Origin of the sequence: Aeromonas salmonicida subsp. salmonicida (assembly GCF_001643305.1) — a bacterium.
GTDB lineage: Bacteria > Pseudomonadota > Gammaproteobacteria > Enterobacterales > Aeromonadaceae > Aeromonas > Aeromonas salmonicida.
Window position 1 is genome coordinate 1 of the sequence record NZ_LSGW01000012.1, and the last position, 56,474, is coordinate 56,474.

The window sequence follows — 56,474 nt, forward strand, 5'->3', positions numbered from 1 at the left end:
GTGACCTTACGTCCTTCATGTAACAGCAAGATGGCCATCAAGCGACGAGCATGTCCTTTATCACGGGTGGCATGGATGATTTTGTGAATGCGGCGCAGTTGTGGTCGTGGCAGGGGTGGTAGGATAGGCATCAACTCAGTCCTTTGGGTGTGGCTTGTTTTGTTTGGCGACTAATGAGATCGCACAAACTGGACTGATTGACCAACCGCGCATTCATCTCGGCTGGGATCTGGTCCCCCTGCCCTACATTGGATTGAAGATAAAAGATTACGATGATTTTTTGACATTGATCACACCCAGATTGGCCGTTCGCCTGCTGACCGAGCAAAGATCCGTGCTGTTGCAGGCCCTGCGCAATGAACAACAGGATTGTCCGAGCGGTACCTGTGGTGGTGCACTGCAGGGGGAAGGCTTGCTGGAGGAGAGCCGTTTTCGCTCTTCGTCCGGCCAGCGTTATGAGGGGGTTATCGCCATGCTGGCCAATCGCATGACCCGGCTGCGTGAGCTGCTTGGTTACGATCTGCTGGTGCCGGACAATAGCCTGGACCGGGATCCAGCCGAATTTATCCGCCTTTTGCACCAATACCAGCGGGAGTCGAATCTAATCCAGATCAATTAAACGCCGGATTGAGCTTGCCAAGGCGGGCGGCTCTTTTTAAGGTCTCCCCCCTGTTACACCCAGAACACCGCTTATGAAGTACATCGAAGAGTTCTATCTGTTCGTCAAGGTGGTGCAAGAGGGAGGCTTCTCCCACGCAGCTGCCGCACTGGGCATGCCGACCGGCACCATCAGCCGACGTATTTCTCAGCTCGAAGAGCAACTCGGCTGCTCTTTGCTGCACAGATCCACCCGCAAGCTCCGCCTCACCGATGAAGGGCTCAGATATTACGAGCGCCTGTGCACCCCGCTGGCCGAGATTGAACAGGCCACGGGGGAGATCCAGGGGCGGGAAGCCGATATCAATGGCGTGATCCGTCTCGCGGCGCCGATCGCCCTCTCCAATACCCTCCTGGTCGACATGCTGGCAGATTTCGGTCTGCACTATCCTGAAGTACAGTTCGACATCACCCAGACCAATGATCATCATCACCTGTTTGATAACGATAGGGATCTGGTGTTTTTCAACGGTGAGCTGCCGCAATCCATGACCAATGCCCTCTGCCTTGGTCACATCGAATATGGCCTGTTCGCCTCCAGGCTGTATCTGGAGAAAATGGGCACGCCAGCCCACCCAGCCCAGCTGGAAGAGCATGCGCTGATCTACTGCTGGCCCCACCAGCACTGGCAATTGATCGGCCAGGATGACCAGACAATACAGATAAAGCGCGCCGCCAAGCTGACCGTCAACCAGACACAGGCGGCCGTCAGGGCAGCCAGACGGCATCTGGGTATCGTCAATGCCCCGCTCCATTATGTGCATCCATTCTTGCAAGATGAGCAGCTGGTGGCCGTGCTGCCGGACTGGAAAACCGGCCATCGCCCCTTCTACATGGTGCGCTGCCAGCCTCAGTTTGCCCCGCTGCGTGTTAAGATGTTCGCTGAATTCGTTGAAAAATACTCGGCGCACTACCGGAACCGCCAATGGGACAACCAATTTTCACCGGCAACCAGTCTGTCCCATTGCATCTGACCGTGAGCGGGCCACACTTATAGCAATACTCGTTGACCAGGCCAGCCTAACACTATGAATGTATTGATATGTGATGACTCAGGATTCGCTCGTAAACAGCTGGCCCGTGCCCTTCCCGCTGACTGGGATGTGACGCTGCATTACGCCGCAAACGGACTCGAAGGGATAGAGCAGGTGCTGATGGGGCATGGCGACCTGATCTTTCTGGATCTGACCATGCCAGAAATGGACGGCTACGGTGTGCTGGAGACCCTGCAACAGGAGGGACTGCGCAACAAGGTTTTCGTCGTCTCTGGCGACATCCAGCCTGAAGCGCATCAAAGGGTCATGAGCCTCGGTGCGCTCGACTTCATCAAGAAACCCGCCGCCCCCGAAACCCTGACCGCCCTGCTCAGGCAACACGGCTTGTGGCAGCCAAACGGCGTGGCCTCGACCCCCGCCCCCCTCCTCACCGGTATAGCAACAGCTGAGCCCGATGCCGACGTTGGCATCAAGATCAGCCCCGAGATCCGCGACGTGTATCAGGAGCTCGCCAACGTCTCCATGGGCCAGGCCGCCGATTTGCTGGCCCGCCTGCTCAATGCCTTCGTGGTACTGCCCATACCCAACGTCAACGTGCTGGAGGTCTCCGAGCTGCACATGGCCCTCTCGGCCGCTGCCGATTCGGATACCCTTTCCGCCGTCTGCCAGGGCTTCATCGGTGCCGGTATCGCCGGCGAAGCGCTGATCCTGTTCCACGACTCCAGCTTCAACGACCTTGCCCGACTGATGAAGCATCAGGGAGCACTGGATCGCAATGCCGAGCTGGAGCTCTTGATGGACACCGCCAACGTGCTGATCGGTGCCTTCCTGCGCGGTTATGCCAGCCAGCTCGACACTCCCTTCAGCCAGGGCCACCCTGTGGTGCTCGGTCAGCACAGACCCATCAAGGATCTCATCAACACCAACAAGAGTCTCTGGCGTCGTACCCTGGCCATCGAGATCAACTACCGGGTCCAGGATTACGCAGTGCAGTGTGACCTGTTACTACTGTTTACCGAAGATTCCATCGCCACCATGAACAACAAAATCATGCACATGCTCTAGGGAGTGACCATGGATATTCGTGAATTTCATTGGCTGATGAACATAGTCCAGAACTTGGACGTAGGGCTGGTGGTACTCGACAAGGAGTACAAGGTGCAGGTGTGGAATGGCTTTATGGAGAGCCACAGCGGCCGGATGGCGGGCGAGGTGCGCGATGGTGTCCTGTTCGAGCTTTTCCCCGACGTTGACAGGGCCTGGTTCGAGCGCAAGGCCAACATGGTGTTCCAGCTCAACAACCGCGCCTTCAGCACCTGGGAACAGAGACCCTACCTGCTGCGTTTCTCCAACTATCGCCCCATCACAGGCTCGGCTCCCCATATGTTCCAGAACCTGACCCTGGTGCCGCTGGCCGATTTTGGCGGCCAGGTGACCCACATCGCCGTGATGATCTACGATGCCACCGACGAAGCCATGCTGATGACTGGGCAACGGCAGATATGATGAACAAGGCCATGCAGTAACAAAACAGGGCGCCGAAGCGCCCTGTTTCATTTCATGGCATTGTCACGTGCCGAGATACTCGGTAAAGGCGTCGATCACCTCTTCGATGTCGTCGTCATTGATCTGCAGATGGGTCACCAGCCGCAGCTCGCCATAACCGGAGAAGAGGATCCCCCGCTCCTTCATGAAGGCCAGCAAAGGTGCACTCTCGCCACTCGTCAGTTGCAAGAACACCATGTTGGTCTGCACCTGACCCAGATCCAGCCTGACGCCCGGCAGTGCCGCCAGCCCTTCGGCCAGCCGTCTGGCGCGGCGGTGATCGTCACCAAGGCGCACCACATGCTGCTGCAGGGCAAACAGACCAGCCTGGGCCAGGATCCCCGCCTGACGCATGCCGCCACCCACCAGCAGCGATCCCACCGGCGCTCCCAGCCCTTTGGAAAGACAGATGGAAATACTGTCAAACGGCGCGGCCAGCTCACGCACCGAGTGGCCACTCGCCACGACTGCGTTGAACAGGCGAGCGCCGTCCAGATGCAGCAGCAAGCCGTGCTCGTCGACAAACTCGCGCATCTCGTGCAAATAGCTTAACGGCAACACCTTGCCGTTATGGGTGTTTTCGAGGCAAACGGGGCGAGTCTGGGCAAAATGGGCATCGTCAGGGGCAATGGCTGCACGCACGTCGGCCAGCGCCAGTGAGCCATCGGCCTGCATGGGCACGGGTTGCAGGGCCACAGACCCCAGCACGGCAGAACCCTGTGCCTCGTAGCGATAGATGTGGGCTGCCGAGCCCAGCACGGCACCTTCCCCACGCTGGCAATGGCTCATCACCGCCAGCAAGTTGGACATGGTGCCTGATGGCACGAACAGCGCGGCTTCTTTGCCAAGCAGGTCGGCGCCATAGGCTTCCAGCCCATTGACGCCCGGATCCTCCCCATAGACATCGTCCCCAACCTCGGCATGAAGCATGCTCTGACGCATGGCATCCGTGGGTTGGGTGACAGTATCACTTCGTAAATCGATATAGCGCATGACATCCCTCCTGGTGCAGGAGGATGACGTTAGCCAGCGCAGGCTGGCTTGGCAAGCAGGGAGTTTCTGGAATGTGAGCCCGGTGACCGCCTACCAGGGCAGCGGCTGCCCCTGCAGATCAACAAAAGCGCCAGATTGAGTCAGGGACAAGCGTGCAATTAAAGTCAGCAAAGAGGGGGCAACCTGGGCGGGGTCCTGCAACGGAGCAGATGCCAGTGCATGAAGAAAAGGCTGGTTCATGGGGGTTGCCATGAGGCCAGGGTGTATCGTGATCACGCCGGACTTGGGAAAGCGCTCGGCCCACTCATGGGCAAGGGTCCTGACCCCCATGTTGAGGGCCGCCTTGCTCATGCGGTAGCTGTAACGTTCCCCTTGTTCATTTGCGCCTATGGCTCCCGCCAGATCAGAAATGGCACAGAGCCAGACTCGGCTATCCTCCGCCATCAGGCGGCCAAGCCGGGCAGCCACGGCCAGGGTGGGCCAGGCATTGGCCAGCAGGCTGTCACACAGCCACTTGGGATTGACCTCCTCTACCCGCTTCTCCGGCATGAAGTTGATATCGTGCAACAGGCCTATGGTGTTGATCACCACGCTCGGCAGGGCGACTGTGTCATAGAGGGTAAACAGCGCATCGAAAGAGAGCGGATCCACCTCCTGCAACGGAAAGTAGCAGGCCGGATCCAGCCCTTTTGGCAGTTGCCTGCCCGCCAGTACCAGCTCCTCGCCACGGGCTGACAGCGCCCTGGCCAGCGCCGTGCCCAATCCACCACTGCCCAAGATCAGATAGCCCATCACCCTCTCCCTGGATTGACTGCCTGTTTAGAGGTTATCAGAATAATGACCGCTTGCCGCCAAGGGGGGCGGCAACCCCCATACGGCTTTATGCCTCACCCAGATGTTTGCCAAATTCCCGTGCCAGCGCCAGATCCAGAAAACCATCTGCCTTCTTGTGGCTGCGCAAGAACTGGTAATACGCGAGCAGGGTGACCAGCTGTTTTTCATCAGGCAGGGATTGCTCGGGAACCAGCTCCTGCAGCAGGGTGCCGGCGGCGGCCAACGCCTCCCGATCCACCACTTCCGCCTGTCGATAGAGGTAGCCGCAGCCGGTGGCGAGCCACTCCAGCGAACAGTTGGCCCCCATGGCAATCTGGTTTGCCTTGCCAAGGCCGGGCTCGGCTCCCTTCAGGTACTTGCGGATCAGGGCTTCACTCAAACCCACCTTGCGGGCGAAGGCGCTGACACTGCCCTCCCCGATCAGACTCTGCAACCGCGCGGCAAATCCGTCCATCATGAATCCCGTCAGAACTAAAGTTCGAATGAACAAAAACCACATTATTGCCTTGCCTGGCAGAAGAGACCAAGATGCTGGCAGCATTTATTCCCCAAGGAGTCACCCATGTCTGTATCTCGCCTCGCCCTGCACGCCCAGGGCCCGACCTTCTCTCGCCTTATCATGGGCTACTGGCGTCTGATGGAGTGGCAGCTCTCCCCGGCCGCCCTGCTCGATCTGATGAAGTACCACCTGGACCTGGGGGTGACCACCATAGATCACGCCGATATCTATGGTGGCTACCAGTGCGAAGAGGCATTTGGCAATGCCCTGCGCCTGGAACCCTCCTTGCGTGACCGGATGGAAATCGTCAGCAAGTGTGGCATCGCCCTCACCGCCAAGCCTGAGCATGCCCTCAACCACTACAACACCGGCAAGGCACACATCATCGCCAGTGCCGAGGACTCCCTGCGCAAACTCGCGACCGATCACCTGGATTTGTTGCTGATCCACCGTCCGGATCCCCTGATGGATGCCGATGAGGTGGCCGATGCTTTTATCAGCCTCAAGCAGGCGGGCAAGGTGAAACATCTGGGGGTGTCCAACTTCAGTGCCCGCCAGTTCGAGCTGCTGCAGTCCCGCCTGCCCTTTCCGCTGGTCACCAATCAGCTGGAGATATCGCCCCTGAATCAGAGCACGACGCTGGATGGTACCCTGGATCTCTGTCAGCAACTGCGCATCAAGCCCATGGCCTGGTCCTGCCTGGGTGGCGGACGCCTGTTCGATGGCCAGGTGTATGCTCCGCTGCGCGCCGAGCTCGAGCAGATCCGTCATGAAGTGGGAGCCCAGAACATAGAGCAACTGGTGTACGCCTGGGTAATGATGCTGCCGAGCCAGCCGCTACCGCTGATTGGCTCAGGCAAGCGGGAGCGGATTGCCGCTGCCGTGGCAGCCGAGTCCATAGCGCTCACTCGCCAGCAGTGGTTCCGCATTCGCAAGGCGGCGCTTGGTTACGACGTACCCTGACCCCTGCTTGATGGCCCAATCGCGCGCAAACAAAAACGGCATGGGAAAACCCATGCCGTTTTGCATTAACGAGGCAACTCAACGATGACGCTGGGGGCGACCACGCGGTGCATCTGTCTTCGGTTTGGCTTGGTTGACTGTGATGGTACGGCCACCGATCTCGGTGCCATGCAAACCGGCGATGGCCTTTTCGGCATCGCCATTAACAGGCATTTCAATAAAGCCAAACCCCTTGGACTGACCGGTATCCCGGTCGATGATGATATCGACCTTGTCTACCTGTCCAAATTGGCTGAACACGGTTGTCAGTTCGTCGGCCGTCATCCGGTACGACAGATTACCTACGTAAATCTTCATGCCATCCACTCTCGATTCAAGGTACCTTCTCTATCCCATCACCAACACAAAGGTAAGGGCACAACCCCCATGCCGGACCTGCCAAGGCGTCATGCCTTGGCACTCCCCGTTCAGCTCACTCAAGTCATTGATCTCTTGGGTGAACAGAACAGGCAAGATCAATTCGAGTCACTGGCAGTATCTGAGCTTTGAGATGGATTGTCGAGAAAATAGTCAGCTCAAACCGGCAGCAGCTCGTTCAGCACCCCCTTGATCGCCCTGCGGCTATGCCAGGCTCGTTTAAAGCCAAAGCGGTAGATGCCAGGGGCTACCTCATGGGTCCCTTCACGGCCCAGCCCCATCAGTGCGGTCGCCGCAGCAAGCTGCGCACCATCGAGCCTAAGGTCCAGACTGAACGCCAGCCACTGGCCGTCATGACCTACCTTGTATTCCCGCTCTATGGCCACCAGCGCCGTTTTAGGCAAGGTCAGGGCCTGATCATCGCTGCCGTTGAGCAGATAGAGGTGCTCGTCATCCCAACCCAGTTCGGCCAGCCGCCAGCGTTGCCAACTGCGTGGCAGAGAGACCAGGATCCCTGTGATGCCCCCGAAGATCACCCCAACCCAGTGGAGCAACCCCATGGCACCCCGTCCATACCACAAGGAGGCAGCCACCACGCCCCAACTCGTCAGCAACAACAGAAAAATGACGCAGCGATAGGGCATTGCCGGCGGCATCAGCAAGCGAACCCCGGGGGTTGCCAGCAAGGATGTAATTCGCATGAAAGGTTCCTGTGACCGTGAAATGGCGCCATTGTGAATAGACCTCACGGGGCTGACAAGGGGGTTTTCTTTGTCATCCCCCTATAAAATCAATACCATGGCATCAATGATACTCAATGGAACTTGTTTCTTGACCAGCTCGCAGCCCTGTGTGCGCTTTTGTGGCGTCAACAAATTCTACGGTGATTTCCAGGCCCTGCATCAGATTGACCTCACCATAGCGCGAGGGGAGAAGTGGGTTATCTGCGGCCCGTCAGGCTCTGGAAAATCCACGCTGATCCGCACCATCAATGGCCTGGAGGGAATAGACAGTGGCCAGCTGTTCCTGTTTGGCGAGCCCGTTACCCCCGCCTACCTTCGTCGCCTGCAAGGGCGAGTCGGCATGGTGTTTCAGCAGTTCAACCTGTTCCCCCATATGACGGTGCTGGAAAACCTGATGGTGGCCCCTGTACATACGCTGGGACTGAGCACGCAAGCGGCCAAAACCCGTGCCCTCGGCCTGCTGGAACGCGTACGCATTCAGGCCCAGGCCGACAAGTACCCCCACCAGCTCTCAGGCGGCCAGCAGCAGCGCGTGGCCATCGCCCGCTCCCTCTGCATGCAACCGGAACTGATGCTGTTTGATGAGCCTACCTCGGCCCTCGACCCCGAGATGATCCGCGAGGTACTGGATGTGATCCGCGAGCTGGCTGACGAGGGAATGACGCTTATCTGCGTCACCCACGAGATGGGTTTTGCCCGCCAGGTGGCGGATCGGGTGCTCTTCATGGATGAGGGCAAGATCATCGAATCCGCCCCGCCGGCCCAGCTGTTCAGCAAGCCTGCCCACCCGAGAACCCGTGCCTTTCTCGAGCAGGTGCTCAGCTACCATGGCTGATACCCGACCCACCCGCCTCGCCAGCTGGTTGCTGGCAATCCTGTTGCTGATCCTGCTGCTGGGCTGGGTGCTCTACAGTGGCGCCCATCAGATGGGTTATGAGTGGCAGTGGCAGCGGGTCGGTCCCTTTCTCGGGGAGTGGGAAGATGGCGACTTCTACCCTGGCCCACTGCTCAGCGGCTTTCTGGTCACCCTGCAAGTCGCCTTGCTCAGTCTGGCAGGCACCCTGGTCGTCGGGTGTTCCGTCGTCAGCCTGCGTCTGCTTCCCTCTCGCCTGGGCCCCTGGCTTGCCGTCACCTATCTGGCGCTGGTGCGCACCACGCCCCAGCTGGTGCAACTCTATATCCTCTATTTTCTGCTGGGCCCCATGTTGGGACTGGCCCCGCTCGCCTGCGCCGTGCTGAGTCTCTCTCTCTATCAGGGGGCCTTCACCGCCGAAGTATTGCGAGCAGGAATACAGGCCATCCCCAGCGGACAGTGGGAGGCAGCGCGCTCTCTTGGTTTGTCACGGGCCATCACACTGCGCAAAGTGATACTGCCGCAACTGGTTCGTATCGTGCTGCCTCCACTCACCAACGAGCTGGTGTCACTCATCAAGCACTCGGCGCTGGTGAGTGTCATCGCCATCTTCGATCTCACCAACGAAGGGCGTACTCTGGTGGCCGATACCTTCCTCACCTTTGAGGTGTGGTTCACCGTGGCCGCCCTCTATTTGCTGTTGACGCTGACACTGTCAGCCTGTTCGCGGGCGCTCGCCCGTCATCTGGATCCGGAACAACAAGGACGCTAACCATGTCACTCTCGTTCAAAACCGCCCTGTCGGGCGCAGCCCTGCTGTTTACCGCTCTCTTTACCCCTGCCCAGGCAGAAGGCGAGGCATCTGCCACCCTGGCGCAGATAGAACAAAGCGGCACCCTGCGGGTTGGCATGTCCACCTTCGCCCCCTGGGCGATGCGCGACAAACAAGGCGCCCTCATCGGCTTCGAAATCGATGTTGCCCGCCGCCTGGCCACCGACAACGGCTGGCAGGTCGAATTCGTCCCCACCGCCTGGGATGGCATCATTCCTTCCCTGCTGGCAAAAAAATATGACGTCATCATAGGTGGCCTCACCATCACACCCGAACGGGAGAAGAGCGTGCGCTTCACCCAGGCCTACTCCCACTCAGGCATCCAGCTGGCCGCCTCAAAGGCGCAAGCCCAGGACAAAAAGACGCTGTCCGACTTCAACCAGCGCGGCGTGATCCTGGCGGTGCGCCGTGGCGCCTCACCGGTGCAGGTCGCCAAGGAGAACTTCCCCAAGGCGACCCTTCGCCAGTTCGATGATGAATCTCAAGTGTTTCAGGAAGTACTGAACGGCCGCGCCCACGGCGCCCTCTCCTCTTCCCCGAAACCGGAACAAGAGACACTGCGCCACCCCGAAGCTCTTTTTATGCCATTTGCCGAACCGCTGTCGCAAGGCAGCGAAGGCTTTGCCCTGCGCAAAGGGGATGACGCCCTGGCCGAGCAGTTCAACGAGTGGATCGCCGCCCGTCAGGCCGACGGCTGGCTCAAGGCCCATCATGACTACTAGTTCAAGTCGCTGGCATGGGAAGCCCAGGTCGCCAATCCCTGATGCTGATTGCCATCAAACGCGCAACCCGAGCCGTCGGCTGGCTCGATGGGATACTCATGCTGATACTGCTGCTGGCAGGCATGTGGCTTGCCAGCAGATTGCACCTTGGCGTGGCCTACCAATGGCACTGGCAGGCCGCCTTCGAGTTGCTGTTCACGCGCGGCCCCCAGGGTGAGCTGCCCTATTTTTTCAGCGGCTTGCTCACCACCTTGCGCATCGCCCTGCTCGGCATGGCGCTGGCGCTGCTGCTGGGCACTGCGCTGGGTCTGGCGGCATTCAGCCGCCATCCCTGGCTGGTGTTGCCGGCGACCCTGTTCATCCAGTTGATCCGCAATCTGCCGCCGCTGGTGTTTATCTTCATTTTCTACTTCTTTATCGCCAATCAATTACTGCCGGCGAGCGGCCTCTCCCGCTGGCTCGGCACTCTGTCACTCTCCCCCTGGCAAGAGGCGCTGCTGGGCCCGCCCGCCAGATGGGAGAACCTCATCTCTGGCACCCTCTGTGTCGGCATGATCAGCGCCGCCTTCGTCGCCGAGATAGTCCGTGCCGGTCTCGCGGCCGTGCCCAAGGGGCAGTGGGAAGCGGCGCAGAGTCTGGGGCTCTCGCCCCGGGTGCGGCTGCGCCGGGTGATCCTGCCCCAGGCCATGTTGCTGATGCTGCCTCCCCTCACCGGCCAGCTCATCGCACTGGTGAAAGATACCGCCATCGTTTCCCTCATTTCGGTGCAAGAGCTCACCTTCGTCGGCACCGAGATGGCCAACTCCAGCGGGCTGGTTTATGAAATCTGGCTGCTGGTGGCTGCCGCCTATTTATTGATATGTTTGAGTCTGTTTGTGCTGCTCAGCCGACTCGAAGCAAAACAAGGAGCCCATTGATGCTGACGTCCCTGTTACTGGCCTCTGTACTGCAGGCCGAGGCGATCGGCGGTTATGCCGCCGGTTGCCTAAAAAACGGCATGGCCCTGCCACTGGAGGGACCCGGGTATCAGGTGATCCGCACCAAGCGGCTGCGTTACTACGGTCATCCCGACCTCATCCACTATCTGCAGGGGCTGGCCAACCAGACCCGCATGGCTGGCATGCCGGATCTCTATATCGCCGATCTGGCGATGGCCCGCGGTGGCCCCTTTACCTCGGGCCATCGCAGTCACCAGACGGGCCTGGATGCCGACATCTGGTTTCGCATGGCCAACCGTCCCATCAGCAAGTGGGAGCAGGATGCCCCCAGGGAGTGGGCGCTGATCGACGAGCCCAGCTATCGGGTATTGCCGGGTCGCTTCGGCCCGGAGCAACTGAACCTGTTGCGACTGGCTGCCAGCAAGCCCGAGGTGGCGCGCATCTTTATCAACCCCGTCATCAAGGGAGAAGTGTGCAAACGGGCAGCCGATGAGCCCTGGGTTGCCAAACTGCGCCCCTGGGTCGGCCACTTCAGCCACTTTCATGTGCGGCTGCGCTGCCCCGTCGGCAGCCCGGATTGCGAGCCACAAGCTCCCATTCCCCGCGGCAATGGCTGCGGCGCCGAGCTGGCCTCCTGGCTCAAGGACAAGCCACAGCTACCCAAGGTCTCCGGTATCAACAAGATGCCCATCCTGCCCGCCCGTTGTGGCAACTGACCCCAAGCTGGTATGGTGGGCCCATATCCGCTAGAAATTTCAATGGAGAACAACAAGATGGCCACTTCACTCTGGCGCAGCACCACGCAGAGCCTGTTGACACTGACCCTGCTGCTGGGATTGACCGGCTGCGGCATGAACAATATTCCGACCCTGGATGAGCAGGTCAAGGCGAGCTGGGGCCAGGTCGAGAATCAGTATCAGCGCCGCGCCGATCTCATTCCCAATCTGGTGGCCACCGTCAAGGGCTACGCCAGCCATGAGCAGGAGACCCTCAAAGCGGTCACCGATGCCCGAGCCAGGGTTGGCAGTGTGCAGGTGAGCGATCCGGCCCAGCTCAAGGAGTTTGAAGCGGCCCAGAACCAGCTCTCCAGTGCCCTCTCCCGCCTGATGGTGGTGGTGGAGCGCTATCCGGATCTCAAGGCAGATCAGCAGTTCCTCACCCTGCAGGCGCAGCTGGAAGGCACCGAGAACCGCATCTCGGTAGCACGCCGTGACTACATAGAGGCGGTGCGCCAGTTCAATACCGAGATCCGCACCTTCCCCGGCGTCATCTGGTCCAAGCTGCTCTATTCAGATCTCGAAGCCAAACCGAGTTTCAGTGCCAAACCCGGGGCTGAAGAGGCGCCCAAGGTCAGCTTCCAATGAGCAAATTTGCCCGCTGGTTGCTGCCCTGCCTGTTGCTCTGGACCGCAGTACTGCAAGCCGCTCCCGACTTTCCGGCCCTAAGCGGCCGGGTCGTGGACGAGGCGAACCTGATGTCCCGCAAGCAGGCCCACCAGCTGACCCAGCAACTGGCCTCGTTTGAAAAACGCAGCGGCATTCAGCTGGTAGTGGTCTCCATCGACAGCCTGGATGGTGAGACCATAGAGGAGTACGGCTATCAGCTCGGTCGTCATTGGGGCATAGGCCAGAAGGGAAAGAACAACGGTGTGCTGCTGCTGATCGCCCAAGATGAGCGCAAAGTGCGTATCGAAGTGGGCTATGGGCTGGAGGGTGCCCTGCCCGATGCCATTGCCGCCGACATCATCCAGACCCGGATCCTGCCCGCCTTCAAACGTGGCGACATGGTTGCGGGCGTGGTGGCTGGCAGCCAGAGCATCATGCAGGCATTGGCGGGTGAATATCAGCCAGTGGACACCGCCAAGAAAGAGGACAAGCTGGGTGGTCCCTGGCTGTTCATTCTGATGGTGATTGTGATGATAGTGCTGCATAACCTGCGCGGAGGCGGTGGGGGCGGTGGCGGTGGTCGACGCCGCGCGGCTTTTCTGGCCGGTGGTTTTGGCGCCGGTAGCTTCGGCAGCAGAGGAGGTGGCGGCGGTGGCTTCAGCGGTGGCGGCGGCAGTTTTGGTGGCGGTGGTGCATCCGGTGGTTGGTAACAGGAATAAAGAGACAGACCATGATTTCTAAACAGTTCTTTCACACTCTGCAGGCCAAGGTTCGCGAGGCGGAGCTGGAAACAGACGCCGAGCTGGTCACAGTACTGGCCCCGGCCAGCGACGGCTATCGCTACATTCCCACCCTGTGGGCAGCCCTAATTGCCATGCTCACTCCCCTGCTGGTGTTCGAACTCGGCTTCTGGCTCGGCTGGTACGAGATACTGCTGGCACAGTGGTCAGTCTGGTTGCTGCTGAGCATACTGTTCCACTGGACTCCCATCAAAATGTACCTGATCCCGAAGAAGGTACGCAGGCACAGAGCCGCCCTGATGGCGCGCCTGCAGTTTGTCGAGCAGGGGCTGCACCGCACCCGTGACAGGCTGGGGGTGCTGATCTTCGTCTCTGTGGCCGAGCACTATGTAGAGATACTGGTGGATGACGGCATAGCCCAGCATATCGACAATGACCAGTGGCAGGCGATCATCGATGACTTCACCCGCCGGGTACGCAACAAGGAGGTGGAGCAGGGATTCCTCGAATGCGTGGAGCGCACCAGCGCCATCCTGACCGACGCCTTCCCGGCTACCCGGGATCAAAACGAGCTGCCCGACAGCCTGATCATCCTGGACAAGCCCTGATCGGGTTTAAAATACCGGCATTTTGTTCAAGGGATAGTCACTCGATAAAGATTATGAAAAATAAGGGGAAAAGTGGTTGACCCAGACAGCCCTTTCCCCTAAATTACGCCCCGTTCCAACGCAACAGCGCAGCGAACTCAGTGTTGGCCGAACACGTTAAAATCTGGTCAAAAATTTGGTGAGGTGTCCGAGTGGCTGAAGGAGCACGCCTGGAAAGTGTGTATACGGCAACGTATCGAGGGTTCGAATCCCTCCCTCACCGCCAAATTCAAAAGAACCGACCTCAGGGTCGGTTTTTTGCTTTTGTCCTGTTGCCACTCTGGTTATTCATCCGAGGCTCAGCCAAACCTTCCGTGTTATCTTGCAAACCCTCCCCCCTTCCTTGTCCTTTGCCTCCATGAATTGCTCAGTGATTGGATATCATTTTGAAAAACTGATACTTAAGTAGCTACACTAGCCCTTATCAACATTCAGGGATGTACAAAAAATGAGCTTGATTGGCCTTCTTTTTGCAATAATCTGTATTCTTGGCGGTAACTTCATAGAAGGTGGGCATCCCAGCGCCCTGCTCGATCTGCCAGCCTTCCTCATCGTGATTGGCGGTACAATCGGTGCCGCACTGACCCAGTTCCCTTTCTCCGTCGTCGGCAAAACCTTCAAACGCTTCAAATGGCTGCTCTCTCCCCCCAAGCTCGACATGCTGGAACAGGCGCAGTTGCTGGAAACGATGGCAGCTAACGCCCGCCGTAGCGGTATGCTGGCACTGGAAGGCATGATCGACGAGATCAAGGATCCCTTCCTGAAAAAAGGGGTACAGATGATGGTCGATGGCTACGAGAAGACCAAGATCCACGAGGTGCTGGAGAACGAAATCGAGTTCGAGCATGAGGATCTTGAGCAGACCGTCAAATTTTACGAAGCCATGGGAGGCTACTGCCCAACCATGGGAATAGTGGGCGCCGTATTCGGCCTGATCCACGCCATGGGCCTGCTGGATGCACCGGACAAACTGGGGGGGGCCATAGCGGTGGCCTTCATCGCCACCATTTACGGTGTAGGGGCAGCCAACCTGATCTTTTTACCCTTTGGCAACCGCTACAAGGGGTTAGCCCATGATATCCGCCACTACAAGGAGATGACACTGACAGGAATCCTCTGCATCGTGGATGGCGAGTCGCAAGCCCGTCTGCAAGTGACCCTCGAACCTTACATAGGAGGCCATGGTGGCCAAAAAGAAAAAGCCTGAAGCGCCGGAGAACCATGAACGCTGGCTGGTCTCCTATGCCGACTTCATGACCTTGCTGTTCGCCCTGTTCGTGGTGCTCTACTCCTTTGCCATGGCAAAACAGTCTGAAACCCGGGTGCTGATCCAGGGCTTTATCGAGTCGCTGGGGAAAATCGGTCTCATCTCCCCTCCTGCGGGTTCACCCGTGATGCAAGGCGGCACCGGGATCCTGGAACCCGAGTCCAGGACAACTCCCAGCAGTCCGGACAAGGAAACTGTGCTGGAAAAAGATGCACCGACTGCGGCGGCAGATCCGTTCAACGAAACCATAGGCGCCTCGGAAAAACCGAGCGCCACCGAGGCCTGGCCTCACAAAACCAAGGAGCAGGAGTGGGTGCAGGTCACCAAACAGACGCTCAACCAGCAACTCAAGGCGCAGATTGAATCCAAGGATCTGGAAGTGGAGCAGCTCGGCAGCCAACTGGTGATCCGCATCGGTGAGAAGGCATTGTTTCCGGCCGACTCGGCCTTTTTGCAACCCCAATTCATCCCCCTAGTCCACAAGATCGCCGGCATACTGGCCAACATCCCTGGCAAGGTAGTGGTCACAGGCCACACCGACAACTCACAGGCGCCGCTCGAACTCTATCGCAGCAACTGGGAGCTGTCGGTACTGCGCGCGGCGTCCATCGTCCATATCATGCTGACCGATCCCAAACTGGACGCCACAAGGGTCATCGCCCAGGGGGTAGCCGATGCGCAGCCGCGCTACCCCAACGATACGGCTGAACACCGGCAGGCAAACCGCAGGGTCGAGATTACCCTCTCCCAAGGCAAGGCGGCCGAAGAGTCACTCCCCATTCTCAACCCCTGACCCGTACAGACCCCCTGTCGGGGGTCTTTTTTAGCTTTTCTTTAGCGCTTTCACCCCTTTTACGGCCACATCCCCTCAATTTCTCCTTCCTTTTTCCCTCCGGGGAAGTCTATGCACACACCTCTGCCAGGCCTTGTTTTACCAGCCAATTCAGGTCGTTGAAAGTTATTCTCAAATGAGAAAATTGACCTTTGTAGCAAAAAACAATTTTACCCCCGCCGATTAATTATTAATCCGCTGAAATGACATGTAAATCAGTATGAAAGTGTCATAATGCGTAACGTTACTGTTAAGTCACATGATTAATTTGGTTAGGGAAAATCTCTATGTTTGCTGATATTGCTGTTCAACATTGGGCTTTTGCCATTTATGTCATTGCAGCCATCTGCCTCTGTCTGGTGATGATCGGCCTGGCCGCCCTGCTGGGTGGGCGCGCCCACGGCCGTGCCAAGAACACTCCCTTCGAGTCTGGCGTCGATTCTGTGGGTAACGCCCGCCTGCGCTTCTCCGCCAAGTTCTATCTGGTTGCCATGTTCTTCGTCATCTTCGACGTAGAGGCGCTTTACTTGTTTGCCTGGTCTGTTTCCGTTCGGGAAAGCGGCTGGGTCGGCTTCATTGAAGCCGCCATCTTTATCGGCTTGCTGCTGGTAGGACTCCTCTACTTGTGGCGTATCGGCGCCCTCGACTCGGCACCGAAAAAACGCGCCCTGACCGACAAGAAGCCTGACTGACTTACTGATTCTCTCTTTGAGGTTGCACCATGAAGTACACCCTGACCCGGATTGACCCGGATGCGCCCGTTGAGCGCTATCCACAGGAACAGAGCCAGACCGTCGATGACCCGCTGGCACAAGACGCGACGCGCGGCATCATGATGGGGCGTCTCGAGGAGGTGTTGCAAGACACCGTCAACTGGGGTCGCAAAAACTCCCTCTGGCCCTACAACTTCGGTATCTCCTGCTGCTATGTGGAGATGTGTACCGCGTTCACTTCCCCCCATGACGTGGCCCGCTTCGGTGCCGAAGTGATCCGGGCCTCGCCCCGTCAGGCGGATTTCATGGTGATCGCCGGTACCCCCTTCATCAAGATGGCGCCTGTCATCCAGCGACTGTATGAACAGTTGCTCGAGCCCAAGTGGGTCATTTCCATGGGTGCCTGCGCCAACTCGGGCGGCATGTATGACATCTATTCAGTGGTACAGGGGGTAGACAAGTTCCTGCCGGTAGACGTCTATATTCCGGGCTGCCCGCCCCGTCCCGAGGCCTTCCTGCAAGCCCTGATGCTACTGCAGGACTCCATTGGCAAGGAACGCCGCCCCCTCTCCTGGGTCGTCGGCGATCAGGGGATCTACCGTCCCGACATGCCGGCCGAGAAAGACCGCAAACGGGGCGAGCGGATCAAGGTGACCAACCTGCGCACGCCGGATGAGATCTGACCATGAAACTGACTCGCGATTTTCCCAGCAATTACACCATGGCCCAGTGGCAACCCAGCGATCACCAGGATGCCCAGGTGGTCGGCGAACTGTTTTCCCACTTCGGTGCCGAGCGTTTCACCGTACAGAGTACCCGTACCGGCGTACCCGTGATCTGGCTCGCCCGCGAACTGCTGCTGGACGTGGTGGGCTTTTTGCGCAAGCTCCCCTCCCCGTTCGTGATGCTGTATGACCTGAGCGCCACCGACGAACGGCTGCGCAGCCATCGTGACGGCCTGCCCCAGAGCGACTTCACCGTCTTCTATCACTTCATCTCCATCGACCGTAACGCCGATGTGATGCTCAAAGTGCCCCTTGCCGAGAGCGACCTGCATCTTCCCACCCTCACTGGCCACTTCCCCAACGCCAACTGGTATGAGCGGGAAGTGTGGGATCTGCTGGGCATTACCTTCGACGGACATCCCCATCTGACCCGCATCATGATGCCCAAGAGCTGGCAGGGTCACCCGCTGCGCAAGGACTATCCTGCACGGGCCACCGAGTTCGATCCCTTCATGCTCGATGCCGCCAAGCAGGACATGGAGCAGGAGAACCTGCTGTTCAAACCGGAAGAGTGGGGCATGGCCCGTGGCAACGAGAACGAGGACTATATGTTCTTGAACCTCGGTCCCAACCACCCCTCCGCCCACGGCGCCTTCCGGCTGGTGTTGCAGCTTGATGGAGAAGAGATCCGCAACTGCGTGCCCGACATCGGTTATCACCATCGCGGTGCTGAAAAGATGGGTGAGCGCCAGTCCTGGCACAGCTATATCCCCTACACAGACAGGGTCGAGTATCTGGGCGGGGTAATGAACAACCTGCCTTACGTGCTGGCAGTGGAGAAACTGGCCGGCATCAAGGTGCCGAACCGGGTCGACGTGATCCGGGTGATGATGGCGGAGCTGTTCCGCATCCAGAGCCACCTCCTGTTCCTTGGCACCTATATCCAGGACGTGGGGGCCATGACCCCTGTCTTCTTTACCTTCACCGACCGGCAGAAGATCTACACCATCATCGAAGCCATCACGGGTGCCCGTATGCACCCGGCCTGGTTCCGTATCGGTGGCGTGGCCCACGACTTGCCCAAGGGATGGCAGCGACTGGTGCAGGACAATCTGCTGAGCTGGCTGCCCAAGCGTCTGATGGATTATGAAAAAGCCGCCATGCGCAACAGCATTTTGCGCGGGCGCACCATAGGTGTCTCCGCCTATACCACTGAGCAGGCGCTCGCCTGGGGCACAACGGGAGCGGGTCTGCGGGCCACGGGCCTCAACTTTGACGTGCGCAAGTGGCGCCCTTATTCGGGCTATGACCAGTTCGACTTCGAAGTGCCGGTCGGTAGCAATGGCGATGCCTATGACAGGGCCACGGTACGCATCGAGGAGATCCGCCAGAGCCTGTCGATCATAGAGCAGTGCATGAAGAACATGCCGGAGGGGCCCTTCAAGGCGGATCACCCCCTCACCACACCGCCCCCCAAAGATCGCACCCTGCAAGACATAGAGACGCTGATCACCCACTTCCTGCAAGTGTCGTGGGGCCCTGTGATGCCGGCCGCCGAGTCGTTCCAGATGATAGAGGCCACCAAGGGGATCAACAGTTATTACCTGACCAGCGATGGCTCCACCATGAGCTACCGGACCCGGATCCGCACCCCGAGCTTTGCTCACCTGCAACAGATCCCCTCCGTGATCAAGGGCAGCATGGTGTCGGATCTCATCGTCTATCTGGGCAGTATCGATTTCGTTATGTCGGATGTGGATCGTTGAGTCTTCGGGTAATCAAACCACAGCACTCAACAACCGTGACGAGACAAAAAGAATAAGCCACAAAAGGTTAAGCCATGAGCCAGCAATGTCAGTGCCAAAACAGTCAGACCCCGCAGGGGCAGAGTGCGTGCGGGGGCAAGGGGGATGGACCCGTCCCTGGACCAACAGACGGCTTCGTCCTGAGCCAGGCCGAACGGGACGCCATCGAACATGAGAAACACCACTACGAAGATCCCCGCGCCGCCAGCATTGAAGCGCTCAAGATCGTGCAGCAGGCCAGGGGCTGGGTACCGGACGGTGCCATTTATGCCATCGCCACCGAGCTCGGCATTCCCGCCAGCGACGTGGAAGGGGTCGCCACTTTCTACAGTCAGATCTTCCGTCAGCCGGTAGGCCGCCACATCATCCGCGTCTGTGACAGCATGGTCTGTTACATCAACGGCCACGAAGGGCTGCTGGCCGGCCTCAAGGAAGTGATGGATCTTGCCCCCGGCCAGACCAGCGCCGATGGCCGCTTCACCCTGCTGCCCGTCTGCTGCCTCGGCAACTGCGACAAGGGCCCGGCCCTGATGATCGATGACGACACCTATGGCGGGCTCGATGCCGCCACACTGATCAAGACGCTGGAGGCTTATCCATGAGTCTTCCAACCAACAAGATCCTCGCCTCTCTCGGCACCGCCAACCGCACGCCCCGAGCCCCCGAGACTCATCCGCTCACCTGGCGACTGCGTGACGATGGTCAGCCGGTCTGGCTGGATGAATACCAGAGCAAGCAAGGCTATGACGCTGCCCGCAAGGCGCTGGGCCAGATGAGCCCGGATGAGATAGTCGGCACCGTCAAGGATGCCGGTCTCAAGGGTCGTGGCGGCGCCGGCTTCCCCACAGGGGTGAAGTGGGGGCTGATGCCCAAAGACGAGAGCATGAACATACGTTACCTGCTCTGCAATGCTGACGAGATGGAACCCAATACCTGGAAAGATCGCCTGTTGATGGAGCAGCTGCCCCATCTGCTGATCGAGGGCATGATCATCTCCGCCAAGGCGCTCAAGGCCTATCGCGGCTATATCTTCCTGCGCGGTGAATACGTGGATGCCGCCATCCATCTGCGCCGTGCGGTGATCGAGGCCAAGGCCGCCGGCCTGCTCGGCAAGAACATTCTGGGGTCCGGCTTTGATTTCGAGCTGTTCGTCCACACCGGCGCCGGTCGTTACATCTGCGGCGAAGAGACGGCGCTGATCAACTCACTGGAAGGCCGGCGCGCCAACCCGCGCGCCAAGCCCCCCTTCCCCGCCGTTTCAGGCGTCTGGGGCAAACCCACCTGCGTCAACAACGTCGAAACCCTGTGCAACGTGCCAGCCATCATAGGCAATGGCGTGGCCTGGTATCAGGGACTGGCGCTGCCGGGTTCTGAAGATCACGGCACCAAGCTGATGGGTTTCTCCGGCAAGGTGAACAACCCCGGGGTCTGGGAGCTGCCCTTTGGCATCACGGCCCGCGAGCTGTTTGAGCACTACGCCGGTGGCATGAAGCCAGGCTACCGCCTCAAGGCGTGGCAACCGGGCGGGGCTGGCACCGGCTTCCTGCTGCCCGAACACCTGGATGCCCAGATGTATACCGCCGGTATCGGCAAGGTGGGCACCCGCATGGGGACGGGTCTGGCCATGGCGGTCGATGACAGCGTCAACATGGTAGGGCTCTTGCGCAACATGGAAGAGTTCTTCGCTCGCGAATCCTGCGGTTGGTGCACCCCGTGCCGTGATGGCCTGCCCTGGAACGTCAAGCTGCTGCGGGCACTGGAGCGTGGCGAGGGACAGCAAGGGGATCTCGCGACCCTGGAGCAGCTTTGCAATTTCCTTGGGCCGGGCAAAACCTTCTGTGCCCACGCGCCCGGCGCCGTCGAACCCCTTGCCAGCGCACTCAAGTATTTCAGATCCGAATTCGAGGCCGGTATCAAGGGGCCAAGCGACCATCACTCGCTGCTCAAAGGGATCCAGCCCAATCTGCTGGGCGAACGCTGGTAAGCGCCAAGGCGCATCGGGCAATAGCCGATTTCACCATAGGTTTCAGGAACGTTGTATGGCGACCATTTTTGTAGACGGTAAAGAGTACGAGGTAGACGGGGCAGACAACCTGCTGCAGGCCTGTCTGTCGCTGGGTCTGGACGTCCCTTATTTTTGCTGGCATCCGGCGCTGGGTAGCGTGGGCGCCTGCCGCCAGTGTGCGGTCAAGCAGTATCAGAATGCCGACGACAAGCGCGGCCGGCTGGTCATGTCCTGCATGACCCCCTCTACCGATGGCACCTATATTTCCATCGAAGACGAAGAGGCGAAAGAGTTTCGCAAGTGTGTGGTCGAGTGGCAGATGACCAACCACCCCCACGACTGCCCTGTCTGTGAAGAGGGCGGAGCCTGCCACCTGCAGGACATGACGGTGATGACAGGCCACAACAGCCGTCGCTACCGTTTTACCAAGCGTACCCACCAGAATCAGGAACTGGGGCCCTTCATCAATCACGAGATGAACCGCTGCATTGCCTGTTATCGCTGCGTGCGTTACTACAAGGATTACGCCGGTGGCGAGGATCTGGGGGTCTATGGCGCCCACGACAACGTCTATTTCGGCCGGGTCGAAGATGGCACCCTGGAGAGCGAATTCTCCGGCAACCTGGTGGAGGTCTGCCCCACCGGCGTTTTCACCGACAAGACCCACTCAGAGCGTTACAACCGCAAGTGGGACATGCAGTTTTCCCCCAGCGTCTGCCAGCAGTGCTCGGTGGGCTGCAACATCAGCCCGGGTGAGCGTTATGGCGAGCTGCGCCGCATAGAAAACCGCTTCCATGGCGGCATCAATCACTACTTCCTGTGCGATCGTGGCCGCTTTGGCTATGGCTACGTCAATCTGGCTGACCGTCCCCGTCAACCGCTGCTTCGGGTAGACAAAGAGCAGCGCGATGGCAACGACCCGCTGGCCATCACTGTGGATGGCGCCCTCAACCGCGCCGCCGATGCCCTGCGCACCGCCAGCACCGTCATCGGCATCGGTTCACCCCGTGCATCGCTGGAGAGCAACTTCGCCCTGCGCGAACTGGTCGGGGCCGACAACTTCTATTGCGGCGTTGAGCAAAGCGAGTGGGCGTGTCTGCAAAAGATGCTGCACATACTGCAGCACAGCGGTATTCGCACGCCGAGCCTGCGGGACATGGAAGAGGCCGACGCCATTCTGGTGCTCGGTGAAGATGTCACCATGAGTGCCGCCCGTATCGCCCTGGCGCTGCGCCAATCGGTCAAGGGCAAGGCCCGTGACATCGCCCGCAAAATGAAGGTGGACTTGTGGCAGGTCGCCGCTGTGCAGACCCTGGGCCAGAATGAGCGCTACCCGCTGCTCATCACCAGCCTGGACAGCACCCGCCTCGACGACGTGGCGGCAGAAAAACTGCACGCCCCCCACGCGGATCAAGCCCGCCTCGGCTTTGCCATCGCCCATCTGCTCGACAGCTCGGCGCCAGCCCTGTCCGATCTCGACCAAGAGCAGCAGGCGCAAGCCGCTCGCTGGGCCGACCTGCTTGGCAATGCCAAAAAGCCGCTCATCATCGCAGGCTCGGGTGCCCGCACCCCGGCATTGATCGACGCGGCCAGCAATATCGCCCGCGCCCTCAAAGGCCGCGGTCAGGACGTCAGTCTGGCACTGGTGGCACAAGAGGCCAACAGTCTGGGGCTGGCCATGCTGGCCGGCAACGCCGCCCCGCTGGAAGCCGCACTCACCCGCATCGAGGCCCAGGATAATCTGGCGCTGGTGACCCTGGAGAACGATCTCTACCGCCGTGCCCCGCGCAATCGGGTCGATGCCGCCTTCAATCGTCTGCAACACCTGCTGGTCATCGATCATCAGGCTACCCAGACCGCTCAAAAAGCCGATCTGGTGCTCCCTGCCGCCAGCTTTGCCGAAGCCGATGGCACCCTGGTCAATATGGAGGGGCGCGCCCAGCGCTTCTTCCAGGTCTACGCCCCCGCCTTCTACAACGCCGACATTCAGGTGCGTGAAGGGTGGCGCTGGCTGGCCGCGCTGCAAGGCGCCCTCCTGCGCCAACCGCTGCGCTGGCAGACCTATGAGCAGATAAGCCATGACTGCGCCACCAGCCATCCGCTGCTGGCCACCATGCAGGAAGCGGCCCCCAACGCCGGATTGCGGATCCGTGGCATGAAGCTGGCCCGTGAACCACACCGCTACAGCGGCCGCACCTCCATGCTGGCGGATCAGAACGTCAGCGAACCCAGAGTGGCGCAAGACCCGGATTCCCCCTTCAGCTTCTCCATGGAAGGCTATGCCGGTGCCCGTCAGCCGATGCAGCAGGTGCCGTTCGCCTGGGCGCCGGGTTGGAACTCTCCCTCTGCCTGGAACAAGTTCCAGAGCGAGGTAGGTGGCAACCTTAGGGCAGGCGATCCCGGTCGCCGCCTGCTGGAGCCGGGCGACGACACCCTGGCTTGGTTTGATACCATTCCTGCCCCCTTCACCGCCCAGGAAGCCCTGCAGGTGGTCAACTACGACCAGCTGTTTGGCGGCGAGGAGCTCTCCGCCAGAAGCCCCGTCATACAGGCGCGCATGAACGAACCCGAGCTGGTGCTGAACCCGGCCGATGCGGCTCGCCTTGCCCTCAAGGCGGGCAACCAGGTGAGCTTCTCCTGGGGTGGCAATCACTGGCGTCTGAAGCTGCGACTGAGCCATGCCCTGGCGCAGGGCCTGCTGGGACTGCCCCTTGGCGTGAACGGTCTGCCGACCGCACTGCAACAGGCCTATATCAACAACCTGCAGGAGGCCATCGCATGAGTGATTCCCTGATCGACCTGTTGCTGGAGGTTGGCAAGGCATTGATAGTGCTGGTGGGGATAGTGGGGGCTGGCGCCTTCATGAGCTTCATCGAACGCCGCCTGCTGGCCCTGTGGCAGGACAGATACGGCCCCAATCGGGTGGGCCCGTTCGGCCTGCTGCAACTGGCAGCCGACATGATCAAGATGTTCTTCAAGGAGGACTGGATCCCGCCGTTCGCCGATCGCCGGATCTTCATCCTGGCCCCCATCATCGCCTTCACTGCCTTTATTCTGGCGTTTGCCGTGGTGCCGCTCACCCCTACCTGGGGCGTGGCGGATCTCAACGTGGGGCTGCTCTACATCCTGGCCATAGCAGGGCTCGCTGTCTATGCCGTGCTGTTCGCCGGCTGGTCGAGCAACAACAAGTACTCATTGCTCGGCAGCCTGCGCGCCTCGGCCCAGACCCTCTCCTATGAAGTGTTTCTGGGGCTCTCCCTGATGGGGATAGTGATCCAGACCGGCAGCTTCAACCTGAGAGACATAGTCGAGGCCCAGGCCGGCTTGTGGAACGTGGTGCCCCAGATATTGGGCTTCATCACCTTCCTGTTTGCCGGCGTCGCCGTCACCCACCGTCACCCGTTTGACCAGCCGGAGGCCGAGCAGGAGCTCGCCGACGGTTATCACATCGAGTACGCGGGCATGAAATGGGGTCTCTTCTTCGTGGGCGAATACATCGGCATAGTGCTGATCTCCTCCCTCATAGTGACCCTGTTCTTCGGTGGCTGGCATGGCCCCTGGCTACCCCCTTTCATCTGGTTTGCCCTGAAGACCGCCTGTTTCATGGTGTTCTTCATCCTGCTGCGGGCTTCCTTGCCAAGGCCGCGCTTTGACCAGGTGATGTCGTTTGGCTGGAAAGTCTGCTTGCCGTTGACCCTTGTCAATATGCTGATCACCGGCGCTGTGGTGCTGATAAATGTGCAGTGAGGCACGACTATGAAAATCATTAACATCATCAAGGGTGTCGGCACCCAGTTACGTAGCCTTGGCATGGTGTTCTCCCATGCATGGCGTCCCCGCGAGACCCTGAGCTATCCGGATGAGTCCATCTATAGCCCGCCACGCTACCGTGGTCGTATCGTACTGACCCGGGATCCGGACGGTGACGAGCGCTGCGTGGCGTGCAACCTGTGCGCCGTGGCCTGCCCGGTCGGTTGCATCTCGCTGCAAAAAGCCGAACGCGACGATGGCCGCTGGTATCCCGAGTTCTTTCGCATCAACTTCTCCCGCTGCATCTTCTGCGGCTTGTGCGAAGAAGCCTGCCCCACTACCGCCATCCAGCTGACGCCGGATTTCGAAATGGGGGAATACCGCCGCCAGGATCTGGTGTACGAGAAAGAAGATCTGCTGATCAGCGGGCCCGGCAAATACCCGGACTACAACTTCTATCGCATGAGCGGGATGGCCATCGACGGCAAGCCGAAAGGGGATGCCGAGCACGAAGCCAAGCCCATCGATGTCAAAAGCCTGCTGCCCTGAGGAGTCAATCATGGAACTGGCATTTTATGCCGCGGCCCTGGTCGCCGTTTACAGCACGCTGCGGGTGATCAGCACCAGCAATCCCATGCATGCGCTGCTCAATCTCATCATTTCGATCATCGCCGTAGCCATGATCTTCTTCTGCCTGGGGGCCTCTTTCGCGGGCGCCCTGCAGGTGATCGTCTATGCGGGCGCCATCATGGTGCTGTTCGTGTTCGTGGTGATGATGCTGAACCTGGGGTCGTCCGAGGCCCAGGAGAAGAAGTGGCTCACCCCCATGACCTGGGGCGGCCCCGCCCTGCTCTCTCTCATCCTGCTCGGCTTTCTGGCCTACGGCATCCTGGGCGTGACCGGTGGTCAGCTTGGTCTGAGTGACGTCAGTGCGAAAGAGGTGGGCATAGCTCTGTTCGGCCCCTATGTGCTGGCAGTGGAACTGGCCTCCATCCTGCTGCTGGCGGGTCTGGTGACCGCCTACCATCTGGGTCGTGAAGACAAGAGCGGCGAGGTGCTTTCTGTCCCCCGCGCCTCATCACGCTCGTCACAAGAAGGAGGTCCGCTATGAATGGCATTCCAATGGAACACGGCCTTCTACTGGCTGCGATCCTGTTCTGCATCGGGTTATGCGGTCTGCTGATCCGCCGTAACTTGCTGTTTATTCTCATGAGTATCGAGATCATGATGAATGCCTCGGCGCTGGCGTTCGTGGTGGCTGGCAGCCGCTGGGCCCAGGCCGATGGCCAGATCATGTACATACTGGTGATTTCTCTGGCGGCAGCGGAGGCCAGTATCGGCCTCGCCCTGTTACTGCTGCTCTATCGTCGTTACCACACCCTCAACGTGGACACTGTGAGCGAGATGCGCGGATGAGCCTCTTATACCTGACGTTTCTATTTCCGCTGCTGGGATGGCTGGTGCTGGCCTTCTCCATCGGCCGTTTCGGCGAGCGCACCTCGGCCCTGATCGGAGTTGGCAGCATAGGGTTGTCGGCCCTCACCACCCTGTGGGTCGGCATCGATTTCCTCACTGCCATGCCGGTCGGCGGCGTCTATACCCAGACCCTGTGGCAATGGATGGCAGTGGGCAACTTCAGTCCCAGCTTCCGCCTCGCACTGGACGGCCTGTCGCTGACCATGCTGGGGGTAGTGACAGGGGTGGGTTTCTTCATCCACCTGTTCGCCTCCTGGTACATGCGCGGGGAAGAGGGCTATTCCCGCTTCTTTACCTATACCAACCTCTTCATCGCCAGCATGGTGTTTCTGGTGCTGGCCGATGACCTGCTGTTCGTCTACCTCGGCTGGGAAGGGGTGGGGCTGTGCAGTTACCTGCTGATCGGCTTCTACTACCGCAACCCGGCCAACGGGGCTGCCGCCCTCAAGGCGTTCGTGGTGACCCGGGTTGGCGACGTCTTCCTCGCCATCGGCCTCTTCATCCTTTACCGGGAGCTGGGCACCCTCAACATCCACGAGCTGCTGGTGCGCGCCCCCGTTATGTTTGCCGAGGGCTCCCCTGCCCTCTCCCTGGCCTGCCTGATGTTGCTGGGCGGTGCGGTCGGCAAATCTGCCCAGCTGCCGCTGCAAACCTGGCTGGCGGATGCCATGGCGGGCCCGACCCCGGTCTCGGCCCTCATCCACGCCGCCACCATGGTGACCGCCGGTGTCTACCTGATTGCCCGCACCCACGGCCTCTTCCTGCTGGCCCCCGAGATCCTGCATCTGGTAGCGCTGGTCGGTGCCATTACCCTGGTGCTGGCCGGTTTCGCGGCCCTGGTACAGACCGACATCAAGCGGATCCTCGCCTACTCCACCATGAGCCAGATTGGTTACATGTTTCTGGCCCTCGGGGTCGGTGCCTGGGAAGGGGCCATCTTCCATCTGATGACCCACGCCTTCTTCAAGGCGCTCTTGTTCCTCTCCGCCGGTGCCGTCATCGTTGCCTGTCACCATGAGCAGAACATCTTCAAGATGGGGGGCCTGCGCAAAAGCTTGCCGCTGGTCTATGCCTGCTTCCTGGTGGGGGGCTCGGCGCTGGCTGCATTGCCGCTGGTGACCGCCGGTTTCTACAGTAAAGACGCCATCCTGTGGCAGGTGCAGGCATCCGGCCAGACCACCCTGTTGTGGGCGGGTCTGGTGGGCGCCTTCCTGACCTCGCTCTATACCTTCCGCCTCATTTTCATCGCCTTCCACGGCAAGGTGCAGACGCAAGCCCATGCCGGTCACGGTCTGGCCCACCAGCTGCCGCTGCTGGTGTTGCTGGTGCTCTCCACAGGTATTGGGGCCCTGATAGTGCCGCCACTGGCCGGAGTACTGCCAGCCGGGCCGGGAGACAATATCGAAGCGGGTCGCCATACCCTGGAGATCGTCTCAGGCATTGTTGCCATCGCGGGCATCGCCCTGGCAGCCTTCCTGTTCCTGGGTGAGCGTCGACTGGCCACCAGCGTGGCGAACAGCGCGCCGGGCCGTCTGCTCAGCACCCTCTGGTTCAATGCCTGGGGCTTTGACTGGTTGTATGAACGGCTGTGGGTCAAACCCTATCTGCTGGGGACCCGACTGCTTGGCAAGGACCCGCTGGACTGGATGATGAACCTGCCCGCCTGGCTGGCACAGCGCGGCCACCAGCTGTTGGTCTGGACTGTTTCCGGCAAGTTGCGCTGGTATGCCGCCTCCATGGGGATGGGTGCCACCCTGATCCTGGCTCTGTTGCTGCTTGGCTGACCCCATGCGGCCCCTGAACGCGGACTAGTACCATTACTCGCACATAAACGAGAGCTGATATCGTGACCTTACTCTGGATCTTGTTAATTCCTTTCATCGGCGGTCTGCTCTGTTGGCAGATGGAGCGCCTTGGTGAGCAATTCGTACGCTGGGTTGCCCTGTTGTCGATGAGCGCCTGCCTGTTGCTCTCCTGCGCCATCTGGTGGAGCGGTGACTTCACCCTGATCAACCAGACCGGCGTGCCCGTCTGGGCCGCCGAGCTGCAACTGCCCTGGATCCCCCGCTTTGGCATCTCCTTGCACCTGGCGGTGGATGGCCTCTCCCTGTTGATGGTGATGCTCACCTGCTTTATCGGGGTGCTGGCCATCCTCTGCTCCTGGAAGGAGATAGTGCAGCGCATCGGCTTCTTCCACCTCAACCTGCTCTGGATCCTGGGGGGCGTGCTCGGTGTCTTCATGGCCGTGGACCTGTTCCTGTTCTTCTTCTTCTGGGAGATGATGCTGGTTCCCATGTACTTCCTGATCGCGCTGTGGGGCCATTCGGTCACCGATGGCAAGTCACGGATCAACGCCGCCACCAAGTTCTTCATCTACACCCAGGTCAGCGGACTCATCATGCTGGTCGCCATCCTGGGTCTGGTGCTGACCCACCATGCCGCCACCGGCGTCTTCACCTTTAACTACGCGGATCTACTCCACACGCCCATGAGCACGGGTGTCCAGTGGCTGTTGATGCTGGGCTTCTTCATCGCCTTCGCGGTCAAGATGCCGCTGGTGCCACTGCACGGCTGGCTGCCGGACGCCCATAGTCAGGCGCCGACCGCAGGCTCGGTTGACCTGGCAGGCATCTTGCTCAAAACCGCTGCCTATGGCCTGCTGCGTTTTGCCCTGCCCCTGTTTCCGGAGGCCTCTGCCGAATTTGCCCCCTACGCCATGGCGCTGGGTCTCATTGGCATCATCTACGGCGCCCTGGTGGCCTTTGCCCAGACCGACATCAAGCGGCTGGTGGCCTACACCAGCATCTCCCACATGGGCTTTGTGATGATCGCCATCTACTCGGGCAGCGAACTGGCATTGCAAGGTGCCGTGGTGCAGATGATTGCTCACGGGCTCTCCGCCGCTGGCCTCTTCATCCTGTGTGGTCAGCTTTACGAGCGGCTGCATACCCGGGATTTGCGCCTGATGGGTGGCCTCTGGGGCCGACTGCGTTACCTGCCCGGCGTCATGCTGTTCTTCTCGGTGGCTTCCCTTGGCATGCCGGGCACCGGCAACTTCGTCGGCGAGTTCCTTATCCTGATCGGCAGTTTCCAGGTCGCCCCCGTCATCACTGTCATCGCCACCTTCGGGCTGGTGCTGGCGTCCGTCTACTCTCTCATCATGTTGCAACGGGCCTGCTTCGGTGCGCCCAAAGATACCACCATGCTCAAGGGGCTGGATCGCCGCGAACTGGTGATGATGATGACCATGGCCGGCCTGCTGATACTGCTCGGTGTCTATCCCCAGCCCATACTCGATACCGCTGGCAGCAGCCTGATGAGCGTGCTGCACTGGTACGCGCTGCCATCCGCAGGAGCCTTGCAATGACATCTTCCTCTCAACGGCCCACCCTGTTGCCTTTCTTGCACACGACAGGAGCACTGCAATGACCTTCACCGCTTCTCAACTGCTGGCGCTCTTGCCCCTGCTGCTGACCACGGGGACCATGGTGGCCCTGATGCTGGCCATCGCCTGGCGGCGCTGTGACGACACCGCCTTCATCGTCACCATCACTGGCCTGAACCTGACACTCTTCTCCCTGCCCATCGTCATGGCACAAGGTGATCAGGGGATCACTCCCCTGCTGCAGATCGATGGCTACGCCATCTTTTACATGGGGCTGGTGCTGGTCGGCGCGCTTGCTACCTGTACCTTCGGTCGCTCCTGGCTCAAGGGTTACCCGGACAACCGGGAAGAGTTCTACCTGCTGCTGGTGATCGCTACCATGGGCGGGCTTGTGCTGGCCGGCTCCCGTCATCTGGCGTCGCTGTTCATCGGGATCGAGATGCTGACCCTGCCCATGTTCGGTCTGGTGGGTTACGCCTACCGCGAGCGCCATTCGCTGGAGGCCAGCATCAAGTACATGGTGCTCTCCGCCGCCGCCACCGCCTTTCTGCTGTTCGGCATGGCCTTGCTCTATGCCCAGGCAGGCAGCCTGAGCTTCAGTGATCTGGGGCTGACCCTGGCACAGAGCCCCGCCCATCATCCACTGCTGATGGGCGGTCTCGGGTTGATGCTGGTCGGCTTTGGTTTCAAGCTGTCGCTCGCCCCCTTCCACCTCTGGACACCCGACGTGTATGAAGGCGCTCCGGCGCCGGTGGCCACTTTCCTCGCCACCGTCAGCAAGATAGCCGTGTTCTGCGTGCTGCTGCGATTCTATCTGGCGGTACCGGCGGCGGCGGATCCCATGATCCACTGGTTGCTGGCGGCCATGGCAGTTATCTCCATCGTCATCGGCAACCTGCTGGCGCTGTTGCAAACCAACATCAAGCGGATGATGGGGTACTCCTCCATCGCCCATTTTGGTTATCTGCTGGCAGTGGTGGTGGCGAGCCGCCTCGGCCAGATACCGGTGGAAGCTGCCGGTGTCTATCTGTTGATGTACCTGTTCACCAGCCTGGGTGCCTTCGGCGTCATCAGCATGATGTCCAGCCCATATCGCGGCAAGGATGCGGATTCCCTGCACAGCTATCGCGGCCTGTTCTGGCATCGCCCTTACCTCACCGCAGTGCTGACAGTGATGATGCTCTCCCTGGCCGGTATTCCCATGACATTGGGCTTTATCGGCAAGTTCTATCTTATTGGCGTGACGGTCGAAGCCCGGCGGTGGTGGCTCTCCGGCGCCATAGTGCTCGGCAGCGCCCTGGGGCTCTACTACTACCTGAGGGTCATGGTCACCCTCTATATGCGCGAACCCGGCATGCAGATGCGTGATGCCAAGGGCGACTGGGCCGTCACCTCGGGCGGACTGGTGGTACTGCTCTCCGCTATCATAGTGGTGGCCATGGGCATCTATCCCCAACCTGTCATCAGCCTGGTGCAGGGCTTCCAGAACGTGGTCTTGCGCTAACCCGCCCTGATAGCCAATGCCCCTTGTGTCAGGCAGCATTGGCCATCTTCCAGATATGAAAAAATCCGAAACCAGCTTGGCTGGTTTCGGATTAATGTGATTGTCAGCAGATGAAGCCAACCGATTCAGAATAGGACTTTAGTCGACACATGCCATTAATGTGTTTATTAAGACCCTTTGTATTTATGATAAGAATCTATTTTCTCAACGTGAAATCATAGTTCCCCTCACCATTATAAGAATACACTTTAAACCGATAATAACCACTGCTTGCAACATAGTTAATCGCTTCATTCGAGGTGACGCTGGTGGATGTTGCCACAGATATCCAGGTACTGTTCTGCCATTTTTCCAGTGACAAATCGAAATCAGCATTGCCGGGACCGATCAACACACCATACAGGGTTCCACCATCATATTGAAACCAGCTGCCATTCGGAATAACATGACTAACGCCCTTCCCACTCAGATAACCTGAGTAATTTTCTTGATTTGAATTACCCTGGCCACCGATGTCAAATGTCATTCGACTTGAGATAGCACTAATATTCGTCAATTCCAACCCTGAATCAGCACCACTCCACCAGCGTGAATTGGTTCCTCGGCTGGACAGCGTATTTGGTTGAGTATCACCAAACGTGTCTTGCCCAGAAGCATGATACATATCATAAGTATCACCAAGATTAGTATTTTTTTCTGGGTCACGATTCCCGTCCGCATGCTCCATCTGAACATATGGATACCACTCATTATTATTGGAACCATCAGGATCAACATGCCATACAATCAGACCTTGACCTGGCATATACTGATTTTGCCCGACTTGAGTTCTTGTCTCTATATAAAAAGCTTCACCGGCTTTATCCGGGTTGGACCAGCGGTATAGTGTGTTGCTGTTAGCCTGATGACTCAATAGACCTGAAGGTGCATTGCTATTAACCGCAGGATTGAGCTCAGTGAGCGTTTCCCAGCCACTCAATGAGCGAAAGTAGCCATTGGGTGGAACTGGTTTTTTATGTCTGTTACCGGTTACACCGCCATATCCCATAATGCAGTGCGAGCCAGCGGATCCTCCTGAGCTGCCATCGTAATCGTAAAGATCAGGCCAGCCGAACAACAGGTGTCCTGACTCGTGGATGAAGGTCCCGATAGATAAATTGCTATCCATGTTGGAGATCTGGTATTTGGATGCACAGACCCCATCGGCACACCAGCGGTTCAAGCCACCTTGATGAGGCCATAGGCCCTGAGCCCAGCCACCACCAGTACTGCCAGAATAGAACACATTCAAACCACGAATATTGCCGTTACTATCTTTCGATATGGTCGAAAAGTCGAAGCCTTCGGTATATTCAAGCCAATCCAGCGCTTCGACTATCAACTCTCTTGCTCTGGCACCATAAGTTATCGTGGGGTCTGTGTAGTAGGACTTATATTTCTTGGCCGTATAATATCCAACCACAGTATTGGTATAGTCTAATTTATTACCAGACACGGCACGAAAATAGTCCCGGATTGATTGTGCATTTCCATGGCATGTGTAACCGATTTGGTTGGTGTAGTTGATGACCTCACTGGGTGGAATAGAACTGGATTCATCAGGAAATTGAATTAATATGGTCAACCCTCGAACATTACCTGTTACATTGGCATATTGATTGGCAAAACCACTGATTTTGGGTGATTGGGCTTGATATTGTAAAACTTGTAATTGCCTGGCGTTACGTTGCACGATAGAACGCTTGGCATGTTGAGGAATATCAGTGTCCTTCTGTATTGACCTGGTGTTAACACCATTCGATTCGGTAACCAGAATTCCGGTCGACTCAAACATTTCTTCATTTTCTGAAAGCTTGGCATAAGCGTAACCTTTCAGGGTATTGTCATAGATAACTGGATAGCCATCTTTAGTACGTTGATCTGCGTAAAGAGTTGAGCCATTGAGGATCAACTCAAGTGTCGAACCATCCGGCTGCGTAACCGTGTGATGATAGTTGACGTAAGGTACTGCGGCTTCCGTTTGAACAGCGAACATTACTGACCCTAGGATGGTTAAAATATTTAACCATCCTGCTCTTCCATTTTTCATTTTATCTTCCTTGTGAGTCCCGTGCAGAATAAGTCTTATATCCAGTTCACCAAGGGAGCAAATTTTATTTTCAAACTGGGATGTGTGTAACCATTCACCAGCGTGAATTCAAACAGAACCATGTCATTTTTGTGGTTATATCCCTGCTCAGGGAATCGCTCAGGTATTCCCATGACATTGGGCTTTATCGGCAAGTTTTATCTTGTTGGCGTGACGGTCAAAGCCCGGCTGTGGTGGTTCTCTGGCGCCATAGTGCTCGGCAGCGCCCTGGGCGCTCTACTACTACTTGAGGGTCATGATCACCCTCTATGTGCGCGAACCCGGCATGCTGATGCGTGATGCCAAGGGCGACTGGACCGCCACCTCGGGCTGGTGGTACTGCGCTCCGCCATCAAGGTGGTGGCACTGGGCATCTATCCCCAACCGGTCATCAGCCAGGTGCAGGGCTTGCAGAACCGGGTCTTGCGCCAGCCCCCAATGCCCCTTGTGTCAGGCACCGTTGGCCATCTTCCAGATATGAAAAAATCCGAAACCGGCTTGGCTGGTTTCGGATTTCTTATGCGCATATCAGGGTTATCAAGGTGCCACAGATATCCCTCTGCGTGGGTCCATCCCCCTGGGCGACCTTAATGATGGCGGCGCCAGGGACCAGTGGGCATCACTGGATACGGTAACGAGAGATCTGCTGATGGATGCTCTCTGTGGTCACATTGAGCTCTTCCGCTGCGGCCGAGGTCTCTTCTGCCGTACTGCTGGTCTGCTGGACCACCTGTGCAATCTGCTCCACCTGATGGGCGATGGATTCCGCCGCCGAGCTTTGTTCGCGGATGGCATTGGTGATTTCACCGACCTGATCCATGACCCGGTGCGAAGCATGGCGGATCTGGGTGATGATCTCCCCGCTTTCAGTGGCCATCGCAACCCCTTGCACCACTTTTTCCTCTACCTGACTCATCCTGAACACTGTGGCCTGAGACTCTTGTTGAATCGCCTCCACCGTTGCCGAAATTTCCTGGGTTGACTGAGCCGTACGCTCAGCCAGCTTGCGCACCTCGTCAGCAACCACCGCAAATCCTCGACCTTGCTCACCCGCACGGGCCGCTTCAATGGCGGCATTGAGGGCCAGCAGATTGGTCTGGCCTGCGACGTCACGAATGACGTTCACCACACCGCCGATCCGGGAAATGCCCTCGCCCAAAGCCGTCACCTCATGGGAGGCCTGGCGAATGGAGTCGGCAATCTCGTTGATAGCTTGCACCGTTCTCTCTATGGTCGCGCCGCCGTCACTGGCAAGCTTGCCCGACTCGTTGGTGATACGGCTGGTCTCCTGGGTTCGCTGCGAGATATCCGTGATGCTCACCGTCATCTCCTCCACCCCCGCAGCAATCAGACTGGTTGCATCATTTGCCTGGCTCGCGGAACTGGCAAGGTGCTGCGCAGCCTGGGAGAGCGACTCAGCCGTACTTTTTATTTGCAAACTGCCCACCGAAAACTCAGTAAAGGTTTGCTGCAAGGTATCCAGCAGACGGTTGACCGCATTGAGCGTCAACCCAATCTCATCCTGCTGCTTGACGTCTGCCCTCAGGGTAAAATTCAAGTCGCGCTGGATCAGAGAAAGGGTCTGCATAGCAAGTCGAAGTGGGTTGGCAACCTGATTGAACAACCAGATAAAAAGCCCCAGGGTCAATATGCCGGTGCCACCGGCAATGAACAGCAAGGTTTGCAGGCTGCTGTCATAGTTCTCTTCTCCCTGCCGCTTGAGCGTCAGCCCCAGATCGACATTGAACTTTACATGGCGCTCTATCGCCTGAGCAAACTGCCCAAACAGCGTCACGACGTTGTTCGCCAGATAATCTCTGGCCTCCGTGTTTTTGTTTTGGCGCGACAGCAACAGAACCTTGTCTATCTCCAGATAATATTGGGCAATGATCCGCTGATCATCGTCAGTCAATCGCCTGTCTTCATCATTGGAAAGCATCTCGGCTTTATATTTCTCCAGAAGCGAATTGATCGCTGTCCGTATATCAGCGATATGCGTTTCAATCTGCTGCATCTTGCCATCATCGGTATTGAGTACATGTGTCTGGATCAGTGCATGCAGCTCATAGAAATCGGCCTGCACCTCCTTGATCAAGGATATGCTTGGCACTGTATTATCCGTCACATAACTCAGATCCTGGTTGGACGCCGCGAGGCGATTGATACTGAACCAACTGAGAAAAACGAGAGCCACCATCACCAGCAAGGCTATCAGTTGAAGCCGGCGCGCAATGTTCATAACCGCATACTCCATAAGGAAACTCCCTAGCAGTGTAGACGATGCATAAACAAAAAATGGTCTGCGAAACGGGCCGTTTCATTGCATACCCTGGCCGGCCGGCCGCGCCTTTTTGACTCGCGCTTATTCGGGACTTTGCCACTCCCCCAGGCGGTGGCAGTGCCGTTCAGCGCATGCCCTATGTCTGTACCTGAACGCAATGCTGGATAAACAGCAGGCCAGCTCACTGGGTCATACCCGCCAGCCAATAAACAAAGAGGGAGGCACAATGCCTCCCTCTTGTTATTCACACCTGTCACAAACGGGCCAAGGATTGGATCCCCTGAGCACATTGCCCAAAAAACCGTTTTGCCTGCAAGGGCTGGCGAGTCAGGTCATGCCGCTTCTGCCAGCTCTTCCTCTTTTTTCTGGTACGCCTGGGGCGTGAGTCCCAGCAGCTCCTGCACGGTCGATGCTACCGTGATGGAAGAGATGGTACCCACCAGGACGCCGGTAAACAGCGTGAAGGCGAAGCCGAACAAGGCATCCCCCCCGAACAGCAGCAGGGCTCCCACGGTAAAGAGGGTGGTCCCCGAGGTGATCATGGTGCGGCTGAAGGTCGCCTTGATCGCCACGTCCGAGCACTCGTAGATGGAGAGTTTGGTGCGTGAGCTCAAGATGTCCCGCAGCCGGTCCGAGATGACGATGCTGTCGTTGAGCGAGTAACCGATCACCGCCATCAGGCCGGCGATCACGTTGAGGTCAAACTCGATGTGGAACAGCGCCAGCAGCCCTATTGCCACCAGACCATCGTGCAGCACAGAGATCAGGATCCCGATGGCCTGGCGCCACTCGAACCGTACCGCCAGGTAGGCGGAGATGGCCAGTGATGCCACCAGCACCGCCAGCATCCCCTGCTGGAACAGCTCGGCGCCCACCTGGGGGCCGACTATGGTGGTGCGCAGCAGCTCCACCGGCAAGTTGAGCTGTTGACCCAGCATGATCGCCAGCTCCTCGGCCGGCCAGGGCAGCTCATGGGGCGGCAGCTTGATGAGCCACTCTCCCGGAATGCCGGCGCCATTGAGTTCGATGGCCCCTGCCAGCGGCGCGCTCAGCAGGGCGTTGAGTTCATGGGCCTCTTTCAATGTCTGGATACGAAACTCCAGCAAGATACCGCCGGTGAAGTCGAGCCCGAGATCCAGACCGTTGATGGCCAGCACGGCGATGCTCGCCACTGTCAGCAGCACGGAAATCCACAATCCAATGTAACGCCAGCGGGTCAGCCCCATGGCAACGATCATTCTCAACATAATTTTATCCTCGACAACAGCTGACTCGGGCTTCCCAACCGGAAGCGCGTGACGCAGGCGCGGAGCAGGCTCGAACGCGCGGCGCTATGGCACAGAGTAAATGCAGGGGTCACGGTCACACCCTCAGCAGCTTGGCGCTGCTCTTGCCCCACAAGGGGTTGATGATGGCGCGAGTACCCCAGATACCGGTCACCATGCTGGAGATGAGGCCCAGGATCAGGGTGATGGAGAAGCCCTGCAGCGGGCCAGAGCCGATAGAGTAGAGCACAACGGCACAGATCAGCGTGGTGATGTTGGCATCGAAAATGGTGCGAAACGCCGAGCGATAGCCAAAGTCGATGGCATTGGCAAGGCTGCCCCCTTCACGCAGGCGGTCCTTGATCCGCTCAAAGATCAGCACGTGGGTATCCACCGCCATGCCGACCGTGAGCACCAGACCGGCGATCCCCGGCAGGGTCAGTACGGCCCCCGGCAGCACGGCCAGCATGCCCACCTGCATCAGCAGGTTGGCGATGAGCGCCGTGATGGCAACCCAGCCAAACTTGCGATACCAGGCCATCATGAACAGCATCATGCCCGCCATGCCGAACGCCAGCGCGGTGAAGCCAGCCTCGATATTTTGCAGCCCCAGGGTCGGCCCGATTGAGCGCTCCTCCAGGATCTTCAACGGCGCTGTGAGGGCACCAGCCCGCAGCAGCATGGCCAGTTCCTGAGCTTCGGGTACGCTGGCAAGGCCAGTGATGCGGAACTGGTTGCCAAGGGCAGTCTGTATGGTGGCGACGTTGATCACTTCGCTCTGGGCACGCAGCTTGCCCTGGGCATTGGTCTTGTATTCGGTAAAGACGGTGGCCATGGCGCTGCCCACATGCTGGCGGCTGAACTGGTTCATCTTGCTGCCACCCAGGGTGTCGAGCACTATGCTCACCTGGGGTTGTCCCATCTCCCCCATACCTGCCCGCGCATCGACTATGTGCTCACCGGTCAGTACCGGCTTGCGCGCCATGCCGACCGCCTGACCGTTGCGATCCGCCATGAAGAAGCGGCTCTCCGGCTGGGCCTGATAGAAGGCAAGTGACGCCGTGGCGCCTATCACTTCCTTGGCTTGCTTGGGATTGTGTACCCCTGGCAGCTCGATGCGAATGCCATCCTGGCCCTGACGCTGGACCGAGGCTTCGACGATGCCGAGCTCGTTGATCCGTTTCTTGAGGATCGACAGGTTCTGGGTCACGGCGTTGTTGGCCAAGAGGGTGCGCTCGGCCTCGCTCATCACCAGTCGCAGCTCGTTGCCGCTGCGATTGAGGGTCCACTGATCCTGCCGGGTACCGGCAGCATCCTTGATGATGTTGAGCCAGGGAGCCTGATCGGCCACCTCGGGCAGTATGACCCGCACCTCACCCTCGCTCACCCGGGCCACGTTGGCACCCCGCAGGCGCGCTTCACGGAACTGGCTGCGCAGCATGTCCACCAGGTTTCTGGTCTGGTTGTCCACCACGAAGCTGAGATCGACCCCGATCAGCAGCTGGGAGCCGCCACGCAAGTCCAGCCCGAGCTTGATGGGAGCCGCGCCGAGCTGGCTGATCCAGGTCGGGGCATTGGAGTAGAACTCCAGGGTCAGGGCGGCGCTGTCATAGCCTTGCTGCTCCAGCAGCTGCTTGGCCCTTTGCTGTTCAGACTGGCTGCTGAACACCAGTTCGACCCGCTCTTTTTGTTGTACCTGTTTGACCGGCGCTATCTGGTTGTCGGCCAGCAGGGTGCGCTGCGCTTCTGTCAGGCTGGTCTGGCCATGCAGGCCCAGTGAGGGCTGCTCACCGAAGAAGGTAGGCAGGGAGTAAAACGCGAAAGTGAACAGCATGAGCAGCAGCAGGGCGTACTGCCACTTGCTCATGCGGTTCAGGGTGATACGACTCTTTTTTCTCATGGCAAAAGCCTCTGTCAGGAGAAGGCGGCGGGCACGCACACCAAAAAGGTGAACGGCACGCAAGAAAATACAAATGAGACAGTGAGCCTGTTCACGCGCGGTGAGCAGGCTTTACGGGAGGCGATGAGGCTGTGCAGTAAGACCGGACCCCATCGGGATCAGGCGAGATAGCTCTGGGAGAAGCGGTATTGCAGGTGTTGGCGTTGCAACCTGTGCCGATGAATGGTGGCAAAGCGGTCGCGGAAACTGTTTTTGGGGGAGTAGAGGACGGCGTAGAACAGCAGGCCGCACAGCAGCAACAGGATCGCCTGCTGCGACCAGCTCATGATCAGCTCGTAAACGACGCTGCCGGGCTGACTATCGCTGCGCAGGGAGTGCTCGAGACGCAACAGGTGATTCTGGTGGGATCCGACAAACTTGACGATGCCGTCATCGCTGTCACTGGCACTGTGGAGCGCCCGCGAGCTGTCTGACTGCTCGCCTGTGCCGGCATCATTCATCACCTGAGTGTGCTGGGAGGCAGACGGATGAGCAGATACCTCAAATCCCTCCACCGAGACGGTAGAGAGCAACAGAGTGAGCGAGATGAGCAGTGTCATCAGCGCCAGTTTCACTTTGTCCAGCAGGCTCAAAAAGTTAATTCCCAAATAATAGAAAGGGCAAACTACCACAGGGGCCCGCCAAGGACAAGGCGGCAAGGCTCATCACCTCGCCGCGCTGACCTTGCAATGCCCCCCTGCGCTTACCCCTCGGACATCTTTCTAAAGTCCCGGGCATAGTCCTTGAGCAGGGAGTAAAGATGGGTGCGCTGGGAGATATCCAGCGACTGGCTCAGGGCGCTCAGCCAGTTGACGGTACGCTGGCGGGATTGATCCGTGTAGCCGGTGAAACGGCCATCCATGAGCCCATCCCCCTGCTGCAACAGGGCGGTGAGCTGGGCACCGAAGTCCGGGCTCTGGCGCTGCTTCATCAGCCGGGCCAGCTCCTTGGTCCAGGCGGTCTGGAACTCCAGCCAGGGGGCTTGCAGCTCATACTGCCACTCCACCCACTGCGCCACCAAAGGCGCCTGCGCCGGTTTCACTTCGCCAATCCAGAACACCAGTCGCTCGTTCATCTTGTCGGTGAACTCCTTGAGCATCTCGGCCTTGGGCTTGCGGGCAAAGTCCTGCTCCCGCTCGGCCTGACGGGTGAGCCTGTCCTTCATGAACATGGCCACCTGATCTTCGGTCAGGGTGCGGGCCAGCCGAACGGCACGGGGAACCGTGTTCTCCAGGGTGCGGGTCAGGCTCTGCTGGGCCGCATCCAGATGGCGGGAAACCTGCGCCGGGCTCATGGGGCTCGCGACCGCCTTGGCCAGGGCATCGAGATCATCGGCATAACGAGGCACCTCGTGCTGACGGTGCCAGGCCATCAGCCCTTTGACCTCATGATCCAGCAAGCGCTTCTGGCTAGAGTCCAGCGAGAAGTAGTCATCCAGCTGCCAGACGATGGCCACGTCCAGCCAGTAATAGACAACGCGGGTGGAACAGCCCACCAGCAGCAGGCAGAGCAACAACAGACTCCAGCTGCGGGGCTGACGCCAGGAAAAGGTGGTCATCATGCACTACTCCAAACGTTGACGATTCATGTCGATCAGGGCCTGATAATCAGGCTCGGCTTGTTGCTCGGCCATCAGCAGGGCCCACAGCAGGCCAATGTAATCGACCCAGGGCAGGAAGGCCTGACTCTGAAAGCCCTTTGCTCCCAGCGTCCTCCGTGCCCGCTCAAGATAGCGCTGTTCCAGTACCGCTCGCTGCTCGTCATCCCAGCCGTGGGTGCGCTGTATGCTGGCGACCTCGAAACCGGGGTGACCGGCGGCGCCATACTCCCAGTCGATGACCCAGGGACGCGACCCCAACAAATTAGCCGGATTAAGATCGTGATGGCAAGGGAGCCAGCAGTCGTCAGGCTCGCGTCTGGCAAGCAGCGCACGCTCCAGCGCAGGCAACCACTCGGGGATCCGGGCCAGGCGGCCGCGATAACCGGCGGCATGAGCCCGCACCGCCATCACGACGGCGGGCACCGGCAGCCGGTGCAGTCGCACCAGCACCTCAGCCAGCAGACCGGGCTGATCGGCCAGGGGGGGTGGCGCCTCGGCCCAGTTTGGCTCGTCGCACCAGTCCAGCAACATCAAACCGCTGGCAGGATCGCTGTGGTGGCAGGGCAGCGCCAGCCCTTGTGCCATGGCGCCCTGATAGAGCTGCCACTCTGTGGCTCTGTCGATGCCGAGCCGATAGGGGTCAGGGTGACCAAGCCGCAAAAAATGACTGCGCCCCGAGGGGAGGCGCAGTCGATAGTTGCAGTTGGTCAGGCCACTGGCCAGGGATTCCAGCCGCCCCGAGCACCAGGGGACGGGCAGGCTGGCCAGCAGCTCGAGCTCTGCCAGATCACCAGCCAAAGGTGGATTTCTTCGCCTGTTTGCGGATCTCTTTCTGGTCGGCCCACAGCAGTTCGCCGTTTTGCAGATCCATCAGGTTCATGGTCATCTGGTAGTAGACGTCCTTCACCTTACCGTTGTCCTTGACGATGCTGCTGAGGTTGCCATAGACCATGTAGCGGGCACCGGTCTGCTTGCCCAGACGTACCATGGAGGCAGGATCCACCATGCCGCTGCTCTGCTGGTATTCAAGCTGCTGCTTGACCGCGGCCACCTTGCTCATGTCGACGAAGCGGAACTTGCCAACGCGCAGCAACTTGGTGCGGATGGTATCCGTGATGGCTTCGGTATCGATGTGCTCCGAGGTCTTGTTGCGGATGGAGTCCATGAACATAACGGGACGACCACCTGCAGTGATCTCGCTGGTCGCCGGTGAAGCGAGCATGGAATCCGCCATCTTGTCGGCAATGGCCTGCAGATCCGATGAGCCGTAATCCACGGTCACCGTCTCGGTTTCGGTGGGGTCGCCATAGCTGACGGTGGTACTGGAACAGCCGCCGAGCAGCAGGGCGCCACTCAATATCAGCAGGGCATGATTCATTTTCATCAGTTGGATTCCTCAATCACTTCGCGTACATAAATCCGGTATCCCTGAGCGGCCGGGCTCGGCGCCAGAGCAGACAGGGTGCGGCTCTGATAGCCGTGGAGCTTGATGGGTGTCCAGCCGCGACCATCACTGGCCACTTCCTGCCCCGCCTCATCATACCAATAGAACATATATTGCAGCTTGTTGTCGCCACGCTGGGTACTGGCAGCGGCCACATTGACCTGCAGCAGGCCGTTTTGCTCGCGCCGGCTCAGCTCGGTCAGGGTCACATTGACGTTCTGATGCTGCTCCTGCACAGGTGCTGCGCCCGCTGCGCCATAGAGCGCCACGCCGGATGTATTGGTGGCGCAACCTGCCAGCAGCATAACCAACCCCAGGGCCAACCCGTATGCTTTCATCTTGATCTCCTTAGCCGGCGGCCACAGGGGCCCAACCGATCAGTCATGGGTGTCATTGTCGTTTGAGTGGGTGCCTAGAGCGGCATCACCCGGGTAGTCAGGCCTGCGCCGAGCCGTTGCACCCACACCAGGGTGGTGCGTCCGCCATGTATGGTGAGAGGCAACTGGCGCATGGCACTCCCCGCCCCCAGAGTGAGCTGCACGTCACCGGCCGGCAGCATGCCCTGCCAGCTAGATGCCTGAGCAGGCAGCGTCAGCCAGCTGCGGGTATCGGCCCGCTCAGAAAGGGTGTTGAAGATGCCCACCAGAATATTGCCCACATCACCTCCCTCCTTGGCGGCTGTGCGCCTCAACTGCTCCTTGGCCACCAGCCGCAGCGCCTGACGGGTCAGCATGCCCGGCAGTCGCTCCTGCAGATCCTTGGCGGCCAGCGCTTCCAATCGCACCAGCTCGCTGGTCTGCTCGATTCGCTTGCCTACCGAGACCACAAGGGGACCGGTCTGGCTGGCTCTATTGTCGTAATAGGGGACGGCCACGGTAAAGGTACGAAAATCACCACTGGAGGTAGAAATGGGCAGCGGCAGGAACAGCTCCCGCCGCGCCGGGATCAGCCCATCTTCAAACAACACCACCAGCTGACCCTGATCCTTGGCAAGCAGCGGCGCTTTGCGGCCCACCTTTTTCTCGGTCTCTTTCAGCTCATCCGGCGAGCCACGCAGCCGTGCTAGGCGCAGCAAGGCGTCCTGCAGGCTCTGGTTGTCCGGCGCTATCTGATAACCCCGCTGATAGTCGACCCAGGCGTCGTTGAGATCCCCGGCCGCCTCATAGAGCACGCCGGAGAAATAGAAGGTGTAGGCGTTCTGAAAACCGTTTTTCACCTTGCCGATCAGCCGATCCAGATCCGGTGCCCCGCGCGACATGAGCTGGCGCATATTGCGCTCTGTGCTGGCTTCGGCGCCTTTTTCCCTAGCCTTGCTTACCTCCCCCGCTCTCGCCTTGAGGGCCCGCTCCTGCACCTGGTTGGCACGGCGTACCTCCACCAGCGCGCCGTCGGCATCCCCCCGTTGCAGGTAATTCAGCGCCAGATAGTGATGCAGCATGGTGCGCTCATAATCCGGCGTCAGGTAGGCCATGCTCTGATCGTTGGTAAGCAGGCTGCCCGCCTGACTCAGGCCCTGGCTCAGCCGATACTCGGCCTGATTGTCTTCCCACTCGAGGCGGCTGTCGGCGGCGGCAAAGGCCTGCTTGCTGCCCGCATCCTGCCCGGCCAGCCAGGCGATGCGCCCCTGCTCCAGCCGGTCCAGCACATAGGTGTCATCACCCAGGGTGGATTCACGCACCTCGGGCAGGGCCTCGGCGGCGTGTCCCAGCAGCAGCTGGTTGCGCAGGGGCACCATCTGATCGGAATAGGAGACGAACATATCCTGCCACTGGGAGGCGCAGCCCCCCAGCAGGGTGCTGGCCAGCAACAGACCGGCCAGACGGGGAAACGGACTCATCACAGGCAGAGCAGCGGCCCCAGGGATTGACCACCCACCAGATGCATATGGATGTGGTAGACCTCCTGCCCGCCGTGGCGGTTGCAGTTCATGATGAGGCGATAGCCATCCTCGGCGATACCGGCATCGGCTGCCAGCTTGCGTGCCACCGTGAACATGCGGCCAAGGGCCAGCTCATGCTCGGGCTCTACATCGTTGACGGTGGGGATCAGCACGTTCGGCACTATCAGGATATGGGTCTTGGCCTTGGGTTGAATGTCCCGGAATGCGGTCACCAAATCGTCTTGATAAAGGATGTCGGCGGGGATCTCTTTACGGATGATTTTGCTGAAAATGGTTTCTTGCGCCATGGATAACTCCCTTATATGAAAAAGAAAATTCTAAACCCACCTCAAGCGGCTCCCAAAGTTGCCGTCAGGGCCGGTCAAGTGTGACACAAGCCGATATTTGACACAGCCGTTGTCCCATTCTCTTCAGTTATTGTTAAAAATACCGATAGCCGGAGGACGTCTGCCGACGTCGCTCGCCCAGGGTGATAGCAGGGTATCAAATGGACGGGGTATTCAGGCAAGGGACTTTTGCATATACAGCGGGACAATAATGAAACAATCCATGTCAGACCTCTCCATCTTGCAGAGGGTCTATTTAGGCTTTGCCATTCTGGTGGCCGTGATGGCGGCGACCTCGGTACTCACCTTTCGCAGCCAGAGCGAGCTCAATCAGGCGCTGGATCAGGTTACCCGGCAATCCATGCCGCTGGTGATCGCCAGCAGCCAGACCCAGATAAGCCTGCTCAGCGCCAACAAATGGCTCACAGACGTGTTGACCGAGCAGGATCCCAAGCAGATCCCGGCCGAAGTGGCCGAGCTGCAACAGGCCAAGGCCCAGGTCGACAAGACACTCGCCACCCTCAGCCAGCAGGCCGCGGCGCACCCGCAACTGCAGGGTGACATGGCGACACTGACCAAGCTGGTCAGCGACTATCTGCAGCTGACCGGGACGCTACCCACCGAACACCAGGCCCTGCTCACCCGTCTGCACAAGGTGAACCAGGCCAAGGGGCAGTTTCAGGTCAGTCTGCCCCAGTTCAAGAAAAACCTCGGCGACATGATGATCACCATCGACGACAGCTTCATCAAGATGCTGTCCGAGACCTTGACCACCAAGCTCTCCGCCATCGAGCTCTCCACCATGGATGCGCTCAACCAGAGCATCCCCGCCCCCATAGAGGCGGCGCTCAAACGCAACAAGATGCAGATCGAGGGCTTCAACAGCACCATCAAGGATCTGCAGGGGGAGCTCAAGGATTTCGACAACAACATGGGGCACTACGTCCATGGGTTCGTGCGCGACACCACGGCCAGCGAAGGGGTGCTTGCCCAATACCTGGCGTTGATGAAGCAGCAGGAGCGGATGCGCGAGGAGAGCAAGCAGGCCAGCAAGCTCATCGTCAGCATACAGAGCAAACTGGAAGGGATCACCGATCAGAGCCAGCAGCTGATGAACAACAGCATTCGCGCCTCCGGCAAGGTGCAGGCCCAGAGCACCCTGACCCAGGGGATCAGCATCGCCATCGCCATTTTCATCGCCATCCTGGTGGCCTACACCCTGGGCAAAGCCATACGCCGCCCCCTCAAGGAGCTGCTGCGGGTGCTGACCGAAGTGACCCAGGGGGACATGACACAGCGCGTCGGTTTCAAGAGCCAAAATGAATTCGGCCAGCTCGGCAGCCAGGTCAACCTGCTGATCCAGCAGATGGGGGATGTGCTCACCCAGCTCTCCCAGGCCTCGACCCAGCTCAATAGCGCCGCCCACGACAATCGCCACACCACGGAATCGGTGCGGGCGGATCTGGAAACACAGCGCCAGGAGACCGCCTCGGTCGCCGCCGCCATGACCCAGATGGAAGCCTCGGTGCGGGAAGTGGCCCAGGCCGCCAACCAGACCCTGGAGCGGGTACAGGACGTGGAGAAAGCCTCCGAGACCGGCCGCAAGGTGATGGCGGGCAACATCACCACCACCCATCAGCTGGCAGGCAAGTTGCAACAGACCGGCAAGGTGATTGGCGATGTCAGCGCCATGAGTGGCCAGATTGGCAATATCCTCGACGTCATTCGCGGTATCGCAGAGCAGACCAACCTGCTGGCCCTCAATGCCGCCATCGAGGCCGCCCGTGCCGGCGAGCAGGGCCGCGGCTTTGCCGTGGTGGCCGACGAAGTGCGCAGTCTGGCGGGGCGCACCGCCCAGTCCACCAGCGAGATCCAGACCATGATCGAGAACCTGCAGCAGGGGGTCGCCAAGGCGGTGACAGTGATGCAGGAGTGCTCCCGCGAGATGGACAGCTGCGTGGATCAGAGCTCCCACGCCAATACCGCCATGGAGGAGGTGCAGGGGATAGTGGTGCTCATCAGCGACATGTCGAGCCAGATAGCCTCCGCCGCCGAGCAGCAGCAGGCGACCAGTGCCGACATCGCCACCAACCTCAACCGCATCTCGGATATTTCGGATCTCAACTATCAGGGCATTGAACGGGTCGCCGAGACCAGCCAGCAGCTGGACGCCCTGGCCGAGCAGCAGGAGAATCTGGTCAAGCGCTTCAAGCTCAGCGCCTGAATCTCTCTCGCTGAAACAACAAGGCCCCGCTGTTGGCGGGGCCTTGTTTATCTGGTGGCAGTGCGGTGGGATCAGGCGTAGGCGATGGCGCCCTTGCCGACCCCTTCATAGGCCACGACCTTCACAAACTTGTCACCCACCGCTTTTTTCACTTCACGGGCTATGTAGCACGCCAGCAGCTCTATGGTGGTGTCGGTGTAGATCATCTCCACCTCGGCCGCCGGCATGGCGAGCTGAAACAGCCCCTGGGGGGCCACATACTTGAATCCCAAGTGCTGCTCACCCAGTTGGGACCGGGCGACATCGCTCAAGTTCAGTTCGCTCAGGTCCACCTTGTCTTCATCGGTGCCAAGGTAGATATCGGCCCAGCGCTCGGCCCAGTTAAGCTCGAGCTCACCGTCACGCATCCCATCCACATGGATTTCGATGGGAGAACGGTGGCCGTGGGCGATCCGCTGGCAGTTGCCATCGTGCTTCTTGAGACCGTGGCTGTAGTGATAGAAGGCACCGTCGATCTGCTCCTGACGCAGGGTCACCGACAGATCCCGGATGTTGCCGGGCAGACGCTGTGCCAATACCGCCAGCAGGTAGCGGGTGACGGACTCTTTATCGACCTGGGGCGCCGGTATGAAGGCAAAGCCCTGAGTCGGGCAGCGCAGGTGAATGGATCCCTGGGGGCGCAGCAGATCGACCGTGCTCTCCTCCCCCTCCAGATGCGCCACATGGATCAGGGCGCACTCGGCCGGCACCAGCAGCTTGTGATCCACCTCTTCGTCGATGATCGACTTGATCAGCTTTTTCACCCGACCAAAGTCCAGCAACATGCTCATCTCGTTGAGCTCGCCGCTCATCTCGACGTCCACCAGCCAGCTCTCCCCCACCATGCCGCGGCGTTCGCACAGGTAGCTGGAGTCGATCACGGTCAAATCTCTTACAAATAACTTCATCAGTCAGACCTTGCTACAGAGAAAGTACAGTTTGCGATATTATGACCCGCGATCACTGACAAAGGAACTGGACTCCCCCATGAACAAATTGCTTATCAAGAATGCCACCCTGGTCAACGAAGGCCGCATATACGCCTCTGATGTATTGATTGAAGGGGAACGGATCGCCCGGATCGCCCCCCATATCGAGGCGCCCGATGCCGTTGTGATCGATGCGGCAGGCCGCCACCTCATCCCCGGCATGATCGATGATCAAGTCCATTTCCGGGAACCTGGCCTGACCCATAAGGGGACCATCGCCAGTGAATCCCGGGCCGCCGTGGCAGGTGGCACCACCAGCTTCATGGAAATGCCCAACGTCAATCCCCAGACCACCACCCTCGACGCCCTCGAAGCCAAATACCAGATAGCCGCCAACTCCTCCGCCGCCAATTACAGCTTCTATCTCGGCGCCACCAACGACAACCTCGACGAGATCAAACGCCTCGATCCCAAGCAGTCCTGCGGGGTCAAGGTGTTCATGGGGTCGTCCACCGGCAACATGCTGGTGGACAATCAGGAGACACTGGCCGCCATCTTCCGCGAGAGCCCTGTGATGATAGTCACCCACTGCGAGGACACCCCCTCCATCAAGGTGCTGGAAGACGAGGCCCGCGCCAAGTGGGGCGAAGATGTGCCGATGCGCGAACACGGCCGCATTCGCAATGACGAGGCCTGTTACAAGTCCTCCAGCATGGCGGTGGGTCTGGCGAAAAAGTACGGTGCCAAGCTGCATGTGCTGCATTTGACCTCCGCCAAGGAGCTGTCGCTCTTTACCGCCAGCCATGACCTCAGCGAGCTGAAAGACAAGAACATCACCGCCGAGGTATGCGTCCACCATCTCTTCTTCAACGAGGCGGATTACGACACCCTGGGCAGCCAGATCAAATGCAACCCGGCGGTGAAGACAGCCGCCGACCAACACGCCCTGCTGGATGCGGTACGCAACGACGTGCTGGACATCATTGCCACCGACCACGCCCCCCACACCTGGGAGGAGAAGCAGAACAGCTACTTCAAGGCGCCGTCCGGCATCCCTCTGGTGCAGCACTCCATGCTGGCCCTGCTGGAGCTCTACCACAACGGCGTGTTTTCACTGGAGACTATCGTCAAGAAGACATCCCACGCGGTAGCCGAGCGCTTCCAGGTGCAGGATCGCGGCTACATTCGTGAGGGCTACTTCGCAGACCTGGTGCTGCTGGATCTGGGCAAGCCCTATGTGGTCAACGACAGCAACCTGCTCTACCTGTGTGGCTGGTCACCCTTCAACGGTTACCGCTTCCACAGTACGGTGGAGATGACCCTGGTGAATGGCCAGATCGCCTGGCAAAACGGTCAGGTCACCGATCAGGTACTGGGCAAGCGGTTGACCTTCAACCGCTGATCAGATCACCACTGATGCAAACGGCCGCCCCAGGGCGGCCGTTTTTATGGTGCCTTGAAAAATGCGTTACAACGCCCCCTGAAATGAGCTCTCGATGGCCGAATTCAACCACTGTGGCGGCACTTTGAGCGCCAATTGCTCGCAAAGCAGGCAAACAGTCTCAGAGCGGGATTTCCCCTGTTGACAGGGTAGGAGCATCTCCATAAACTCAGCCCCCGTCAGCCGAGCTGACTCCGTCGGTGTGTAGCGCAGCCAGGTAGCGCATCTGCATGGGGTGTAGAGGGTCGGAGGTTCGAATCCTCTCACACCGACCAAATTCCCCGGTAAAGGCCTTGTCAAATGACAAGGCCTTTTCTTTTGTGCCGCGGCTCTGGCACTGCCCGTTGATGACCTGATCGACGATTGTCTCACTGATCGGTTTGTGCTGTAGTGACAAGGTGTTTCGCCAACCGGCCATCGAGATGCAACGTCCACTCCTTCTCTCCTTTTGCTCCCGTCGCCATGCGCGACGATTCGGCTTTGGCGCCCGCCTGTCCGACCTGTTGTCGGCCTGCCTGCTGAGTCTCCTGCTGATCGGCTGTGCTACCTCCTATCACAGCGAAAAGTCATTCTGGAACGGCCAGACCGGCTTTTCCCAGACACAACTTGGCCCCGACAAGTGGCAGCTGGAGTTTGTCGGCAACGATCTGATCGATCGGGAAACGGCTCGCAAGTATGTGCTCAAGCGCGCTGGCGAGATGGCGCAAAGCCGGGGCTATGAGTGGATTGAGGTGAACGAACTGACGCTGCAGCGCGATGCGGTCAGGGTCACCCCCTCGCGCCCCGTGTTCAGCTTTGATGAAGAAGAACCTGACCTCTTCCTGGCACAGATGCAGGTGCAACACACCACCTCTGCCCTGCTGATCTTCACCTTGGCTGAGCGCTCATTAAATGAACGATGCATGCAGGCCAATTATCTTGCTGAAATTAAAATAAACAGCGATTAATATTGCCAAAATGCAAGATCCATATCACATACAACTAATGACAACATAAAATTCTGCTACAAGGCTCTGGATTTACCCCCCCGGATTAGGCATGCTGCCAGCACACCGGCTGTCAGGAATCTACGGCACGGATCACAAAAACGGACTGAAGTGGCACTCCTGCCACCCTAAACGGCTTTGCACTTATCAAAACTGGGACCTACCCCCATGAAAATGAATAAATTGACGGTTGCCATCCTCATTTCGATGCTGGTTGGCATCCTGACTGGTCAGGGCTATCGCATGTTTGCCCCGGATCAGGCCGCAGGCTTTGCGGACGATATCACCATACTGACCGACATCTTTTTGCGTCTGATCAAGATGATCATCGCCCCCCTTGTCTTCACTACTCTGGTCGTCGGCATCGCCAAAATGGGCGACACCCGCACTGTCGGTCGCATTGGCGCCAAGACCCTTGGCTGGTTCATGCTGGCCTCCCTGCTCTCCCTGAGCCTGGGACTGGTGATGGTTACCCTGCTGCAACCGGGCGTGGGTCTCTCTCTCTCCTTGCCGGATGATACCGCCAGCTCCGGTGTGGTCGTCACCGCCATCTCCCTCAAGGACTTTGTCACCCACGCCATACCGAAAAGCGTGGTAGAGGCCATGGCCACCAACGAGATCCTGCAGATAGTAGTGTTCTCCCTCTTCTTCGGGCTGGCTGCCGCTGCTCTGGGCGATGCCGCCAAGCCGGTAGTCAAACTGATGGCAAGCGGTGCCGAGATCATGCTGAAAGTGACCGGCTACGTGATGAACTTCGCTCCGTTCGCGGTATTTGGTGCCATCTCGGCCATGGTCGCCAAGGAAGGTCTCAGCATCCTGGCCACCTACGGCACCTTCATGGCGCAATTCTATCTGGCGCTGGGTTGCCTCTGGCTGCTGCTGATTGCCATGGGCAGTCTGTTTATCCGCCGCCGCATCCTGACCCTGCTGGCCATGATCCGCGAACCCATACTGCTCGCCTTCTCCACCGCCAGCTCCGAAGCTGCCTACCCCAAAACCCTGGATCGATTGGAGAAATTTGGTTGTGACAAGCGCATCGCCAGCTTCGTGCTGCCCATGGGCTACTCCTTCAACCTGGATGGCTCCATGATGTACTGCACCTTTGCGGTCATGTTCATCGCCCAGGCCTATGGCATAGAGCTCTCCCTGGCTCAGCAGATCACCATGCTGTTGCTGTTGATGGTCACCTCCAAGGGAATGGCCGGTGTGCCACGCGCCTCGCTGGTGGTCATCGCTGCCACTCTCAACCAGTTCCACATCCCGGAGGCAGGCATTCTACTGCTGCTGGGTATCGACCATTTCCTCGACATGGGCCGTTCAGCCACCAACGTGCTGGGCAATGCCATCGCCGCCAGCGTGGTGGCCAAGACCGAAGACAGCCTGGGGGAAACCGAGCCTCTGGGTGAGGTCGATACCGCCAAGGCGTGATCCGCCCCTCCCCCCGAAAAGTAGAACGGCCCGCTGATGCGGGCCGTTTTTTATCTGCGTTTTTTCAGCGTGTCGCGCGGCTCAGCACCAGCGACGAACCCGCCGGCAGTACTCTGCATACGCTTCACCGAAGCGAGCCTGCAGGGCCCGCTCTTCCGGCACGATTTGAAAACGGTCGAGCCAGCCCCACAGCACCAGGGGCCCGATCCAGACCCCCATACCACCCAGATAGCAGGCCAGCGCCATTGTCCAGCAGAGCAGCCCCAGGTACATGGGATTGCGGCTGAGCCGATAAAGCCCTGTGGTCACCAGCACACTGGCCTGCGCCGGCCGGGTTGGACTGACAGTGGTGCCATGCTGGCGAAAGCGCAGCACGCCGCCAAAACCGAACACACAGCCGACCACCGTCAACAGCAGGGCCAGCTCTGGCCACCCCTCCCCGCTACCGCCCCCCAACACCATGGCCAGCACCACTATGCCAAACAGCAGAACAGGCGGTACACGACACTCCAGATCTCTCATCTACTGGCTCCCATGAGACGTGCCACAATCGACACCTTGCGATACACTTCCAACGGGAATAATGCCGCAGGAAATTGACAAAGTTCATAACAATAACAATGCCTTGGCTACACTCTATCCCATCTGCATGACAAAGGCCGAGATCAGGTCGGCATGCACCTAAACCCCAACAATAAAAAAGGAATCACCCCATGCACAAGAAGACACTGCTGGCCACCTTGATCCTGGGCCTGCTGGCCGGTCAAGCCGTCGCAGCCCCCTATCTGCCTCTGGCAAGCGATCATCGCAACGGTGAAGTACAAACCGCCAGCAACGCCTGGCTGGAAGTAGATCTGACCGCGTTTGAACAGAACCTGCAGACCCTCAAGACCCGCCTCGGCGACAAGGGCCCGCAGATCTGCGCCATCATGAAAGCGGATGCCTACGGTCACGGTATCGACCTGCTGGTCCCCTCCGTGGTCAAGGCCAATATCCCCTGTATCGGCATCGCCAGCAACGAAGAGGCCCGCGTGGCGCGCGAGAAGGGGTTCAGCGGCCGCCTGATGCGGGTACGGGCCGCCACACCGATCGAAGTGGAACAGGCCCTGCCCTACAAGCTGGAAGAGCTGGTTGGCAGCCTGGTGAGTGCTCAGGGGATCTCCGACATCGCCCTGCGCCACCACACCACCATTCCGGTGCATGTCGCCCTCAACTCCGCCGGCATGAGCCGCAACGGCATCGACCTGCGTCTGGCCGATGCCAAGCAAGATGCGCTGGCCATGCTCAAGCTCAAGGGGATCACCCCGGTCGGCATCATGACCCACTTCCCGGTGGAGGAGAAAGAGGACGTCAAGCTGGGGCTGGCCCAGTTCAAGCTGGACTCCCAGTGGCTGCTGGAAGCAGGCAAGCTGGATCGCAGCAAGATCACCATCCATGCCGCCAACTCCTTCGCCACCCTGGCAGTGCCGGACGCCTACTTTGACATGGTGCGCCCGGGCGGCCTGCTCTACGGCGACTCCATCCCCTCCTACACCGAATACAAGCGGGTGATGGCATTCAAGACCCAGGTCGCCTCGGTCAACCACTATGCGGCGGGCAACACAGTCGGTTATGACCGCACCTTTACTCTCAAACGTGACTCCTGGCTCGCCAACCTGCCTCTCGGTTACTCCGACGGCTATCGCCGTGCGCTCAGCAACAAGGCCTATGTGCTGATCCAGGGTCAGAAGGTGCCGGTGGTCGGCAAGACCTCCATGAACACCATCATGGTGGACGTGACCGATCTCAAAGGGGTAAAGCCCGGTGATGAAGTGGTGCTGTTTGGCCGTCAGGGTGAGTCAGAAGTGAAACAGGCTGATCTGGAGGAGTACAACGGCGCCCTGTTGGCGGACATGTACACCATCTGGGGCTACACCAACCCCAAGAAGATCAAACGCTGATAACGCGATATGAAAAAGGGCTCCCGCGGGAGCCCTTTTTATTGGTGCAGCGTTTAAGCCACTTTTTTACGGGTCACAAACAGACTCAGCCCCATGGAAACCAGCAGGATCAGCGCCACCACGCCCAATGCAATGCCGGTCGGGATCTTGAAGATATCCAGCAGCAGCATCTTGACCCCGATAAACATCAGGATCAGTGCCAGACCGTATTTCAGCAAGGCGAAGCGCTCGGCCACACCGGCCAGCAGGAAATACATGGCGCGCAGACCCATGATGGCGAAGATGTTGGAAGTCAGCACGATGAAGGGATCCGTGGTCACCGCGAAGATGGCCGGGATACTGTCCACCGCGAAGATGAGATCGCTCACCTCCACCAGCACCAGAATGAGCAGCAGCGGCGTCGCATAACGCACACCGTCACGCCAGACGAAGAAGTTCTCCCCTTCCAGAGTCTCGGTCACCTTGAAGCGACGGCGCATCCAGCCCAGCAGCGGGTTGTTGGCCAAGTCAGGTTCCTTGTCGGCGGCCCACAGCATCTTGACCCCGGTCAGCAGCAGGAAGGCGCCAAACAGATAGAGGATCCAGTGGAACTGCTCGATGAGCCAGCTGCCCGCGAACACCATGCCGGCGCGCATCACTATGGCACCCAGTACCCCGTACAGCAGCACTCGGCGCTGCAACTCGGCCGGGATGGCGAAGTAACCAAACAGCATCAGCCAGACGAAGACGTTGTCCACCGCCAGCGCTTTCTCGATGAGATAGCCGGTGAGGAACTCCAGCCCCTTCTGGTTGGCAATTTCGCGGCCTGCGCTGTGATCCAGCCAGAGCCAGATTGCCAGGTTGAAGAGCAGCGCCACGCTGACCCAGACCAGAGACCAGATGCCCGCCTCTTTGAGGGATACCTTGTGTGACTTGCCACCACCGACAAAGCGTATATCTATCCATAACAGGACCAGCACTATGCTGAAGAAACCGGTCCACATCCACCATTCACCCATGTTCATCTCTCCCAAAAACGACAAAACCCACGACCGAGAGGCGTGGGTTTGCGTTTGGAGCAGATACACCTTGCCTCTCGGCAAGGTCTCACTTACAGCTGATTTGCATCAACTGCCCGGCTGCCGGGTGCACTGCAGGATATGGGTGCACCGTAATGACGACAAACCAGCGAGAAGTTACTCCCCTTGTTGGGCGGATAGTAACAGCGACCAAAGATAACGCCAAGAGGCATCTTCACCTCTTGCCAAAATTAATCGGGGCACCACCAGGATGCCCCGCAAACGCGTTCAACAAACCAGCATCAAAGCGGATCGGCCTTGAGGCAGGAGACCGCATGGTCGAAATTGCCCTCCAACTGGGGCCGGGTCTTGGCACACTCGGGACCCGCCACCGGGCAGCGGGTGCGAAACACGCAGCCGGACGGCGGATTCATGGGCGATGGCAAGTCCCCTTCCAGGATCTGGATGACCTTGCTGCGCTCCGGATCCGGATCCGGAATGGGCACGGCCGACATCAGCGCCTTGGTGTAGGGATGCAGGGGGTTTGCGAAGATCTCCTTGCGAGTGCCCAGCTCCACCGCATTGCCCAGATACATCACCAGCACCCGATCCGAGATGTGCTTGACCACGGACAAGTCGTGGGCGATGAAGATGAGCGACAGCCCCATCTCCTTCTGGATAGCCTTGAGCAGGTTCACCACCTGAGCCTGGATGGAGACATCCAGCGCCGAGACAGGCTCGTCACAGATGATCATCTTGGGTTCCAGGATCAGCGCCCGGGCGATGCCGATACGCTGGCACTGGCCGCCGGAGAACTCGTGCGGATAGCGGTTCACCAGGTTGGGCAAGAGGCCCACCTTGGTCATCATGGTGCGCACCTTCTCCTTCACCTGCTCTTTGGAAAGGTTCGGATAGAAGGTGATGAGCGGCTCGGCGATGATGTCGCCGATGGTCATGCGCGGATTCAGGGAGGCCAGCGGATCCTGGAAGATCATCTGGATCTCCTTGCGCTTCTCCCGCAGCGCCTTCTGGTCGAGCTTGGTCAGATCGTTGCCCAGCCACACCACCTTGCCGTCAGTGGCCGGCACCAGGCCTATCAGGGCACGGGCAAAGGTGGATTTGCCACAGCCGGACTCCCCCACCACACCCAGGGTCTCCCCTTCGTACAGGCGCAGGGTCACGCCGTCTACCGCCTTCAACGCCGAGGGCTTGGCCCAAGGCCAGGCCCTGTCACTCTTGATGCTGAAGTGGACCTTGAGGTCGGACACTTCCAGCAGCAGTTTCTTGTCAGTACCCATTTAATTCGCCCCCTTGATCATGGCATCCGATACCCAATGGCAAGCCCGCTCGCGGCCGTCGTTGCACGGCGTCAGGAGCATGGAGGATTGCTGGCCGCATATCACAGCATTCATACGCTCACCTCCTTGGTATTTATGGCATCAGACACCCAATGACAGGCCCGCTCGCGGCCGTCGTTGAACGGCGTCAGAACAGGTGACTGCTGGCCGCAAATCTCGCTCACCCTGTGGCAGCGCTCCTGGAAGGGGCAGCCGGTGGGCAGACGCAGCAGGTTAGGCGGATTGCCCGGTATGGTAGGCAGCTCTTCCCCTTCGGTATCGAGGCGGGGAATGGCGCGCAGCAAGCCTTCGGTATAGGGATGGCTCGGGCGATAGAAAATATCGTTCACCCGGCCGTACTCCATGGTACGACCGGCGTACATCACCAGCACCTTGTCACAGATACCCGCTACTACGCCCAAGTCGTGGGTGATCATGATGATGGAGGTGTTGAACTCGCGCTTGAGCTCGTTCATCAGCGTCATGATCTGGGCCTGCACCGTCACGTCCAACGCAGTGGTCGGCTCATCGGCGATAAGCAGCTGCGGCCGGCAGAGCAGGGCCATGGCGATCATCACCCGTTGGCGCATGCCACCGGAAAACTCGTGGGGATACATGTTCATCCGCTTGCGCGACTCGGGGATCTTCACCGCATCCAGCATGCGCACCGACTCTTCGAACGCCTCGGCCTTGCTCACCCCCTTGTGCAGCATCAGCACTTCCATCAGCTGATCCTTCACCTTCATGTAGGGATTCAGCGAGGTCATGGGGTCCTGGAAGATCATGGCGATCTTCTCGGAGCGGATCTTGTTGAGCTTGTGCTCCGGCAGATTGAGGATCTCGTCACCCTGAAACTTGGCCGACCCCGTTATGATGCCGTTCTTGGCCAGCAGCCCCATGATGGCAAAGGCCGTCTGGGACTTGCCGGAGCCAGATTCGCCGACGATCCCCAGAGTTTCGCCTGCGGCGAGAGAGAAATTGAGGTCGTTGACCGCCACCACATTGCCATCCGGAGTCTTGAACTCGACTCGCAGATCTTTTACA

At 59.2% G+C, this 56,474-nt stretch carries 53 protein-coding genes, 2 tRNA genes and 4 pseudogenes (1 of these 59 running past the window's edge); 36 read left to right on the forward strand and 23 right to left on the reverse strand.

All coding sequences use genetic code 11. The features are described from left to right. Positions 1-131, reverse strand: a pseudogene (locus tag AXW79_RS22645) (IS630 family transposase); the annotation flags it as partial. Positions 132-196: 65 nt separating this feature from the next. Between AXW79_RS22645 and AXW79_RS00995 the strand changes: the two are divergent. The 4 genes and pseudogenes from AXW79_RS00995 to AXW79_RS01010 form a co-directional block, all read left to right on the forward strand. Continuing rightward, a pseudogene (locus AXW79_RS00995) lies at positions 197-619 on the forward strand (DUF2982 domain-containing protein); the annotation flags it as partial. A 73-nt stretch (positions 620-692) separates the two neighbouring features. Next, positions 693-1,631, forward strand: a complete 939-nt coding sequence (locus AXW79_RS01000) for a LysR family transcriptional regulator (protein WP_005314985.1) — start codon at positions 693-695, stop codon at positions 1,629-1,631. A gap of 54 nt (positions 1,632-1,685) precedes the next feature. Then, positions 1,686-2,717 carry a response regulator gene (locus tag AXW79_RS01005; protein WP_011898631.1) on the forward strand — a complete coding sequence of 344 codons (1,032 nt, stop codon included), beginning with the start codon at positions 1,686-1,688 and terminating at the stop codon, positions 2,715-2,717. A 9-nt stretch (positions 2,718-2,726) separates the two neighbouring features. After that, complete coding sequence (locus AXW79_RS01010; protein WP_005314981.1) at positions 2,727-3,158, forward strand: PAS domain-containing protein; 432 nt, start codon at positions 2,727-2,729, stop codon at positions 3,156-3,158. A gap of 63 nt (positions 3,159-3,221) precedes the next feature. Here AXW79_RS01010 and ltaE read toward each other — a convergent pair whose 3' ends face one another. From ltaE to AXW79_RS01025, 3 genes are all read right to left on the reverse strand, one after another. Next, on the reverse strand, positions 3,222-4,190 hold the full coding sequence (gene ltaE / locus AXW79_RS01015) for a low-specificity L-threonine aldolase (RefSeq protein WP_005314978.1): 969 nt from the start codon (positions 4,188-4,190) through the stop codon (positions 3,222-3,224). 90 nt (positions 4,191-4,280) lie between these two features. Next, positions 4,281-4,982: an SDR family oxidoreductase gene (locus AXW79_RS01020; RefSeq protein WP_005314976.1), complete on the reverse strand. Its 702-nt coding sequence runs from the start codon at positions 4,980-4,982 to the stop codon at positions 4,281-4,283. 88 nt (positions 4,983-5,070) lie between these two features. Beyond that, positions 5,071-5,478 (reverse strand): hypothetical protein, encoded by a 408-nt coding sequence (locus AXW79_RS01025; RefSeq protein WP_005314974.1) that lies wholly within the window; start codon positions 5,476-5,478, stop codon positions 5,071-5,073. A 108-nt stretch (positions 5,479-5,586) separates the two neighbouring features. Between AXW79_RS01025 and AXW79_RS01030 the strand changes: the two genes are divergently transcribed. Beyond that, positions 5,587-6,486: an aldo/keto reductase gene (locus tag AXW79_RS01030; RefSeq protein WP_005314972.1), complete on the forward strand. Its 900-nt coding sequence runs from the start codon at positions 5,587-5,589 to the stop codon at positions 6,484-6,486. Between the two features lie 78 nt (positions 6,487-6,564). Here the strand turns inward: AXW79_RS01030 and AXW79_RS01035 are convergent, their stop codons facing one another. After that, positions 6,565-6,843, reverse strand: coding sequence for an RNA recognition motif domain-containing protein (locus tag AXW79_RS01035; protein WP_011898630.1), 279 nt, complete (start codon positions 6,841-6,843; stop codon positions 6,565-6,567). Between the two features lie 218 nt (positions 6,844-7,061). After that, positions 7,062-7,604, reverse strand: a complete 543-nt coding sequence (locus AXW79_RS01040) for a hypothetical protein (RefSeq protein ID WP_005314964.1) — start codon at positions 7,602-7,604, stop codon at positions 7,062-7,064. A gap of 106 nt (positions 7,605-7,710) precedes the next feature. Between AXW79_RS01040 and AXW79_RS01045 the strand changes: the two genes are divergently transcribed. The 24 genes from AXW79_RS01045 to nuoN all read left to right on the forward strand — a co-directional run bounded on the left by AXW79_RS01045 (position 7,711) and on the right by nuoN (position 31,225). Next, positions 7,711-8,481, forward strand: coding sequence for an amino acid ABC transporter ATP-binding protein (locus AXW79_RS01045; protein WP_011898629.1), 771 nt, complete (start codon positions 7,711-7,713; stop codon positions 8,479-8,481). Continuing rightward, complete coding sequence (locus tag AXW79_RS01050; RefSeq protein WP_005314957.1) at positions 8,474-9,271, forward strand: amino acid ABC transporter permease; 798 nt, start codon at positions 8,474-8,476, stop codon at positions 9,269-9,271. Before AXW79_RS01045 ends, AXW79_RS01050 begins: the two co-directional genes overlap by 8 nt. 2 nt (positions 9,272-9,273) lie before the next feature. Beyond that, positions 9,274-10,053 carry a transporter substrate-binding domain-containing protein gene (locus AXW79_RS01055; RefSeq protein WP_005314953.1) on the forward strand — a complete coding sequence of 260 codons (780 nt, stop codon included), beginning with the start codon at positions 9,274-9,276 and terminating at the stop codon, positions 10,051-10,053. Positions 10,054-10,094: 41 nt separating this feature from the next. Next, on the forward strand, positions 10,095-10,970 hold the full coding sequence (locus AXW79_RS01060; protein ID WP_005314951.1) for an amino acid ABC transporter permease: 876 nt from the start codon (positions 10,095-10,097) through the stop codon (positions 10,968-10,970). Then, on the forward strand, positions 10,970-11,707 hold the full coding sequence (gene mepA / locus AXW79_RS01065) for a penicillin-insensitive murein endopeptidase (RefSeq protein ID WP_005314948.1): 738 nt from the start codon (positions 10,970-10,972) through the stop codon (positions 11,705-11,707). The genes AXW79_RS01060 and mepA overlap by 1 nt, the downstream gene beginning before the upstream one ends. A 42-nt stretch (positions 11,708-11,749) precedes the next feature. Continuing rightward, a complete protein-coding gene (locus AXW79_RS01070) occupies positions 11,750-12,355 on the forward strand; it encodes a LemA family protein (RefSeq protein ID WP_005314946.1) in 606 nt (201 codons plus the stop codon). Next, on the forward strand, positions 12,352-13,086 hold the full coding sequence (locus AXW79_RS01075) for a TPM domain-containing protein (RefSeq protein WP_005314942.1): 735 nt from the start codon (positions 12,352-12,354) through the stop codon (positions 13,084-13,086). The genes AXW79_RS01070 and AXW79_RS01075 overlap by 4 nt, the downstream gene beginning before the upstream one ends. A 20-nt stretch (positions 13,087-13,106) precedes the next feature. Further along, a complete protein-coding gene (locus AXW79_RS01080) occupies positions 13,107-13,724 on the forward strand; it encodes a TPM domain-containing protein (RefSeq protein WP_005314938.1) in 618 nt (205 codons plus the stop codon). Between the two features lie 177 nt (positions 13,725-13,901). Then, positions 13,902-13,989, forward strand: a tRNA-Ser gene (locus AXW79_RS01085). A 222-nt stretch (positions 13,990-14,211) separates the two neighbouring features. Next, positions 14,212-14,970 carry a flagellar motor protein gene (locus AXW79_RS01090; protein WP_005314934.1) on the forward strand — a complete coding sequence of 253 codons (759 nt, stop codon included), beginning with the start codon at positions 14,212-14,214 and terminating at the stop codon, positions 14,968-14,970. Continuing rightward, entirely contained in the window at positions 14,945-15,823 is an 879-nt protein-coding gene (locus AXW79_RS01095) for a flagellar motor protein MotB (RefSeq protein ID WP_005314930.1), read from the forward strand. Before AXW79_RS01090 ends, AXW79_RS01095 begins: the two co-directional genes overlap by 26 nt. A gap of 326 nt (positions 15,824-16,149) precedes the next feature. Next, positions 16,150-16,554, forward strand: coding sequence for an NADH-quinone oxidoreductase subunit A (locus AXW79_RS01100; protein ID WP_005314928.1), 405 nt, complete (start codon positions 16,150-16,152; stop codon positions 16,552-16,554). 29 nt (positions 16,555-16,583) lie between these two features. Further along, the gene (locus tag AXW79_RS01105; RefSeq protein ID WP_005314925.1) at positions 16,584-17,258 is read left to right on the forward strand and encodes a NuoB/complex I 20 kDa subunit family protein; all 675 of its coding nucleotides are present in this window, start codon (positions 16,584-16,586) and stop codon (positions 17,256-17,258) included. A 2-nt stretch (positions 17,259-17,260) separates the two neighbouring features. Next, positions 17,261-19,066 carry an NADH-quinone oxidoreductase subunit C/D gene (gene nuoC / locus AXW79_RS01110; RefSeq protein WP_005314913.1) on the forward strand — a complete coding sequence of 602 codons (1,806 nt, stop codon included), beginning with the start codon at positions 17,261-17,263 and terminating at the stop codon, positions 19,064-19,066. Positions 19,067-19,140: 74 nt separating this feature from the next. Continuing rightward, positions 19,141-19,707 carry an NADH-quinone oxidoreductase subunit NuoE gene (nuoE, locus tag AXW79_RS01115; RefSeq protein WP_005314908.1) on the forward strand — a complete coding sequence of 189 codons (567 nt, stop codon included), beginning with the start codon at positions 19,141-19,143 and terminating at the stop codon, positions 19,705-19,707. After that, complete coding sequence (nuoF, locus tag AXW79_RS01120) at positions 19,704-21,089, forward strand: NADH-quinone oxidoreductase subunit NuoF (RefSeq protein ID WP_005314905.1); 1,386 nt, start codon at positions 19,704-19,706, stop codon at positions 21,087-21,089. Before nuoE ends, nuoF begins: the two co-directional genes overlap by 4 nt. Positions 21,090-21,144: 55 nt before the next feature. Then, positions 21,145-23,892, forward strand: a complete 2,748-nt coding sequence (gene nuoG / locus AXW79_RS01125; RefSeq protein WP_005314902.1) for an NADH-quinone oxidoreductase subunit NuoG — start codon at positions 21,145-21,147, stop codon at positions 23,890-23,892. Further along, the gene (nuoH, locus tag AXW79_RS01130) at positions 23,889-24,857 is read left to right on the forward strand and encodes an NADH-quinone oxidoreductase subunit NuoH (protein WP_005314900.1); all 969 of its coding nucleotides are present in this window, start codon (positions 23,889-23,891) and stop codon (positions 24,855-24,857) included. The genes nuoG and nuoH overlap by 4 nt, the downstream gene beginning before the upstream one ends. Before the next feature lie 9 nt (positions 24,858-24,866). After that, a complete protein-coding gene (gene nuoI / locus AXW79_RS01135; RefSeq protein WP_005314897.1) occupies positions 24,867-25,409 on the forward strand; it encodes an NADH-quinone oxidoreductase subunit NuoI in 543 nt (180 codons plus the stop codon). Positions 25,410-25,419: 10 nt separating this feature from the next. Then, complete coding sequence (gene nuoJ / locus AXW79_RS01140; RefSeq protein WP_005314894.1) at positions 25,420-25,971, forward strand: NADH-quinone oxidoreductase subunit J; 552 nt, start codon at positions 25,420-25,422, stop codon at positions 25,969-25,971. Next, on the forward strand, positions 25,968-26,276 hold the full coding sequence (nuoK, locus tag AXW79_RS01145; protein WP_005314891.1) for an NADH-quinone oxidoreductase subunit NuoK: 309 nt from the start codon (positions 25,968-25,970) through the stop codon (positions 26,274-26,276). The genes nuoJ and nuoK overlap by 4 nt, the downstream gene beginning before the upstream one ends. Next, entirely contained in the window at positions 26,273-28,120 is a 1,848-nt protein-coding gene (nuoL, locus tag AXW79_RS01150) for an NADH-quinone oxidoreductase subunit L (protein WP_011898625.1), read from the forward strand. The genes nuoK and nuoL overlap by 4 nt, the downstream gene beginning before the upstream one ends. A gap of 62 nt (positions 28,121-28,182) precedes the next feature. Next, positions 28,183-29,703 (forward strand): NADH-quinone oxidoreductase subunit M, encoded by a 1,521-nt coding sequence (nuoM, locus tag AXW79_RS01155; protein WP_005314888.1) that lies wholly within the window; start codon positions 28,183-28,185, stop codon positions 29,701-29,703. 58 nt (positions 29,704-29,761) lie between these two features. Continuing rightward, positions 29,762-31,225 carry an NADH-quinone oxidoreductase subunit NuoN gene (gene nuoN, locus AXW79_RS01160; protein ID WP_005314885.1) on the forward strand — a complete coding sequence of 488 codons (1,464 nt, stop codon included), beginning with the start codon at positions 29,762-29,764 and terminating at the stop codon, positions 31,223-31,225. A 196-nt stretch (positions 31,226-31,421) separates the two neighbouring features. Here the strand turns inward: nuoN and AXW79_RS21915 are convergent, their stop codons facing one another. Beyond that, positions 31,422-33,314 carry a M6 family metalloprotease domain-containing protein gene (locus AXW79_RS21915; RefSeq protein WP_227534429.1) on the reverse strand — a complete coding sequence of 631 codons (1,893 nt, stop codon included), beginning with the start codon at positions 33,312-33,314 and terminating at the stop codon, positions 31,422-31,424. A 102-nt stretch (positions 33,315-33,416) separates the two neighbouring features. Here AXW79_RS21915 and AXW79_RS22650 point away from each other — a divergent pair. Then, positions 33,417-33,782 (forward strand): annotated as a pseudogene (locus AXW79_RS22650) (proton-conducting transporter transmembrane domain-containing protein); the annotation flags it as partial. Between the two features lie 190 nt (positions 33,783-33,972). On the opposite strand, the gene AXW79_RS01170 reads toward AXW79_RS22650, so the two are convergent. The 10 genes from AXW79_RS01170 to hinT all read right to left on the reverse strand — a co-directional run bounded on the left by AXW79_RS01170 (position 33,973) and on the right by hinT (position 44,069). Next, positions 33,973-35,592: a methyl-accepting chemotaxis protein gene (locus tag AXW79_RS01170; RefSeq protein WP_011898624.1), complete on the reverse strand. Its 1,620-nt coding sequence runs from the start codon at positions 35,590-35,592 to the stop codon at positions 33,973-33,975. 374 nt (positions 35,593-35,966) lie between these two features. Continuing rightward, positions 35,967-36,881 carry a protein translocase subunit SecF gene (gene secF, locus AXW79_RS01175; protein WP_170321049.1) on the reverse strand — a complete coding sequence of 305 codons (915 nt, stop codon included), beginning with the start codon at positions 36,879-36,881 and terminating at the stop codon, positions 35,967-35,969. Between the two features lie 115 nt (positions 36,882-36,996). Then, entirely contained in the window at positions 36,997-38,799 is a 1,803-nt protein-coding gene (gene secD, locus AXW79_RS01180; protein WP_043151167.1) for a protein translocase subunit SecD, read from the reverse strand. Positions 38,800-38,957: 158 nt separating this feature from the next. Continuing rightward, a complete protein-coding gene (locus tag AXW79_RS01185) occupies positions 38,958-39,431 on the reverse strand; it encodes a hypothetical protein (RefSeq protein ID WP_005314876.1) in 474 nt (157 codons plus the stop codon). 110 nt (positions 39,432-39,541) lie between these two features. Next, on the reverse strand, positions 39,542-40,399 hold the full coding sequence (locus AXW79_RS01190) for a DUF6279 family lipoprotein (protein WP_005314875.1): 858 nt from the start codon (positions 40,397-40,399) through the stop codon (positions 39,542-39,544). A gap of 3 nt (positions 40,400-40,402) precedes the next feature. Continuing rightward, a complete protein-coding gene (locus AXW79_RS01195; protein WP_005314874.1) occupies positions 40,403-41,236 on the reverse strand; it encodes a phosphotransferase in 834 nt (277 codons plus the stop codon). Continuing rightward, on the reverse strand, positions 41,226-41,822 hold the full coding sequence (gene lpoB, locus AXW79_RS01200) for a penicillin-binding protein activator LpoB (protein ID WP_005314873.1): 597 nt from the start codon (positions 41,820-41,822) through the stop codon (positions 41,226-41,228). The genes AXW79_RS01195 and lpoB overlap by 11 nt, the downstream gene beginning before the upstream one ends. Continuing rightward, a complete protein-coding gene (locus tag AXW79_RS01205; protein WP_005314863.1) occupies positions 41,822-42,220 on the reverse strand; it encodes a YcfL family protein in 399 nt (132 codons plus the stop codon). The genes lpoB and AXW79_RS01205 overlap by 1 nt, the downstream gene beginning before the upstream one ends. Positions 42,221-42,294: 74 nt before the next feature. Then, positions 42,295-43,719 carry a COG3014 family protein gene (locus tag AXW79_RS01210; protein WP_005314861.1) on the reverse strand — a complete coding sequence of 475 codons (1,425 nt, stop codon included), beginning with the start codon at positions 43,717-43,719 and terminating at the stop codon, positions 42,295-42,297. Beyond that, on the reverse strand, positions 43,719-44,069 hold the full coding sequence (gene hinT / locus AXW79_RS01215; RefSeq protein ID WP_005314859.1) for a purine nucleoside phosphoramidase: 351 nt from the start codon (positions 44,067-44,069) through the stop codon (positions 43,719-43,721). Before hinT ends, AXW79_RS01210 begins: the two co-directional genes overlap by 1 nt. A gap of 250 nt (positions 44,070-44,319) precedes the next feature. Here hinT and AXW79_RS01220 point away from each other — a divergent pair, with 250 nt between their 5' ends. Beyond that, a complete protein-coding gene (locus tag AXW79_RS01220) occupies positions 44,320-46,332 on the forward strand; it encodes a methyl-accepting chemotaxis protein (protein ID WP_011898620.1) in 2,013 nt (670 codons plus the stop codon). A gap of 71 nt (positions 46,333-46,403) precedes the next feature. Here the strand turns inward: AXW79_RS01220 and AXW79_RS01225 are convergent, their stop codons facing one another. After that, entirely contained in the window at positions 46,404-47,279 is an 876-nt protein-coding gene (locus tag AXW79_RS01225; RefSeq protein ID WP_011898619.1) for a 6-carboxytetrahydropterin synthase, read from the reverse strand. A 79-nt stretch (positions 47,280-47,358) separates the two neighbouring features. Here AXW79_RS01225 and AXW79_RS01230 point away from each other — a divergent pair, with 79 nt between their 5' ends. From AXW79_RS01230 to AXW79_RS01245, 4 genes are all read left to right on the forward strand, one after another. Then, positions 47,359-48,702, forward strand: coding sequence for a dihydroorotase (locus AXW79_RS01230; RefSeq protein WP_005314854.1), 1,344 nt, complete (start codon positions 47,359-47,361; stop codon positions 48,700-48,702). A 237-nt stretch (positions 48,703-48,939) separates the two neighbouring features. Then, positions 48,940-49,016: transfer RNA gene (locus AXW79_RS01235), tRNA-Pro, on the forward strand. Between the two features lie 240 nt (positions 49,017-49,256). After that, positions 49,257-49,688 carry a CC0125/CC1285 family lipoprotein gene (locus tag AXW79_RS01240; protein WP_170321050.1) on the forward strand — a complete coding sequence of 144 codons (432 nt, stop codon included), beginning with the start codon at positions 49,257-49,259 and terminating at the stop codon, positions 49,686-49,688. A gap of 207 nt (positions 49,689-49,895) precedes the next feature. After that, positions 49,896-51,155, forward strand: coding sequence for a dicarboxylate/amino acid:cation symporter (locus tag AXW79_RS01245; RefSeq protein ID WP_011898617.1), 1,260 nt, complete (start codon positions 49,896-49,898; stop codon positions 51,153-51,155). An 81-nt stretch (positions 51,156-51,236) separates the two neighbouring features. Here AXW79_RS01245 and AXW79_RS01250 read toward each other — a convergent pair whose 3' ends face one another. Next, a complete protein-coding gene (locus tag AXW79_RS01250) occupies positions 51,237-51,677 on the reverse strand; it encodes a methyltransferase family protein (protein WP_005314849.1) in 441 nt (146 codons plus the stop codon). Positions 51,678-51,868: 191 nt separating this feature from the next. Here AXW79_RS01250 and alr point away from each other — a divergent pair, with 191 nt between their 5' ends. Beyond that, on the forward strand, positions 51,869-53,095 hold the full coding sequence (alr, locus tag AXW79_RS01255; protein WP_005314845.1) for an alanine racemase: 1,227 nt from the start codon (positions 51,869-51,871) through the stop codon (positions 53,093-53,095). Positions 53,096-53,148: 53 nt separating this feature from the next. Here the strand turns inward: alr and AXW79_RS01260 are convergent, their stop codons facing one another. From AXW79_RS01260 to oppD, 4 genes and pseudogenes are all read right to left on the reverse strand, one after another. Further along, positions 53,149-54,093: a TerC family protein gene (locus AXW79_RS01260; RefSeq protein ID WP_034282953.1), complete on the reverse strand. Its 945-nt coding sequence runs from the start codon at positions 54,091-54,093 to the stop codon at positions 53,149-53,151. 302 nt (positions 54,094-54,395) lie between these two features. Further along, positions 54,396-55,391 carry a murein tripeptide/oligopeptide ABC transporter ATP binding protein OppF gene (gene oppF / locus AXW79_RS01265; RefSeq protein ID WP_005314839.1) on the reverse strand — a complete coding sequence of 332 codons (996 nt, stop codon included), beginning with the start codon at positions 55,389-55,391 and terminating at the stop codon, positions 54,396-54,398. Further along, positions 55,392-55,493 (reverse strand): annotated as a pseudogene (locus tag AXW79_RS01270) (oligopeptide transporter ATP-binding component); the annotation flags it as partial. A gap of 8 nt (positions 55,494-55,501) precedes the next feature. After that, on the reverse strand, positions 55,502-56,474 hold the 3' portion of the coding sequence (oppD, locus tag AXW79_RS01275) for an ABC transporter ATP-binding protein (RefSeq protein WP_005314832.1). 14 nt of this gene lie beyond the right edge of the window; the window shows 973 of its 987 coding nt (coding positions 15-987); its start codon lies beyond the right edge, outside the window — the gene reads right to left on this strand; the stop codon is at positions 55,502-55,504.

Excerpts from the sequence above, each read along its gene's own strand:
- nuoG (WP_005314902.1), top strand. The coding sequence starts at position 21,145 with ATGGCGACCATTTTTGTAGACGGTAAAGAGTACGAGGTAGACGGGGCA.
- AXW79_RS01260 (WP_034282953.1), bottom strand. The coding sequence starts at position 54,093 with ATGGGTGAATGGTGGATGTGGACCGGTTTCTTCAGCATAGTGCTGGTC.
- AXW79_RS01100 (WP_005314928.1), top strand. The coding sequence starts at position 16,150 with ATGTTTGCTGATATTGCTGTTCAACATTGGGCTTTTGCCATTTATGTC.
- AXW79_RS01010 (WP_005314981.1), top strand. The coding sequence starts at position 2,727 with ATGGATATTCGTGAATTTCATTGGCTGATGAACATAGTCCAGAACTTG.
- secF (WP_170321049.1), bottom strand. The coding sequence starts at position 36,881 with ATGTTGAGAATGATCGTTGCCATGGGGCTGACCCGCTGGCGTTACATT.
- AXW79_RS01220 (WP_011898620.1), top strand. The coding sequence starts at position 44,320 with ATGAAACAATCCATGTCAGACCTCTCCATCTTGCAGAGGGTCTATTTA.
- AXW79_RS01050 (WP_005314957.1), top strand. The coding sequence starts at position 8,474 with ATGGCTGATACCCGACCCACCCGCCTCGCCAGCTGGTTGCTGGCAATC.
- AXW79_RS01000 (WP_005314985.1), top strand. The coding sequence starts at position 693 with ATGAAGTACATCGAAGAGTTCTATCTGTTCGTCAAGGTGGTGCAAGAG.
- AXW79_RS01245 (WP_011898617.1), top strand. The coding sequence starts at position 49,896 with ATGAAAATGAATAAATTGACGGTTGCCATCCTCATTTCGATGCTGGTT.
- nuoF (WP_005314905.1), top strand. The coding sequence starts at position 19,704 with ATGAGTCTTCCAACCAACAAGATCCTCGCCTCTCTCGGCACCGCCAAC.
- AXW79_RS01055 (WP_005314953.1), top strand. The coding sequence starts at position 9,274 with ATGTCACTCTCGTTCAAAACCGCCCTGTCGGGCGCAGCCCTGCTGTTT.
- hinT (WP_005314859.1), bottom strand. The coding sequence starts at position 44,069 with ATGGCGCAAGAAACCATTTTCAGCAAAATCATCCGTAAAGAGATCCCC.
- AXW79_RS01225 (WP_011898619.1), bottom strand. The coding sequence starts at position 47,279 with ATGAAGTTATTTGTAAGAGATTTGACCGTGATCGACTCCAGCTACCTG.
- nuoJ (WP_005314894.1), top strand. The coding sequence starts at position 25,420 with ATGGAACTGGCATTTTATGCCGCGGCCCTGGTCGCCGTTTACAGCACG.
- AXW79_RS01005 (WP_011898631.1), top strand. The coding sequence starts at position 1,686 with ATGAATGTATTGATATGTGATGACTCAGGATTCGCTCGTAAACAGCTG.
- oppF (WP_005314839.1), bottom strand. The coding sequence starts at position 55,391 with ATGGGTACTGACAAGAAACTGCTGCTGGAAGTGTCCGACCTCAAGGTC.
- AXW79_RS01075 (WP_005314942.1), top strand. The coding sequence starts at position 12,352 with ATGAGCAAATTTGCCCGCTGGTTGCTGCCCTGCCTGTTGCTCTGGACC.
- nuoK (WP_005314891.1), top strand. The coding sequence starts at position 25,968 with ATGAATGGCATTCCAATGGAACACGGCCTTCTACTGGCTGCGATCCTG.
- AXW79_RS01105 (WP_005314925.1), top strand. The coding sequence starts at position 16,584 with ATGAAGTACACCCTGACCCGGATTGACCCGGATGCGCCCGTTGAGCGC.
- AXW79_RS01045 (WP_011898629.1), top strand. The coding sequence starts at position 7,711 with ATGATACTCAATGGAACTTGTTTCTTGACCAGCTCGCAGCCCTGTGTG.
- nuoC (WP_005314913.1), top strand. The coding sequence starts at position 17,261 with ATGAAACTGACTCGCGATTTTCCCAGCAATTACACCATGGCCCAGTGG.
- AXW79_RS01090 (WP_005314934.1), top strand. The coding sequence starts at position 14,212 with ATGAGCTTGATTGGCCTTCTTTTTGCAATAATCTGTATTCTTGGCGGT.
- AXW79_RS01080 (WP_005314938.1), top strand. The coding sequence starts at position 13,107 with ATGATTTCTAAACAGTTCTTTCACACTCTGCAGGCCAAGGTTCGCGAG.
- AXW79_RS01070 (WP_005314946.1), top strand. The coding sequence starts at position 11,750 with ATGGAGAACAACAAGATGGCCACTTCACTCTGGCGCAGCACCACGCAG.
- AXW79_RS01035 (WP_011898630.1), bottom strand. The coding sequence starts at position 6,843 with ATGAAGATTTACGTAGGTAATCTGTCGTACCGGATGACGGCCGACGAA.
- lpoB (WP_005314873.1), bottom strand. The coding sequence starts at position 41,822 with ATGAAAATGAATCATGCCCTGCTGATATTGAGTGGCGCCCTGCTGCTC.
- nuoH (WP_005314900.1), top strand. The coding sequence starts at position 23,889 with ATGAGTGATTCCCTGATCGACCTGTTGCTGGAGGTTGGCAAGGCATTG.
- nuoI (WP_005314897.1), top strand. The coding sequence starts at position 24,867 with ATGAAAATCATTAACATCATCAAGGGTGTCGGCACCCAGTTACGTAGC.
- AXW79_RS01095 (WP_005314930.1), top strand. The coding sequence starts at position 14,945 with ATGGTGGCCAAAAAGAAAAAGCCTGAAGCGCCGGAGAACCATGAACGC.
- AXW79_RS01025 (WP_005314974.1), bottom strand. The coding sequence starts at position 5,478 with ATGGACGGATTTGCCGCGCGGTTGCAGAGTCTGATCGGGGAGGGCAGT.
- alr (WP_005314845.1), top strand. The coding sequence starts at position 51,869 with ATGCACAAGAAGACACTGCTGGCCACCTTGATCCTGGGCCTGCTGGCC.
- nuoL (WP_011898625.1), top strand. The coding sequence starts at position 26,273 with ATGAGCCTCTTATACCTGACGTTTCTATTTCCGCTGCTGGGATGGCTG.
- AXW79_RS01205 (WP_005314863.1), bottom strand. The coding sequence starts at position 42,220 with ATGAAAGCATACGGGTTGGCCCTGGGGTTGGTTATGCTGCTGGCAGGT.
- AXW79_RS01190 (WP_005314875.1), bottom strand. The coding sequence starts at position 40,399 with ATGATGACCACCTTTTCCTGGCGTCAGCCCCGCAGCTGGAGTCTGTTG.
- nuoN (WP_005314885.1), top strand. The coding sequence starts at position 29,762 with ATGACCTTCACCGCTTCTCAACTGCTGGCGCTCTTGCCCCTGCTGCTG.
- mepA (WP_005314948.1), top strand. The coding sequence starts at position 10,970 with ATGCTGACGTCCCTGTTACTGGCCTCTGTACTGCAGGCCGAGGCGATC.
- AXW79_RS01020 (WP_005314976.1), bottom strand. The coding sequence starts at position 4,982 with ATGGGCTATCTGATCTTGGGCAGTGGTGGATTGGGCACGGCGCTGGCC.
- AXW79_RS01060 (WP_005314951.1), top strand. The coding sequence starts at position 10,095 with ATGCTGATTGCCATCAAACGCGCAACCCGAGCCGTCGGCTGGCTCGAT.
- AXW79_RS01170 (WP_011898624.1), bottom strand. The coding sequence starts at position 35,592 with ATGAACATTGCGCGCCGGCTTCAACTGATAGCCTTGCTGGTGATGGTG.
- AXW79_RS01230 (WP_005314854.1), top strand. The coding sequence starts at position 47,359 with ATGAACAAATTGCTTATCAAGAATGCCACCCTGGTCAACGAAGGCCGC.
- AXW79_RS01030 (WP_005314972.1), top strand. The coding sequence starts at position 5,587 with ATGTCTGTATCTCGCCTCGCCCTGCACGCCCAGGGCCCGACCTTCTCT.
- AXW79_RS21915 (WP_227534429.1), bottom strand. The coding sequence starts at position 33,314 with ATGAAAAATGGAAGAGCAGGATGGTTAAATATTTTAACCATCCTAGGG.
- AXW79_RS01250 (WP_005314849.1), bottom strand. The coding sequence starts at position 51,677 with ATGAGAGATCTGGAGTGTCGTGTACCGCCTGTTCTGCTGTTTGGCATA.
- nuoE (WP_005314908.1), top strand. The coding sequence starts at position 19,141 with ATGAGCCAGCAATGTCAGTGCCAAAACAGTCAGACCCCGCAGGGGCAG.
- AXW79_RS01040 (WP_005314964.1), bottom strand. The coding sequence starts at position 7,604 with ATGCGAATTACATCCTTGCTGGCAACCCCCGGGGTTCGCTTGCTGATG.
- AXW79_RS01210 (WP_005314861.1), bottom strand. The coding sequence starts at position 43,719 with ATGAGTCCGTTTCCCCGTCTGGCCGGTCTGTTGCTGGCCAGCACCCTG.
- secD (WP_043151167.1), bottom strand. The coding sequence starts at position 38,799 with ATGAGAAAAAAGAGTCGTATCACCCTGAACCGCATGAGCAAGTGGCAG.
- ltaE (WP_005314978.1), bottom strand. The coding sequence starts at position 4,190 with ATGCGCTATATCGATTTACGAAGTGATACTGTCACCCAACCCACGGAT.